Raw genomic sequence first — 57,671 nt, forward strand, 5'->3', positions numbered from 1 at the left:
TGCAGCTTCTATTGCTGCATTAAGAGCAAGTAAGTTTGTTTGATCTGCAATTTCCGCAATTAAGCCTGCACTCCCACCAATTTCCACAGATTGTTGTTGCAAACCACGAATATTATCCGCTGAAGAACTAATCATTTCTGTAATTTTGCCAATCTCTTGGGCTGTAATATTAATAATCTCCACACCCTTAGATGAAATTTCAACACTTTTGACTGAATTTTCCTCTGTTTGTTTGGCAATATCTGATACCTCTGCAACAGAATGGTTTATTTGCTCTATTTTACCAACTATGGCTGCTGAATTTTGCATTTGTGTATTAGCGTCATCTTGCGCTTTTCTCGCTACATCAGAGACTTCAAGCGCGATTTTATTCACTTGCTGCGATGAATGCGTAATAGCCTCTACAATTTCTCTTAATCCTTCCTGCATACTTGCAATGGATGAAAGTATAGAATCTTTATTTTTGTATGTTATATGTCCAGATAGGTCTCCATTAGCAATTTTAGAAACAATATATGAAGCTATATAAGGCTCTCCACCAAGCAAACGCAACAAATTACGAATAATCACAATAGCTACAATTACACCAAAAATCACGCTACAAGCCAAAAGCGCTAAAAGTAAGATTCTAAACTCACTAACATCACTTCTTAGCTGATGTGTAAGCCCTGAATTAGCATTTTCTTGATAATCAATAAATTCATTAATTTCTGCAAGCCACTGCGTAAAATAAGGAGAAAGTGTTGTAAGAATAGTGCGCGCCTTTTGAGAATCTCCTGCGAGCTTAGCCTGAATAATTTGAACAATAAGCGGAATAGCTTTAGCTTGTGTTTCCTCAATAGAGTGCAAAATGCTTAGTTCTTTTTTATTAAGCAGTTTTGCATCAATAAAATTCTGCTTCATATTATCTTCTGCTTCTTTGTAAAATTTCTCTAGTGCATTAATCTGTTCTAAAAGCTGTTGCAATCCGTTTTTATCCTCACTACTAATAAGCACTACATCACGCACAGCAATAGCTCTATCATGCACACTTCCGCGAAAGTTGATTGCATAACGTTGAGCAAGGGCATTTTTATCATTAATTTCGCTCAATGAGGCATTGATACTGCTTACGCGATTAAGACTTAAGAATACCATCACACACGAAAATACAATTAAAACCCCAAAACCAAAACCAAGTATAACACCTATGCTTGTTTTTTTCTTTGGGGGCTGAACCTCTAAAGTCTTAGACATAATTTATTATCTCCCTTAAAATATTTAAGAAATTATACTACTTAAAAGTATATTTTTATAAATATTATCCATATAAAAACATATTTTATTTGGTTTCGTAATTAAAAATATGTTAGAATCCTGTAAAAATTCATCATCAAAAAGGTTCAATACTAATGAATACCGAAATGATTGCTGTAATGCTCGGTGTTTCTCTTGTGCTAGGCTTATTTGGATTGCTTGCATTTATATGGGGCTTAAAAAATGGACAATTTGATGATGCAAACAAAATGATGCAGGGTGTGCTTTTTGATTCTGTGGAAGACTTAAACCTTGCTGCAAAAACTGATAAAAAACAAAATAAACCTGCCATACAAAATAAAGGAGGCAATGATGAATAAAGTATATGATGTAGCTGTAGTAGGCTGCGGACCTGCCGGGATTAGTGCTATCATAGAATCTCAAGCACGCAATTTAAGTGTGATAGCACTTGAAAAAGGTGATTCGCACAATATGAGTATTCGCAAGTTTTACAAAGAAGGCAAACGCGTGGATAAAGACTACAAAGGGCAAGTTGTGCAATTAGAAGGAAATATTGACTTTAAAGATGGCGATAGAGAAAGCACATTAGCACTTTTTGATGAGATTCTCTCTCCTGTTGAAGTAACTTATCAAAGCGATGTGGAATCTGTTGTGCCTTGCAAAGATAGTGAAGGCTTTGTGATTACTACAACAGATAATCGCAGCTATAAGGCGCATTTTGTCGTTATCTGTATAGGGAAAATGGGACAACCCAATAAACCAAGCTATGCTTTGCCACCGACAATTCGTAAATATATTAATTTCAATGCCAATGATGCGCAAAAAAATGAAAAGATTCTCGTTGTAGGTGGAGGAAACTCTGCTGTGGAATATGCGTATGATTTAGCCCAAAGTGCAGACAATGGTGGGAGCGTAACGCTTAATTACCGCCGAAGTGAGTTTTCACGCATTAATGATACAAATGCGGCTGCACTTAAAAATGTGATTGCAAATGGCTCGCTTCACACAAAGCTTGGCATTGATATTACAGAGCTAAGTGATGATAACGGAAAGGTAGGAGTGCATTTTAGCGATGGGAGTAAAGATGTATTTGATAGGGTGATTTATGCTATTGGTGGTGCTTCACCTATTGATTTTTTGAAAAAATGCTCTATTACCACAGATGAAAAGGGTGTGCCGCTTTGCTCTCCTTTATGGGAAAGCAGCGTGAAAAATATCTTTGTAGCGGGGGATATTGCGCTTAAAAATGGTGGCTCAATCGCTGCTGCTATCAAGTATGGATATGATATTGCCAAAGAGATTGCAAAAAGAGCAAAGAATTAAATATCATCAATTATAAATACACCCACAATTATACAGCCAATTAACCATACAAAAGGCAAAAGAAGTAAATAGAGTAAAAATAAAGCAGGGAGTTTGCTTTCAAATCGCCGCATAAAGACGCTTAAGGCTGTTAATAGTGTAAAAAGGAGTGGCGGCACAAAACTCCAAGTCATCAATAAACCTACTTGATAAGGAGAGTGTAGATCCTCATTGTTTGATGCGATAATTTCAAGTATTTCTTGTAATTTAAAATGTTCTACTCCAAAAATTCCTTGATAAAAGAGCACACCAAGAAGGCATATACCGCCAAAAGCGATATAGAGCGTAAGCAACCCAACTTTAAAATAGTCTTTTTTAAAGAGGTAAAAAGCAAAACCCGCTCCTGTAAATACATTAATAAAAGTATGTGAAAGAAAAGGTGTTTTCACCTGAACAAAAACAAGATACACAAACACAATGATAGCCGATACATATTTGCATATTTTTTGCATTGTGCTTAAGCTTACACTAGAATATAAACCAATTTTCTTTAAAAATTCAATTTCTCTCCTCTGCATATCTTTAAGATTCATAGCCACCCCCAAAGAACAAATTTCTGCATTCTAACACATTTGTTTGTAAAAATTTCGTTTTTTTTTTTTTGTTAAAAAGTAAAGCGTATGTTACAAAAATTAATCATCAACACTCCATCTTGTATCATAAGGCGGCTTACAAGGCTTAGCACTTTCATAAACCCTAAGCACATCTTGTGATAAATTTTTAGGAAAATCAGGCAATGATATGCCATTTTTCAAGCTAAAAACAAGTTTGGATTGTGATTCTTCATCCCTCAAATCAATAAAAAGGACAGCTCTTGCCTGTGATATATCTTGATTATCAAAAATCAACCGCACAATAATCCTTTCTTGTGAATTAAAAAAACCCGCAATACCATATACATCAAAAATCGCTTCATTCTTTGGAGATTTTTTTGGCACAATGCGTGTAAGATAATATGTCGCCTCTTCGGTATATAAGGCGCGCCTTAGACGCCATAGAGAGTATTCACTCTGGCTTAGGCATATTTGGGAATTATTTTCATTAGCTTCTTTGTTATCATTAGCTAGTCTAAAATCTCTATCCCAAAATGCTATATTATCAAATAGCCTCAAGCTCTTATCTTCGCTTAAATTGAAATCTTTAGGATAAACAATCTTATTGCCTTCGTAATTCACATAATCAATTTTTGCTAAATCTAGGGGCAAAGATGTGAGTTTATTATAAGAAATATCCAAAAATCGCATATTTTCAATAGAATGAGGCAAAGATTGAAGCTGATTGTGCGAAACTTCAAGCTCAATTATATCTTTAATGGTATCGGGCAAAGATGTGAGTTTATTATGATTAATTTTGAGGTAAAGAAGTCTAGGAGATGTGGGAAGTTTACCCTTTCCGGGATTAATATCCCATTCAATCATATAAAGAGGGCTTTTTCTTTGGTTAAATAAACAAGAGGGTAAAGTAGAAATTTTATTATGCGAGAGTTCTAAATCCATTAGATTCCTTGCTTCACAAATATTTTGAGGAATCTCTGTAATCTCATTATGCGCTACATTTAAATCTCGAAAATATTTTAAAGAAAAAATATGAGGATTTAAAGCTTTAAGATTGGCATTTTGTATGCGTAGTCCTTTAAGATTTTCTAAAAGCCTAATAGCATCGGGGAGACTATCTATTGGGCATTCTTCGTCAAATACCAATCTTTCTATACTTTGAAGTTTCTTTAAAATCGCCTTATCATCTAAATCACTCTCTAAAAACAATCCACAATAAGCGAGTTTACCTTCTTTCCAACTTTTGTTTTCATCGTATGCTTTATTAGAGATTGAAAAAAAATTATCTTTAGGATAGAGGGCATTTTGCTTTTGCCATTGTTTAATCTCCTGGATTTGACTTTTTATAGAAGCTCCATAACTATTTACACCTACAAACACCCAAAATATTACAAAAATTCCTAGCAATTTCATTTTCTCCCTCCTATTAAGAACACAAAATAATTTTTTTATATGCACATTTGATTTCACCGCGTTTTTCCATTTCTTTGAGGATTCGTGAGATGACTTCACGCGAACTCCCTAGATGATTAGCAATTTCTTCGTGGCTTATGAGAATCTCCCCATTATGCGCATTTTCATACAAAAACTCACGGATTCGTTCAACAAGCGGCTTAAATAATGCTTGCTCAAGTGTGGATATGGTTTGGCTTAGTCGCTTAGAAATAAGCGTGAGTGTGAAACTTGAAAGCGTAGGATAAGTATCTTTAAGCCTAGAAAATAACTGATGAGGCACAATAAGCACTTCTGTGTTTTGGCTGCTCTCAAGTAAAATATCATAATGTATAGAATGCAACGCACAATGCGAGCAAAGAAGACAATAATCATTCTCTTTAAGATTAAAAAGTGTAATTTCTTTAGCATTCTCACCCATAATATAAGCGCGTAAAGCCCCTGAAAACACATAAATAAAGCCCAAGCAATTCTCATTTTGATTAATAAGTGTATTTGGCGCAAAACTTTTAAAATATGCTTGTTGGACTATGCTTTTAATATCTTGCTGTGCTAAGCCTAGCGGGGCAAAAATAGCTTTAAGCGGCTCTTTACTCACTTACCCTCCTTGCATTAATAATCAAAATGTGATTTTATCACAGATATTCTTATTTTTGTATTCTATACTTCATCATTACTTTTCAAAAAGGAGTTTATATGAAAATGACAGAACGAATAATCCGAATCATAATTGCTTTTGCTATTTTTGGCATTGGATTTTATTTTGAATCTTTATGGGGACTTTTAGGGCTTATACCTTTGCTTACAGGTGCATTTGGTGTCTGCCCTTTGAGAGTATGGGCAAACAAACAAGCTTGTCCGCTTAAAAGTTGCTCTGTCTTTAAAAAAGAGAAAGAATAAATTTGATAAGGCTTATTTTTGATAAGCCTACTCTCTCACTTACTTTTACATTAGTGTGCTTGAACTTAGCTAAACTATCCTCTCAGCTGTTCTAGCCTATCTCGTTTTGTGCCAATATCTGTGATTTGAATCCCAAAGTTTCCATCAACGATAACGACTTCACCTTTAGCAATGACTTTATCATCTACGAGAATCTCAAGCGGGTCATTTGCCAACTGATTGAGCTCTATCACGCTCCCAATATCCATTGCAATGACATCTTTAAGAAGCATTCTTTTTTGTCCTATACGCACCTTAACATTCAAGCGCACATCTAAAATCATATTGATATTTTTGTATTCTGTCGCAGAGAGTGCCGGGTTTGTTTGAGCAGCAGATTCTGCAGGAGCCGCTTGAGCAGATGTATTACCGCCTTCAAAAAGTTCCACAAAACTTTTATTTGCCAAAATCGTAAAATTTGACTGAATAGAATCTAATGTAAAATTAAAAATATATGCCTTATCAAAGCGAGACAAATCCATATTTTCTGTAATAAATTCAATATTGCTACACGTAAAGTTGAGTTTTGGTAGCTCATTTTGAGAATTAAGCGAAGTAGAAACAGCACCAAAAATATTAGAGCTAATTTCTTTTATTGCATCTAAATCATCATCACTCATCTCACTCTTTACTTCGCCCTCGCCGCCGAGCATCATATCTGCAAGTGCTGTTCCCATTTCTACAGGAATAACCATTGCTATTTCACCATTACCATCGCCACTTGCTTGAATATAACTGATAGCATAGGGTGTGGGGAGATTTTCAAGGCTAACACTATCATCTTGCGTATGGCTTACACTTGGAGTTTTCCCCATTAAGCCTTCAATGGTCGTTGTTGTCTCTGTAACAACTAAATCAACAAATGCTTTCATTCTCCCTCCTCTGCAATATTTGCAATTCTATTTTTACGTTGCCCTTCAAGCATTTCAAGCACTTCTTTTACTTGGTCTTTTTCTGTTTTAATGACTTCTTTAATCTGCAATGTCTTTCTATAACGTTGCAATCCTATACTTGCAATATATTTTTCACGCCCATCAACAGAAACGATTATAGTATCATCAGCAATAGTATCAAGTCGCACAATATCACCTACTTGCAAATCCAAAATTTCTTTAAGCGTGAGTGTAGCATCACCAAGATAGCCCGATACTATTACATTTGCCCCTGCGATAAGGGCTTGGAGTTCCTTATTACGACTTTTCTTGGAACTTGTGTCACTTAGCATTAAATCCCGACTTGCCAAACGCGAAAGCACTGTTTCAAGCGAAATAACAGGATAACAAATACTCATCATACCGCTACTATGCCCAATAATAATCTCCATAACTACCATAATAACAATTTCATTTTGTGCCACGATTTGCACAACATTAGGAGAAGATTCCTTAGCATCAACACTTGGAAAAATCTCTGTGATAGAGCTCCACGCTTCTTTGAGATTTTGCATTACTTGACGCAAAAGTGTATCAAGGAGATTGAGTTCAATATCACTAAACTCACGTGAGCTTTCATAAGGGTCACCTTTCCCTCCCAAAAGTCTATCAATCATTGGAAAGGCAATACTTGGATTAATCTCTAAAATTGCAGCACCCTCTAGTGGCTTCATTGAAAAGATATTAAAGCTCGTAGGAGAGGGCAAGCTCATCAAAAACTCACCATAAGTCATTTGATCCACACTATGTAATTGAATCTCCACAATACTTCGCATAACCGCAGAAACTTGAGATGAAAGACTGCGCGCCATTTTATCGTGAATTGATTTAAAAGCACGTAACTGCTCTTTACTCACACGATTAGGACGTTTAAAATCATAAAGCGTAACTTGTTTTTGATGTGTTAAATCCTGTTTCTCTATATCAGCAGTATCGCCATCATCATCAACAACTTCTAAAAGGGCGTCAATTTCTTCTTGACTTAATATATCAGCCATTAATATCTCCTAATGCTTGTCTAATTTTTTTGACAATTTCCTTAGTAATCTGCGAAATACGAGATTCTGTAATATCTAAAATCTCGCTGATTTCCTTAAGACTAAGCTCCTCAAAATAATACAGCTGAATAATCATCTGCTCACGCTTACCAAGCTTTTTAAGGACATTAAAGATAATCTCCATAAGCTCATCTTTTTGCACATCTTCAAGTATATTTTCCGCATAAATAGCGTTATATTGTTCATCAATAGGCACAAGTGCGTATATATCCGAAGCCATACGCGCCTCTTTTATCTTTGCTATATCTTCTTTAAGGACTTTCGCAAGATATTCATCGCTTGGCTCTTCTTGGTGTTCATTGAAATATTTTGATACTTCATAATCAATACTCTTTACAAGCTTACGATTAGCACGAGAAAGGACATCAAGGCTTCGCAAATAATCAAGCATTGCTCCATTCACTCGCGTTTTAGCAAAGCCCCAAAAAGAATCATTAAGGCTACTATCATAACGGCGAGCAAGTTTAATAAGCTCTTCTGTGCCAATAGATACAAGATCTGCCATTTCAATAGAGCTAGGCAAACGCTCCTTAAGGCGAAATGCCATCGCCTTAACTGCCGGAAGGTATTGCAAAGCAAGCTCATCTTGTGCATACTTGAGCGTCTGATTATATCCGTTGTTATTTTTTATGCTTTTCATTAAAATACCTCTTAACCCTCTTTCTGCGTATTTTGTTGTGCTGCCTGTGCTGCCATTTCTTCATCATCAGATTCTATACTTCTAATAAAATTCCGAATCTTAGCCGATTCTTTTTCACGCTTATCAAATTCAAGGCGATAAAATTCAAGATTATTCTCAAGTTTGCTTTTTTTAAGCCGAGTTTGTTCAAAATCCAAAAACCAAAAATATAATGATACGCATACAGCCACAATCAAATATACACCCATTGTCGTAATAATTGTCCATAAAACCATAAATTCAGGCTCATCAAATTTGGTAATGGAAAATGTCAATCCAATAAAAAACCCTGCTACAATGCTAAAACTCATATAATTATCTGGTTTCATACCATCCCCTATTATAGCCTGACATCAAATATAGCCTAATATCCGTCGCAAAAAATCAGCAAAATGCTGCTTATGAGGTTTGGTAAGCATATTTTGTTCCAATTTTTCTACAAGCTCTCGTGCAATATCCTGAATCTGTCCGCTAGGCACGCTCAAAGGTTCGGCTTTGGCAAAAAGTTCCCTTGAACGCACCGCTTTTGCTACAACCTGACTTTGTTCAATAAACCCAATCAAAAAAAGATTAAGAGCAGGCATACTTTTTTGAGCCAAGCCTAAAATGCGTTCAAAAACAAGTCGTGATTCTTTAGCATTTTTTACCATATTGAGAATCATATAAATGTTATTATGTATTTTACTATTAAGCTTAATAGTAGCGTAGGCATCAGTAAGAGCCGAAGGGTCAGGCATAGTAACTACTACGAGCGCATCGCTTGCATTTAAAAAATTTTGTGTTATGCCGCCAATACCCGCGCCTGTATCAATAATCATATAATCAATACTATTTAAAATATCGCTCTCTTCAAGGAAGCGTTCTAATACGCCGCTATTAGCGTATTTAAGGATTTCCTCACCATTATCTCCGGGTATAAGGTATAAACCCTCTTCAATAGGATAAATAATCTCTTGGAAACTCGCCTCCCCACGTAAAGCGTGAAGAATATTTTTATCCGTTTTTACTCCAAAAATTAAATCAAGATTAGCCAATCCAATATCCGCATCAAAGACTGCTACACGCTTTTTAAGCTTCCATAAACAATAAGCAAGATTAGCACTAATGCTTGATTTTCCAACACCACCCTTACCTGAAGTAATAGCAATAAATTTTGTTGTGCTAAAATTGCGTTTATCCCGACTTTGAACGAGCGCTTGAAGCTCGTGGGCTTGATTTTGTATCATTTAGCACTTCCGCTATTTAGATTCTGGGCGTTTAAATCCATCAAGCAAACAATCTACCAAATAATCATTGCCTGCTAAAATCAAATCATTTGGCACACCTTGCCCGATTGAGAGATAACTAATGGGTTTTTTTGTCTCATATACAAGTGAAAACATATTACCAAAGTTGCGACTTTCATCAAGCTTGCTAAAAATTAATGTATCAATATTCATTTCACTAAAAGCATTATAAGTATCTCTTAAATCTTCATATTTTGCATTAATCGCAAGCACAAGACTCACATCAATTTTGTAATCATTATTAAGGTAAGATTTAAGCGCTTGAAGCTTACTGCGGTCGTGTTGAGAATGCCCCGCTGTATCAATGAGAATATAATCACAATGCTTAAGGGAATCTATTGCCTTGCCAAATTCCTCTGGCTCTACCACCGTGTCAATACTTAGCTTCATCATACGCGCATAAGCCATTAGCTGATCAACCGCTGCTAAGCGATAAGTATCAAGCGTAACTACACCCACACGATAACGTTGATTAAGCATTAAAGAATAACGCGCGGCAAGTTTGGCTAGAGTGGTTGTTTTTCCCACACCTGTAGGTCCTACAAGCATTATGATTTTTTTTGCATTGCTTTGGAGGTTTTCAGGACGACAATAAATCATTTTTCTCAATACTTCGCGAAAATAACGTTTAATTGTTGTGGAATTTGAGCGCATCTTAAGCGGCATAAGTTCTAATGATAATTGCATAATTGTATCCAAATGCTCCTTGTTCATACCGCTACTTTTTGCGATTCTATAAATTTCTGCAAACTCTTGAGGAATATTAATGCCTTCATTTTTGGGGCTTTTTTCCTCCCACAGCATATTTTGGATAATTTTCATCTTATCGTTAATCTCATCAAGCTCATTTTTAATATGCTTAAGTTCTATTTTTTGATTGATACTTTGCTCTAAACGAGTTTGTTGCAAATCCTCAATTTTATCTTCTATACTTGAAATATGCGTTGTGTTTGCTTTGTTAAAGGTTGCTTTAGCCGTAGGATAAGGACGCTTGGGTTGAATCTTAGGATTTACAGGCATATTGCTCGGCACATTGGCAATTTGTGATATTTGTTTTACCGCATCAGAAAGTTGAAGTGTTACTTCATCATAAACTTTAGGCTTATTTGATTCCTGACGCTTCTTTGCCATATTTTTCTCTGCAATCTCATCAAGTCTTTTTTGCACACTATTGGGTGCTAATTTCTCTTGAGTATCTTTTGTATCTGTAGATTCTGTAGGTGTTGATGGTGTGCTTTCATCATCAACTGCAATGACTATCTCATATAAACCCGATTGTGTAAGAGATTTTTTCCGAATCTCTTTATTTTCTACGAGTAAAATCTCGTTGCCAAAGGTATCTTGTGCCTTTTTAAGGGCTTGGGCTGGGGTATCTCCCATAAAGGTGTGAAGTTTTTTTGCCATCGTATCCGCCTATAAGCTCAAAATAGAAATTCTTATTGTAGCTTGTTGATGTTTTAGTAAAGTTTAACTGCTTGCACAAAGATACAAACTTTCACATATATGTTTCTATAAAGCTCAAAGGCAACATTACCGAAGCCCTAACATCGTAAAAAGAATGAGGCACTTGCAAATAAGGGCGCTTAATATGCAGCGCATTAAAAAAAATAATATCAATATCAAGTGTGCGTGGGGCATTTTTAAAAGCTCTTTTGCGTTCTCGCCCAAATCGACGTTCAATATAAAAAATAAGCCCATAAATTTCTACCAAACTTAAATTGCTCCCACACACCATAATTGCATTATAAAAATCATCTTGGGATTCAAAACCAAAGGGTGGATTGCGCCAAAGTGGTGATGTGCAGAGAATCTCTATATATGAGCAGGAATCAAACCACATAAATACAGATTCTAAAATTGCAATACTGCCTTTCTCATTGAGGAAAGTGCAAAGTCCCTGATTAGAACCAAGACCTAGCATAAAAATATTACGATACTTAGGAGAAATGGGCTTTTGAAACTTTTTGTGCAACCTATAAGGATAATGCTTGGAGCTTAGAATCTGTGCGCTTTTATATGCCATTATCTGCCTTTGGTTTTATGTTTGTGAAAACATTATAAAATCTTAGCCCAAATTTATATCATTCAAAGGACAATACAATGAAAAAAAATACCATAATATATGTTTTTTGTATGCTTTTATTGAGTATCTCAACGAGTTTTGGAGCAAGTTTTGAAGATACACTCAAAGCCACGATTAAAAGCAATACAAAACAAGATATTAAGATTCTCAAAATTCAAAACCTCCAATCAAGCCCTGATGTAAAACTTGTGCTTATTGCTGTGGGCAATATGCAAGTGCCAATTTTTGCAAGCAAAGATGGCAAACTTGTTATGGGTGTTTCAAATGTATTCTTTGCACATAAAAGCGAGGATATGGGTGCGGTAGGTAGCCTCATCAAACAAACTCAAAGCGAATCTAAACCCGATAAAGCTATCCTTGATACGTTATTTAAAAAGATTCCCCAAGATGAATATATTATCCTTCGTTCCCCTAATAAAAATGCCAAAAAAATTACCTACATTGTCTCTGACCCCAATTGTCCTAGCTGTCAAAAAGAGCTTAACAATATCCAAGAAAGGTTAAAAGATTCTGATGTGTATATGCTACTTGTGGGATTTGTAGGCGAAGATTCTCCCATTAAATCAAGTATGTTGCGCGATAGATTGCCTGATGTTAAAGATGATAAAGAAAAACTTAAGATTCTTAGAGAAGTTTATACGCCCAAATCCAAAGTGCCCACAAGTTATATTAATATTGATATAAAAGATACAATGAAGATAAATCAAAAGGTGATAGATGCAGGCATTAAAAGTGTGCCATTTGTTTATGAGCGTAATAAATAAATGACAAAAACTAAAGTGATTTAAGCAAATCTTCAAAACTTTGCTTAAATGCCACAAGCCCCTCATCTAAAAGGCGATGAGCGATAATGTCACGATGGATATTTTTCTCTTTCATATCCTCCCAAAATGCCAAGCGTGAAGATGTATTAATTAATGATTTTTGTTCTTTATCCTCACTCATCTGATAAGCTCTAATACTTTCAAGTGGGGCAGTATTGATACTATGAGGCAAAATAAGTTTGTCAATATAATAACTTTTTGGCAAATCTTCACCCTTTACACCCGTTGAGGCAAAAAGTGTGCGGATATGAGGCACATTATATTGCTCAATCACTTCATAACAATCCATTGCATTCATAATACCCACTTGTGAGCGCAAATGCGATTGCACAATATGTTCATCAACTACCCTATCAAAACGTGAAACAAATACACTTATTACGCCTTGAAGCAAGTTAGAATGCTCTAAATGAGAATCTTGCGCTTTTTTAAAACCCTCTTGTAATGCTAATGCACATTCTTTTGCTTGAGAGGGAGTAAAAACCAAAGTCGCATTTATATTTATCCCTTTTGTGGCAAGCGCATTCATTATTTCATATCCTGCAAAAGTAGCTGGCACTTTTATCATCACATTTGGCATAGCAATACTATGATACAATCTCACGCCTTCATCTACGCTTTGTGCAACATCATCACACAAAAGTGGGTCAATTTCAAGACTAATAAAACCTTGCGTCGGATTACTCTCCCACAAATATTTAAGTATCTGTGCTGCCCGGTGAATATCTTCAAGAGCAAGATGTTCATAAATTTCTTTTGGATTTTTCCCCTTTAATTTAGCAATAGCATTTTGATACACAGGACTCTTAAGAGCTTGAGCGAAAATACTTGGATTGCTTGTGGCTCCATTTATTAGCCCTGAATCTACGAGTTTGCTAAACTCATTTTCTAAGAAATCTCTTTGTATAAAATCACACCATAAACTAAAATCAATACTATGCACTCTTGCTCCTTATTTAAAATAATGGCTATTTTATAAGAATAAAATGGCAATATTACATTAAAAAAATTAGGAGAAGCTTATGCAGTATAAATTAATGATGTGCGGCTTTAGCGCTATGTGTGAAGATATGCAAGAAGTGCAAGATAGGCTTAAGGTTATTCCTGTGGAACGAGCAGAGCTTGAAAGTTCAGCGTGCTATGTATTTGATTTGTATTCAGCACAAAAATATGAAATAATCCCCACACCAAAAGGCTGGGTAATACAAGGCTATGAAGAATAATTGCATTTTTATGCAATAAATTTATTTTGACTATACAAAGTGATACATTAAGGTTCTCTTATAACCTAAAAGCTTTCGTTTTTAGAGAATTTTTATTACTTATGTAGTTTTTATTGCTACAATAAAAGGCTTTTTTAGTAGCAATTTTTTCTTAAATAGGAGTTTCTTATGAGTTATACAAAATATCAAAGAGGCTATTTTATGCCTCCTACGCCGTCTTTAGAATGGAGCAAAAAAGAATATATTGCCAAAGCACCAATTTGGTGCAGCGTGGATTTACGCGATGGGAATCAAGCCCTTATCACGCCTATGAGCCTAGAAGAAAAAATTACATTTTTTAAACTGCTACTAAAAGTTGGATTTAAAGAAATTGAGGTGGGATTTCCTGCAGCGAGTGAAACAGAATATCGCTTTTTGCGCACATTGATTGAAGAGGATCTTATTCCTGATGATGTAAGCGTGCAGGTGCTTACTCAAGCACGAGAACATATCATTAAAAAAACTTTCGAAAGTCTTGAGGGCTGCAAAAATGCTATCGTGCACGTATATAATTCCACCTCTTATGCCCAAAGAGAACAAGTCTTTAGAAAATCAAAAGATGAGATAAAACGCATTGCGTGTGAAGGAGCAATATGCCTTAAAGAAAGTGCAGCAGCCACAAAAGGTAATTTTAGGTTTGAATATTCTCCAGAGAGTTTTAGTGGCACAGAAGTAGATTATGCACTTGAAGTGTGTAATGCTGTCATTGATATTTTTGAGCCTACACCAGAAAAAAAACTTATTATTAATCTCCCTGTAACTGTGGAAATGAGCTTACCTCATATCTATGCAAGTCAAGTGGAATATATGTCAAAGCATCTCAAAAACAGAGAAAATGTGCTTATTTCTCTCCACCCGCATAATGATAGAGGCTGTGCTATAGCAGATGCAGAATTAGGCTTGCTCGCAGGTGCGGATAGAATCGAAGGCACACTTTTTGGCAATGGTGAGCGCACGGGAAATGTGGATATTATCACTCTTGCGATGAATATGCATTCACACGGCGTAGATCCTAAACTTGATTTTAGCAATATCCCCTCCATTTGCGATGTATATGAAAAAGTAACAAAAATGCAGGTGTATGAACGACAACCATATTCAGGTAAACTCGTATTTGCAGCATTTTCAGGCTCTCATCAAGATGCTATTGCCAAAGGTATGGCATATCATAAAGAACATAATTTAAGCACTTGGAGTGTGCCTTATTTGCCCATTGATCCAAAAGATGTAGGGCGTGTATATGAAAGCGATGTGATACGTATTAATTCTCAAAGTGGTAAAGGTGGGATTGCCTATATTTTGCACCATCATTATGGTGTGAATCTTCCGCCACTTTTTAGAGAGGAGTTTTCTTATTATGTGAAAAATATTTCTGACAAAGCTCACAAAGAACTAAGCCCTGATGAAATTTGTGAGATTTTTCAAAATGATTTTGTAAATCTCAACAATACGCTTTGTGTGCAAGATTTTTATTTTACACACATAGATTCTAAACCTTCGCAAGAATTTAATGTAAAATTACACATTCTTTACGCAAAAGAAAATTCTAAAACACAACAAGAAATCACGGGTAAAGGCAATGGGCGGCTTGATAGTATTGCGAATGCTTTAAGAGAGCATTTGAATTTAGACTTTGAAATCATTGATTACAGCGAACATTCGCTTAAAAAAGGTTCTACTTCACAAGCTGTCTCATATGTGCAAATAGAGAGCAAAGGAAAAAAATGCTTTGGAGTAGGTATTGATAATGATATTATTACTGCATCTATATATGGGCTTGTAAGTGCCCTTAATCGCATTATATAAAACTAAGGAGGAACTATGGGAATGACAATGTCGCAAAAAATTCTTGCTGATAGAGCAGGATTAGAATCTGTGCGCCCTAATGATTTAATTATGGCAAAACTTGATATGGTGCTAGGCAATGACATCACCACACCAGTGGCGATTAACGCTTTCAAGGAGGCAAAATTTCAAAAAGTTTTTGACAAAGATAAAATCTCACTTGTAATGGATCATTTCGCACCTAATAAAGATATCAAAGCGGCTACACAAAGTGCTCAATGCCGATGTTTTGCTAAAGATTTTGATATTTCTCATTATTATGATGTGGGCAATATGGGCGTAGAACACGCGCTCTTGCCAGAACAAGGCATTGTAACTATTGGAGACCTTATCATTGGTGCAGATTCTCATACCTGCACTTATGGAGCATTAGGTGCGTTTTCAACAGGGGTAGGCTCTACTGATATGGCTGTGGGTATGGCAACAGGACAAGCGTGGTTTAAAGTGCCTTATGCTATAAAATTTAACCTCAAAGGCAAACTGCGTCCTTATGTCAGTGGTAAAGATGTGATTTTACATATTATTGGCAAAATTGGCGTTGATGGTGCGCTGTATAAAAGTATGGAATTTGGTGGAGAGGGATTAAAAAATCTTACCATTGATGATAGGCTTTGCATTGCAAATATGGCAATAGAAGCAGGAGCAAAAAATGGTATTTTTGAGGTTGATGATATTACAATTAGTTATGCCAAAGGGCGCACAAAGAGAGATTTTAGAATCTACAAAGCAGATGTTGATGCGGAGTATGAGCAAGTTTTTGATATTGACTTAGATTCTATCAATCACACAGTGGCATTTCCACATTTGCCTGAAAACACAAAAGAAAAAGATGATTGGGGCGAAATCAAAATTGACCAAGTTGTCATTGGCTCTTGCACAAATGGGAGATTAAGCGATATGGCAGTGGCTGCAGAGATTCTAAAGGATAAAACCATTGCAAAAAATACACGCTGTATTATTATCCCTGCTACTCAAAATATTTACCTAGAGTGCATCAATCGTGGCTATTTAGAAACCTTTATCAAAGCTGGGGCTGTTGTCTCTACACCTACTTGCGGACCTTGTCTTGGCGGACATATGGGGATTTTAGCGGCAAATGAAAAATGTGTCTCTACAACTAATCGTAACTTTGTAGGCAGAATGGGACATATCACAAGTGAAGTCTATCTCTCCTCGCCTGAAGTGGCAGCAGCAAGTGCTGTAAGAGGGATTTTAAGTGCGCCACAAGATATAGCCTAGCTAATGACTTAATAGCACAAAAAAGCAAAATAGTAATCTTTAAGGAGTGTAAAATATGAAAGCACAGGGTTTTGTCCATAAATATGGCGATAATGTAGATACAGATGTCATTATACCAGCGCGGTATCTTAATACTGCTGATCATAAAGAACTCGCGAGTCATTGTATGGAGGATATTGATAAGGATTTTGTTGCCAAAGTCAAAGAGGGCGATATTATGGTGGGAGGTTGGAATTTTGGCTGTGGGAGTAGCAGAGAACACGCACCTATTGCCATTAAAGCAAGTGGGATTTCGTGTATTATCGCTAAATCTTTTGCGCGCATTTTTTATCGCAATGCCATTAACATTGGACTTGCAATTATAGAATCTGAAGAAGTAGCACAAAGCCTAGAAAATGGCGATGAGGTAGCTATTGATTTTGATAAGGGTATCATTACAAATTGCAAAAATAATCAACAATTTAGCACCACACCTTTTCCGCCTTTTATCCAAGAAATCATCAATGCAAATGGATATTTAAATTGGATTAGCAAACAAAAGGCAAATGCCTAATATATAAGGAGGAGATATGCAAAAACGCATTGCAGTAATATATGGTGATGGTATTGGCAAAGAAGTCATCACACAGGCATTAAAGATTCTAAAAGCAGTAGCAAAAAAATATGAGCATACATTCATATTTGAAGAGGTTTTGGCAGGTGGAGCTGCCATTGATGAATGCGGGGAATGTCTCCCAATGAAAAGTTTGCAAATTTGCAAACAAAGCGATAGTGTGCTTTTGGGTGCAGTAGGTGGTCCCAAATGGGATAATGAGCCTAGCCATAATCGCCCAGAAAAAGCGCTTCTTACATTGCGAAAAGAGCTAGGATTATTTGCCAATATCCGTCCAGCGACACTTTTACCCCAACTAAGCAAGGCTAGTCCATTAAAAGATGAGATTTTAAATCGTGGCATTGATTTTATCATTGTGCGCGAACTCATCGGTGGAGTATATTTTGGCGAACATAAGCTAGAAGAAATCAATGGTGAAAAAGTAGCAAGTGATGCAATGACTTATACTGCTTCACAGATAGAATCCATTGCGAAAGTTGCTTTTAATATTGCTAGAAATCGCAAAAAAGAAATTGTTTGCGTTGATAAAGCAAATGTGTTAAGTTCTTCAAGATTGTGGCGAGAAGTGGTAGATAAAGTGGCTCAAAACTACAAAGATGTGCATCTTAGCTATATGTATGTAGATAATGCAGCAATGCAAATTTGTCGCGCACCGAGCCAATTTGATGTGCTTCTTACTGAAAATATGTTTGGTGATATTCTAAGTGATGAGGCGAGTATTATTACAGGCACTATTGGCGTTATCCCCTCTGCTTCTCTCTCAAATGGCACTTTGGGTATGTATGAGCCTATACACGGCAGTGCGCCCGATATTGCAGGGCAAGATAAAGCAAATCCCATAGGAACAATTCTATCTGCAGCGATGATGTTAGAGCTTTCATTTGGATTAACAAAAGAGAGTGAGGCGATACAAAAAGCAGTCCAAAATGCACTTGATAAAGGCTACCGCACAGGAGATATGATGAGTGAGGGAATGCAACTTGTAGGCTGTGAGCAAATGGGTGATGTGATTTTAGAATCGGTTATATAATGTTGCCTAAATGGACTAAAAGAGCTTTAAAATTGATGCTAGGATTAAATATCCTCATTGCTTTGCTCGTTGGATTTTCTTATACTGAAAAATGGATAAATAATCATATTTTTTACACCACAGAAGTTTATGAGGGACTCTAGGCGACCCTAACCCTGATGAATATGTTTTAAAATAGATAATCTTATTTTGCCTCTTACAAAACAACTTGTATTTGGCTTAATGTTCAATAATGCTATTTACCTAGAGAACATTCCTGATGGCAAAGCGTATATATTTAAAAATGGTTTTTTGGAAATGTGGGGAGAAATTAAAAATAACAAAAAAATGGACTTTGGTATAATAATGTATTTATGTATATGATAAAGGCATAGTGAGGGAATCGCTTTGTATGTATAGGGATATTGCGCTTTGCATAATCTATGATGAAAATGGTAAAAAAATAACAGAAAGAGAAAGTAGAGAAAAAGAGTGTCAAAGCCTACAGCATAAATCAGTTTAAAATCTTTACTATTTTACATTTATATTTTATAATATTATCTTTATTAATTTGTAAGGTTTTTGGATTTAAATCTTAAACGTAATAATCTCACAAGGAATCCTATGCTCTTCTCCTCCTATATCTTTATCCTTGCTTTTTTACCCATAAGCTTATTAGGATTTTATACATTAAGGGCTATGAAGTGCTACTCTCTTGCTAAAGTATTTCTCATTGGTGCAAGTGTATTTTTTTATGGATATTTTAAAGTTGAATATATCTTTATCCTCATCTTTTCTATGTTGGTTAATTTCTCCTTAGCTCATTTTATCCTAAAAGCAACGGGGGGGGGGGAAGCAGTATTTAATTATAGGCATTATCTTTAATCTCTCTTTATTAGGATTTTTTAAATACACTGATTTTTTTTTAGAGAATTTCAATCTCTTTTCCAATCTTTTAGAACTTGATTTTAATATTCCCTTACCTCATATTCTTTTACCTCTTGCTCTCTCCTTTGTAACCTTTCAACAAATTGCTTTTTTAATAGATTGTTATAAAAAAGTAGATATAAGTGATATGCAAGAGGTAAAAGAACGATGCCAAAGTGAGAAATTAGATTCTCAAACCTCAATCAACTTCCTAGATTATGCTCTTTTTATCTGTTTTTTTCCTCAACTCATTGCTGGTCCTATTGTGCATCATAAAGAGATGATGCCTCAATTCCATAGCCTCTTTTTACACTCTTTAAATGCTAAAGTATGGGAGCATTGTGCAAAGGGACTTTTTATCTTCTCCATTGGATTATTTAAAAAAGTATTCATTGCAGATTCTTTTGCAAAGTGGGCAAATGCTGGATTTAATGTTGTAGAGAATGGAGGAGTATTAAATATTGCAGAATCTTGGGCTACTTCACTCTCTTATACTTTCCAACTCTACTTTGATTTTAGTGGATATGCTGATATGGCAATAGGTTTAGGATTATTCTTTGGGATAATGTTGCCTCTTAATTTTAATTCTCCTTATAAGTCTTTAAATATCAGTGAGTTTTGGCGCAGATGGCATATAACGCTCGGGAGATTTTTAAAAGAATATGTCTATATTCCTCTTGGAGGGAATAAAAATACAAAGTATCAACACAGCAGATTCTATACTACCATTAATCAACTCCTTACACTTAGAAATCTTTTTATTGTAGCCTTTCTTAGTGGCATTTGGCACGGAGCAGGCTATGGATTTATAATATGGGGGATACTACACGGAAGTGCAATGTGTATTCATAGAATCTATACTTGGAGTATAAAGAGCATAAGAGGAAAGATAGAGATTTCTTTATCAAAAGACAAAGTCAATGTTAAAGACAATAAAGCAAGTGTGAGTTTCAATGCTGCTTCTGTTATATCTAAACATATATCTCATAAATATAAACTTATCTTTTTACATTGTTTAGATACTAAAGTATATAAGTTTTTATGTTGGTTTATTACTTTTAACTTTATAAATATCACTTGGATATTTTTTAGAAGTGAGAATGTAAGTGGAGCAATCAATCTACTTAAAGGAATGTTTGGGATTACTTGGGTGGAATTGCCTCTAAAGGCACATCGTATGCCTGCACTCTTAGAACATATTGGTGGAAGGAATGATACGATTATTTATATTATCTTAGGGTTTGTAGTGTGTGTGGGAATGAGGAATGGTGTGGAGAGGTTGGAAGGATTTAGAACGAATGTTTTTAATGCCATTCTTGCAGCTGTATTCTTATGTTACTCTTTATTTGTATTGGGGAGTAACCCCTACACTGAATTTATTTATTTCAATTTTTAAAGACATAAAATGAAAAAATTAAAGAATTTTGCTCAACAAACTATGAATGAAAGAAAATGGATTGTAAGCATACTTTCTTGTGTGACGTGTTTTCTTGGCATTATAGCCTGTTTAAACCTTGCCATTGATCCTTATTTCTTATATGGAACACCCTCTCATAAATATAATTATTTTTTCAACAGCATTAATGAAAGGGTAGAAAAGGTGAATAGGATTTATTATAACAAAAGAGAATCTTATGATAGTGTTTTGCTCGGTAGCTCTAGGGCAACTTATGTTAATCAATATGATTTTGAGGGTAAAAAATGTTTTAATTTTGCTGCAGGGGGTATGGTTCCCTTTGAATATGAATACTATTTGGATTTAATGAAACAAAAAGGACATTCTTTACATACAATTTACTTACAAATAGATTTTTTTGGTTCTGATACTTTAGATAAACAAACAGCTAAAGATAGGGTTAATATAGCATTTGAGCCATTAAATAATCCTTTTAATAGAATCCAAAATATATTTACTGCAAACAAACAATTAAAGGATATTCTAGTAATTAACTTTAACCGAAAACGCAAGGGTGATACATATTATGCAAAAAACGATAAATACTATTCTAGAAATAATATAAAATATCAAGAGAGAATAGAGGAAAAACACAGAATCCCAACTTTAAAATATGGACTAAAGGCATTAAATTTAGGATTTGTTGGAGATAAATATAACTTTGATGAAGAAGTATTAAGAAATATTCTTATCAATGTAAAATCTCATAATCCAAACTCTCAATTTGTAGTTTATACTTCCCCTATACCTGTGATTTTACTCGCAGCTGAAATTAATTTTGCCAAAAGATGGGAAGAGTATAAACAATGGATAAGAATCCATATTGAAGTGTTTGGTGGGATTTATCAGTTTATGGGATTTAATGAAATCACGCAAAATTATAAACAACATCATTTTGACCATTCTCATTTTTATCCCTATGTAGGGAAAATGATTGCTAAAACATTGACTTCAAAAGATTTCACGCCTATAAAAGATTTTGGCATTTATTTGGATTCTCAAAATGTTGAAAACTACTTTACAGAGCTAGAATCAAAACTAAAAAACTACGATATGAGCGAGATTATAGAGATTATGAATGATGAGAGTATAAAAACTAATTAGATTCTATAGAATCTACACATCAAGGTGTTTTACATCTTTAGCGTGCTCTTGTATATAAGCTCTTCGTGGCTCTACCTCATCACCCATAAAAAGTGTGAAAATTTCATCAGTGTTTATATCATTATCAATTTTAACACGCAAAAGTGTGCGATTTTGTGGAATCATTGTTGTTTCCCATAATTGATCTGGATTCATCTCTCCTAAACCTTTGTATCTTTGGATATAAGCATCTTTTTTTGCACTTTCCTCAATTCTCTCTAAGAAAACAATCATATCTTCATCATTTAAAAATCCTAAATCTCTATCGGCAATTTTCTTATAAATAAATCGTGCTTCTTGGAAGAAATTATCCATAAAAAGTGTGTCATTAATGCTAAGCTCTACAAGTCCAACTTTTGTTTGCACATAAAGCGTAATTTGTTCTTGTGCAGTTGTTTTATTTAAAATATTGCATTCTTTGCTTATAAGATAAGATTCTATATTTTGACTTAATGCTTTAAGCTCTAATGTATCAAACTGCTCATTTTCAACCAAATAACGCACAACTTCAATCATCGGATAACGTTTTTCTAGCTCCTTGAGGATTGAGCGATAATGTGAAATAAATTTAAGAATCTCAAGTAATTCACGGTTACCAACACCCTCAAACTTGAAATTTTCAATGCCATTTTCAATTAAGTATTCGCTTAAAGCACGTTCATCTTTAAGATATATTTCTTTTTTACCCTTTTTATAACGATAAAGTGGCGGTTGAGCAATATAAATATGTCCATTTTCGACTAAGGGTTTTAAATAACGATAGAAAAATGTCATTAAAAGCGTTTGTATATGGCTTCCATCAACATCTGCATCTGTCATAATAATAATTTTGTGATAACGCAATTTTTCTATATTAAATTCCTCACCTATACCACAACCAAAAGCAGTAATCATATTTTTAATTTCATCAGATTTCAAAATCTTATCAAGACGAGATTTTTCAACATTAAGAATTTTTCCACGCAATGGCAAGATTGCTTGGAAAGTCCTATCACGTCCTTGTTTTGCACTTCCACCAGCACTATCACCTTCTACAAGATAAATTTCTGACACACTCGGATCTTTACTTTGGCAATCTGCAAGCTTACCGGGCAAAGTGCCAACAGAAAAACTCTCTTTCTTACGCGTTAAATCACGAGCTTTTTTAGCAGCTTCTCTCCCGCGCGCCGCCATAATAGCTTTTTGCATAATAGCCTTAGCTTCATTAGGATTTTCTTCAAAGAATTTTGAGAGTTTTTCATAAGTGAGCTTTTGCACAATAGGCTTAACAAAAGAGCTTCCAAGTTTACCTTTAGTTTGTCCTTCAAATTGAGGATCAATAATTTTAGTAGAAATAATAGCCACAAGCCCCTCACGTACATCTTCACCACTTACTTTTGCATCTTTTTCACGTGCATTTGCATTTGCTTCAATATAATTCATAATCGCACGGCTCAATCCTGCTCTAAATCCTGCCTCGTGTGTTCCTCCATCAGGTGTGCGAATATTATTTACAAAACTTAAAAGTTTTTCATCATAGCCTTCATTATAAGCAAGAGCGATTTCAATTTCACTCTCTTGCTCTGTAGCCTCAAAACTTATAATTGATGAAATAAGTGGCTTTTTATTTACATCTTGAATAAATTGTTTTAGCCCCCCTTCAAAGTGATAGATTTCTTCAAATTGTGTGCGTTCATCTTTAAATTGAATGGTAATATTATGGTTAAGATATGCCATTTCTTTAAATCTACGAACAAGAATATCTTTATCAAATTCAAGCACTTCCATTACTTCTCCATCAGGGAAAAACTCAATAGTGGTGCCGTGCTTTTTAGTATTACCGATAACTTCTAAATCGCTTTGAGGGATACCTTTAGCAAACTCTTGACGATAAATATGTCCATTTTTTTTGATAGTCATAATAAGACGTTTAGAAAGAGCATTCACTACACTTACACCTACTCCGTGTAATCCGCCAGAGACTTTGTAAGTATCCTGGTCAAACTTTCCACCTGCGTGAAGTGTTGTAAGAACGAGTGTGGCTGCAGGAAGATTTTCAGTAGGATGAATATCTACTGGGATTCCACGTCCATTATCTTCAATAATAGCACTGCCTTCCATAGTGAGAGTAATATTGATTTTATCACAATACCCTGCCATAGCCTCATCTATTGAATTGTCTACTACTTCATAAATCATATGATGCAATCCACCAGAGTTTGTATCACCAATATACATACCAGGGCGTTTTCGGACAGCTTCTAAGCCTTTTAAAACTTTAATATTACTTGCTTGATATTCTTTTTTTTCCATTGATATGAGCTCCGTTTTTTAATTTTAGAGAATCACAGGCATAATAACAGTTGAAAAATTCTCACTCATTACTACAAATGGTGTATTTGGTTCATTAATACAAAGCGTAAATTCATTTGCATCAATTTGTGAAAGAAAATCTAAGATATATTTAGAGTTAATGCCAAGCGTAAGGTTTTCAATGTTTGTTTGCACTTCAATTTGTGTAGAAGCTTCACCACTTTCTTCATTAAGAGATTCAAAAAGCACTTCATTTGGAGAAAGAGTAATTTTGATGTTATTTGCAAGTGATTTGACGAATTGTAAAGCATCAACAAATTTGTCTTTGGGAAGCACGATTTTATGTTTGAATTCTTTGGGAATGATTTTCTCATAATCAGGATATTTACCACTGATAAGTTTTGTATAAAAGGTATAATCATTGTTTTTAAGAATCAAATGTGTAGGATTGTGATAAATTTCAAGTGTATCTACAAAGAGTTTTTGTATTTCATTAATTGCTTTTTTTGGTATCACAAGTGAGAGAGCATTAATAGATGGGTTTTTATATTCAATGAGCGCAAGTCGTCTTGTATCAGTAGCTACAAAATTAAAACTATAATCTTTAATGTCAAGTAAAGAACCATTAAGCTCATATTTTGGATTATTTGTATCTACAGCAGGATTGATTTTTTTAATGGAATTGAGAAATTTATCAGATTCTATATTAATTTGTGCATTTACGTCATACTCTGGGAATTTTGGGAATTCGTCAGCATTAAACATAGGGAGTTTTGTGCGTGCTTTCCCTTGAGATATGTGAAGAGAATCTTGTTTTGTTTCGATAGTAACATTGTCGTCTTTGAGGCGTTTAATAATATCAAGAATCTGTTTTCCATTGACTGTGGCATTTCCCTGTGCTTGACAAGGAATGTTGATGTAGGATTCAAGCCAAATTTCATAATCTGTGGCTTTAAGGAGAAGTTTATCATCTTGTGCTTCAAAGTAGATATGAGAGGTAATTTGAGATCTGTCTCTTTTGTCAAGGAAATTTTGGCAGTTTGTGAGGATTGTTTCTAATGAGCTTTTTGGAAGTGAGATTTTCATCTGCAATGTCCTTTGTAATAGAATTATTTTAAAGTAGGGGTAGTAGGGAAAGTGAAAAAGTGAAAAAGTGCTACTAATCCGCCTATACTTTTATATTTAAATGTGAAAATTAAAGAGTTATTTTTCACATTATTTCACTTTATTATAACTTAAAAATTCTTAGAGTTTGGATAATTTCTATTTTAGATTACAAGCTTTTGTTATAATTTCTTTCTTTAGATTTTCTGTATATTTTATAATTACATGGTGTATGATGGATTTTAGGATTAGTTTTCAAGGAGATAGGGCACTTATAGAGCTTCAAGGTAGATGTGATTATTCATTATCTAAAAAACAACGAGAAGCTTTGAGTGAAGCTATTATTTCTCAACATAAACTCACTATTGATTTTAAGCGAGTTTCAAAAGCAGATTTTGTTTTTTGTGCATTTATTTATGGGCTTATTGTAGATAAGGACACACAAATTATAGGCACAAATACTCGAACAAATGAGATTTTTCAAACTCTTTCTTCTTCGTTACCAAAAGAGAATGAAGAAAATGCTATTAATAATGCTTTTTCGTTAAAGATTTCACATATGGTTTTAATTCCTTTAGGGAAACGCGTAGAGCAATTTTTTGAAAGCTTTTTAAATTTTTTAAATTTTTGTGGTATGTGTCTGTGGTATTTTTTTCTTTCACTTCTCTCACCACACCGTTTTAAATGCGGCTCTATATTTTATCATATGAATGAAGCAGGATTCAAAGCTTTACCAGTTGCTTTGCTTACAGCTTTTATTGTCAGTTATGCAATTGCTTTACAAGGGGTATTGCAATTAGAAAAAATGGGTGTTCCTTTAATGAGTGTAGAGATAGTAGCAAAACTATCCTTGCGTGAATTAGGACCTTTTATTTTAGCTATTGTTATTGCTGGGCGGAGTTCATCAGCCTTTAGCGCACAACTTGGTGTAATGAATCTTACAGAAGAAAATGATGCACTTAAAACGATGAATCTAAGCCTCTTTGATTACCTTATATTACCGCGAGTTTTAGCACTTATAATTGTAATGCCTTTATTAGTTTTCTTGGCTGATAGCGTGAGTTTATTTGCAGCAATGCTTGCAGTAAAAATGCAAACAGGCATAAATTTTATGCAATATTTGGAGAGATTCTATGAATATGTGGGTATTAATCACTTTTTAGTAGGAATGATAAAGGCACCTTTTTTTGGAGCGGCTATTGCTCTTGTAGGCTGTTTTCGTGGATTGTATGTCAAAGGTGATACAGAATCTATAGGGCTTGAGACAACAAAAAGTGTAGTTAATGCTCTTTTTTGGGTCATTTTAATTAATGCAATATTTTCAGTTATTACAACAAGGCTTGATATATGAGTATTATTAAAGTACGTGAGCTTTATACACAATATGGTGATGTTATTATTCACAATGGGATTAGTTTTGATGTGAAAAAAGGTGAAATTTTTGGTATCTTAGGTGGAAGTGGAAGTGGTAAAAGCACATTGCTTAAAAATATGCTTTTTTTGGAAAAACCAACTTCTGGAAAAATTGAATTTTTTGGAGAAAATATTTGGGCATTACCTGAAGATAAACGAGGGAGGATTCTTAATCGCTGTGGAGTGATGTTTCAATTTGGAGCATTGTTTTCATCAATGAATGTGCTTGATAATGTGGCTTTTTTACTTACTCAAAAAAGTCATTATGATACCCTAACTATTAATAGAATCTCAAAGATGTGGTTAGAGTTAGTAGGCTTATCTAAGGAAGTAGCTTATAAATATCCTTATGAGCTCTCTGGTGGTATGAAAAAGCGTGTAGCACTTGCACGAGCTTTAGCCCTTAGTCCTGATATTTTATTTTTAGATGAACCTACAAGCGGGCTTGATTTACAAAGTTCGGAACGATTTGACACTTTGATTATTAAGCTTAAAGAAGTATTGAAAATTACGATTGTAATGGTAACACACGATTTAGATTCTATTAAAGATAGTGTAGATAGATTGATTTTACTTGAAGATAAGCATATTGTATTTGAAGGCACATTGTCTGAACTTTATCATCAAAAACAGCAAGGAGATAATCAGGCAAAAATCTTTTCAGGACAACGAGGGATAAGATTTTGGCAAAGTTTTGAAGAAAATATATCAAAAGGAGATAATAAATGGAACGCAATGTAAAATATGTGTGGATTGCCACACTCTTTTTTATTATTTTGATATTAATGGTTGCTTTTATATTGTGGCTTAATCGTTTTGAAATAGATTCTACGCGATATACACAATATTATGCATATAGCTCTGATGAAGTAAGTGGTGTCAGCGCAAATACACCTATACGTTACAAAGGTATTAGTGTTGGAAGAGTGCAATCTGTAAGCTTTAAAGATATTAAAGAAGGCACAATACAAATTCAAATGCTTATAGATTCTCAATTATATGTGCGTGAAAATGCTAAAGTCATCATTAGCTCTCAAGGGTTGGCAGGAGCGAATTATCTTTCACTTATTCAAAGCAATGGAGGAGAATTGCTTCAAAAAAATAGCGAGGGCAAAAAGGTGCTTGAACTTGATAAGGGAAGTATTGAAAAGATTATGAGCAAAGCAAGTGAGCTAAGTGATGATATGGCATCTTTACTTAAAAGTCTTAATAATGGTTTGAATGAAGAAAATCTCCAAGAAATTAATATAATGATTAAAGAATTAAGCAACTCTGCACACAATCTCCAAAACATAAGCGCGCAAATGAATAAAAATATGCAAAGAGGTGAATATAATTTACGTGAGATTCTCACTCCTACACTCTTTCAGCTTCAAGGGAGCTTGCAAGATATGAGCAAATTTTTTAACCAAGCTTCATCATTTATAGACAAAATGGACAAAGACCCTTATAATAGTCTCTTTGGTAAGCAAAATCAATCCTCACAAAAGGATAAAAAATGAGATTGTATATTTTATGCCTATGTATATTTATGTTTGGAGGCTGTGTTGATATTAAGATTGCCTCTGAAATGCAAAAAATAGAGTATTTTACTCTGCATACACCAGATACACAAAAACAAGGAGAACAAGCGTGTAAGGTTCTTAATTCTAAAAACATCGGATTGCTTGATATATATGCCTCTACGCCTTTTGATAGTAATTCATTGATACTATTTGATAGCAAAACTTTGCAAGTGAGTGAGATTAAAGGAAAAAAGTGGATAAATTCTCCAAAAGAAATGCTTAAATTTAAACTTCTCTCAAAGCTACAAAACAAATGTTTTCAAGTATCTATCCAGCCCTTTGGCACGCAAAAATTTGATAAGATTCTTAAAATATCTCTTTTATCTTTGCAAGTGCTTAATGAAAAAGGAACTTATAGCGCACAAATAAGTGTATTTTATGAGGTTATGGATATGAAAACATATATTCATAATAAAAGTGCCACTCTTACTTCTAAAGTGCCTTTAGATTCTATTTCTGACCAAAATATCGCTCTTGGATTTGCCCGTGCAAGTGATGAGGTGCTTGATAAAGTATTAAAAGCATTATAATTTTTTCAACATTCTTGCATACAATCTTGAAAAATAAAACGATGTTCTTCTGGCAATGCGTTAAATATGCTAAAGGCTAAAGCACGAATCTCCCAAAGCGCAGATTTAGAAGTGCGTAAAGAAAGGAAATTTTGCAAACTTCGTGCATTAATACTAAAACTTAGCTCTGTGCGATAAGATTCTGGCATAGCAAATTTAGCGACGTCATTGCTCACATTATTACACAAAATCTCGCGTAAGTTTTCAAGTGCTTTAAGTGAGGCAATATCAACTTCCTTATTATTTGTAAAAACAACAAATTGCTCTGCACGAGCAAGATTCTCATCATTAACAGGGAGAAAGCTTGGAAGGTTTTTTAGTTCTTTGAGTGTATAACGCGATGATTTTACGCTATAGCTTGCGAGGCGATGACGTGCAAGTTCTTGCAAACACGCTCGTGAAATCCCTTTAATATAAAAATTATAATATAAATGTTCCAAAGTGCTTGCGTGTTTAAATTTATTGCCCACTCTATCAATGAGTTCAATGTCTTTTTCTCCACCATTATCGCCCTTATCAAAGCTCTGCCAGCAGGTGCGAATGGCATTGCTGCAAATATGCAATGGTGTGTAATGCAAAAGAGTGATAATGATATTGCAAGGTATGGTTTTTTCCATTAGGGATTCCTTTTAGGATATTGTGAGGTTTGCTTGAATACAATCTTAACGCAATTTAAAAAATTTAATATAAATGAGGTATAAATGATTTGGCTTGATATTATTGACCCAAAATATGTGTTGTTTTTTAAATCACTTATTCCACAGCTTGAGGCATTAGATTCTGTCATTGTAACCACTCGCAAAAGCAAGGATTATGATGAGTGCGCAAGGCTTTTAGAGCTTTTTAATATAGAATCTTACGCTATTGGTGGATATGGTGGAGTGAGCAAACTAGGCAAATTTGAAGCAAGGCTTAATCGTCAAAAAGGTTTTTTAAAGCTTTTTAATAAGCTTGGGGAGATACCTAGTATTTTCATTACAGGCGCAAGTGTTGATGGTGTGCAATGTGCTTTTGGTTTAGGCATACCTGTGGTGCATTTTGCTGATACTCCTGTGGCAGGAGAGCATTTCTGCCTTAAGGATTTAACAATTTTATCAAGGCTTACCTTGCCACTTTCCACACTTGTTTTTCACCCTTTTGTCGTGCCTCAAATTTGTTATACAAGTTTAGGCTTACAACCTAGTCAAGTTATTTCTTATAATTTTATTGATGTAGCAGTATGGCTACAAGATGTGCCGCTCTCATTTTCACCAAATTGCAAACAAAAAGCAGATTTTTGCTCTCATTTGGGATTATATGAGAATTTGCCCATTATTCTTGTGCGTGAAGAAGAATACAAAGCACATTATGTGAAGCAAAAGCTACCGATTATTTATCAGAGTATTGCACACTTAGCGCAAAGTGGAAAGGCGAATATACTCATAATGCCTCGCTATGGAGAGCAGGAATTAGAATCTCTTTTTGGCAAGGAAAAATATGTGAAGATTCTCACGCAAAAGTTTGAACCCAAAGCATTTTATCCTTTTATAGATGTGCTTCTTGGAGGTGGAGGGACGATGAATCTTGAAGCTTGTTATTTGGGTATACCTGTGATTTCAACGCGCTCACTTTTGCTATTTCACGATAGATTCTTGCTTGAGCACAAGCTTATGCGCCACGCTAAGAGTGTGGAGGAGGTAATGAAATTTTTAGATGAGATACTTTGTTCTTTAAGTCCTAAGTCCAAAAGAGATGATTTGTTTGCGCCAAATGGTGCAGATTTTAGCACGATTTTGCCTCACATTAAGTCCCTTATTAAGCACTCATAGCGTGCGCACTCATATCCCACATAGGCACAAATACACCCAAAGCTAGAAATAAAAGTAGCATACCCATACAAAGGCTCAAAATTGGCTCAATAAGTGAAATGAGAAAATCTATTTTTTCTTGGGCAATTTCCTCAAATCGTTTAGCGCATACTTCAAGCATTTCAGGAAGTTTGCCACTTTGTTCTCCAGCAGCAAGAAGAGCCAAAGAAATTTCATCAAGCATTTCTTCTTGTATAAGCGCTAAAGAGAGGCTTTTGCCATTTTTGACATATTCAAGCACTTTGTTAAATTGTGCTTTGAGTGCGAGATTACTTAGTGCATTATTGCTAAGGGAAAGAGCTAAGTCAAGAGGTGTGGCAGATTTGAGCTGTAAAAAGAGCGTGAAAGTGTATTGGTAGAAAAAATTAAGCTTTATAATTTCGCCTACAAAGGGTAAGTGCAAGATTAAAGTATGGATTTTATGCTTAAAGTCTAAAGAGTGTTTATATAATTTTTGCGACCCAAAAGCCATAAAGAGAAGCCCAAGAATAAAAATAAGTCCAAAATGCTCAAAAAAAGATTGCATATAAATGAGAATCCGCGTATAAATAGGTAGATTCACACTTAATTCTTCAAACATTACCAAAAATTCAGGTAGCACAAACATTACAATACCCACAAATGCACCAATAATGCTTATAAGCACAAGCAAAGGATAAAAAAGTGCGCGCTTAACTTTACTTTTGTTTTTGTGTTCCCTTGCAAGATGCGCACTTAGCATTTTAAAAATTTCACCAAGCTCCCCGCTCTTTTCTCCAAGTGCTAGCATACTCCAAGTCATATCGCCAAAAATATGTTTATGTTCTTTAAATGCGACAGAAAGCTTTTGTCCAAGATTCAAACGATAAGCAATTTCAAGTAAAATTCGTTTTAGGGCTATTTTTTTGGTATTTTTAGCACATACTTGAATGACCTCAAGGATTGGCAATGAGGCACAAAGCATAATAGAAATTTGCAAAAAAAGTGCACTTATATCCTGTTTTGTGATTTTGCTATCAAGTTGTAGCATTTGTAGGTGTAAAAATTCAAAGCCACTTAAGGCTTTAATTTCAATAGGATAAATATTATGCTTATGCAAACTTAGCTCCTTAGCATTCTCATACGAGGTTGCAAAGAGTGTTATTTGAATGTGTTGGTTATCTTTAATGCCTTTAACAAGGTATTTTTGTGGCAGTTTTTTCATATTTTGCACACCCTATATACTTCTTCAAAAGAACTTAAACCTTCGCTTGCAATCTTAAATCCATTTTCAAACATACTTTCAAACCCTTTTTCTCGGAGAGATTGTAGAATTTGGGTTTTGTTATGGGGAGATTTGATATAGGTGCGGAGTATATCAGAATTTTCAAGGCATTCTGCAATAAGCGCACGCCCACTAAATCCCTGCATATTACAATATCCACAGCCACGAGGAGCAAAAAACACACTATCTTTTATTTTATCTTCAAAATGTTGCAAGTTATATTTTATAAGCTTTTGTTTCATATCTTGTGGGGAAAGCGGAATTTTACAATATGGACATAGTTTTCTTACAAGTCTTTGAGAAATGATTAAATGAAGGCTTGAAGCAAGCAAGTAATTCTCTGTTCCCATATCAAGCAGGCGTTCTACTACACTTAAAGAATCATTAGCGTGAAGCGTTGAAAGCACTAAATGTCCAGTTAGTGAGGCTCTTAGTGCAATTTCAAGGCTTTCTTCATCACGTATTTCTCCTACCATTAATACATCAGGGTCGTGTCGCAATAATGCTCTTAGAGCTTTTGCAAAACCGAAGTTATGTTTTTCATTAACGATTACTTGGGTTACGAGTTGCATTTGATATTCAATAGGGTCTTCAAGAGTGATGATTTTTTTAGTTGGAGATTTTATAGACTCTAATATGGCATAAAGTGTAGTAGATTTACCACTTCCTGTAGGTCCTGTAAGTAAAATAATGCCATAAGGGGCGATAATATTGCGCCTAATCATATCTAAATGTGTAGAATTAAAGCCAAGTGATTGAAGAGTGATTGTTTGTGTATTTTTGTTAAGGATTCTAATAACAATAGATTCTCCACCAAAAGCAGGAAGAAAAGAGAGTCGAAAATCATAAGCTTGTGTCCCAAATTCACGGCTAAAGCGTCCATCTTGACTTCGTCGTATTTGGGTAATATCAAGCTCACATTCAAGTTTTAGTCGTGAACTAAGAGCCTCAAAAACATTTGATTCTAGGCTAAAGCGTTCTCTTAGCATACCATCTACGCGTATTCGCACTTTTGCTTTTTGTTTATCTTGTGTATGTTCATATGGCGGAGAATCTTGAATAGTGCTTTGACATTCAAAATGTATATCGCTTGCACCCTCTTCAATGCAAGTTTGTAAGATAAAATCAAGGAGCTGCACCACGATTATATCTTGATTTTCATCTGCATTTTGTGGAGTTTGGTGTTGAGCTAAGAGTGCATTTTTGAGTATGCAGAAATGTTGAAAAATACGTATATGACGTGCTTGTATATCAAAAGCTTCATTTGTGGCAGAGAAAAATTGTATATCTAATTGGGGATAAAGATGTGAAATATGAGCTCGTATAAGCTCAAGTGGTGCTTGTGTATTTTTGAGTGCAATGTGTAAATTTTGAGAATCTGCGAAGAAAATTAAACATTGGTGTTTGAGGATAAATTTATATTCAAGGGCATTTAAACACCAAGAACAAAGCGTATGTTCAAGGAGATTCACAGGCGAGAATTGAGCATATACTTTGGGCTGCATCATTGTTCCTTTGGTGCATTTTGAGAATCTTGTATGTCTTTATTATCATTATCTATAAGATTCATTTTTTGAATATGCTCTGCTTTTGGACTAGCAGCAGTTTCATTAGCATCTAATCGCACGATATGGGGTGCTATGATAATAACCATTTCTTGAGTTTCTTTGATATTTTGCTTATAGCTAAAGAAATATTTGACAAAAGGAATATCCCCAAGAATAGGAATTTTACGAGTAGTTTGTCCTTCTGTTTTATCAATTAAGCCACCAAGCACGATTTGCTCACCATCTTTAAGCTGCACAAGCGAGGAAAGTTGTTTGGTGGAAAGATTAGGTGGTGCATTTAGAGCAATTGTTTGATTCTCAATAGAAATATCTTTTGTTTTCGTAATGGAAGGGTTGATTTTAAGAATAATCTTGCCATCTTTAATGCTTGGTGTTACATCAAGGAGAATCCCAGCAAAGACAGAGGGAAAGGCTTGAGAGTTATTTTGCACCGAAGTGCCTTGTGTAGTAGTTTGATAAGTGGTGTTTTGTGAATAACGAAGCACACTTCCTACGCTAATAATGGCAGGTTGATTATTGAGGGTAAGGACTTTTGGGTTAGAGATAGATTGGACTTTGCCATAGGTTTGCAAAAACTCTACAATACGATTAATATTTACGCCTTGTGAAAATATATTAATCGCAAATCTGCCTCCATTAGAATCTATGCTTCCGCTACTTGTATTTTGATGTTCTGCAGGAAGTGTCATAATATTGCCAAGTTTGTAAAACTCATTCCAATCAATGCCATAAGTTTGGTTATCTGTGTGTTGAACATTAAGAATATGTACATCAATAAGCACTTGTTTTTGAATCTTGTCATTAAGCTGCGCTATATATCGCTCAACTCGTTTTATTTGTAATGGAGAAGCTGTAATAGTAAGCAAGCCAGCAGCTTTATTGATGATAATATCTTTGTTTTTTCCTTTTAATTCCGACATTTGTGGCTGATATATATCACCGGGAGCATAAGCTACACCTGCGATTTCATTTTGCAACTCGCCCCAAAAATCAATCTCATCAATACTATAAATTTTTGTGCCACTTTTGCCAATGTTGGGATTGCTTGAGGTGGCTTTGTCCATTGCCATTTTATGCGCTTGGGATTGCATTTCAAAATTTGAAAATGCAAGAGGCGCAGAGTTTGTAGTATTGTAAAGAGATTGAACTTGGTTATCTTGTGAGAATACAATATCGGTATTGCTTGAACCTACGCGAGTAGTAGCGATATAGCTAATTTCAAAGGTTTTAGTGAGTAAAAAACCAATTTTAAGCGTGTCTTTTTGCAGGGTGTAGTGAAAATCATTGCCTATAATAAGACTATCAAGGACATTTTTAAGAGATTTGTTTGCAATATGAATAGATGTTTTTTTGTTATCAAGCATAGTTTTGGTATTTTCTTGGAGATATATGACGTTAAGGTGGCATTGTGTAGCAATTTCTTCAATGATTTTACTTAAAGGGGCGTTACTGCCTGAACGAATATTAATGGGTATATCACACGCAAAATCAATAAGTGGGACGAGATAAACACATAAGATAAAAAGCGCATTTTGCCTTTTCATTGATTTCCTTTTGTTATTTTTTCGCCTATTGCAAGGTTAAATTGCACTTTTGCTTTTTGCAAAATGACAGATTGAGATTCTATTTTGACAATGAGATAGCCTTCAATATATTCTCCCACATTTAACCATTGTTCATTAATAAGAGCTTTGCCATTAATAATAGCATTAAGGTGTAAGGGCTGTTGAGATTGAGAATCTTCGTGCCAAAAAGGATTAATAAGAGTGTGCAAAATCTCTTGTGATGGAGATTTGGAGAAATTTTGAGAATCTTTTATAAATGATTGAATGTGTTCAGGGCTAGAATGCGCACCTTGAGCATTTAAAGAAGAGGCACTTAAAGGAGTGAGAGTAAAAAAACCGAACAAAAAAGCATATATTTTCATAATGATTCCCTATAAATAGGGTTTTTGGAACGATAGTCTATAACCATTATATTAAAGTGAATGAGCGCATCATTAAAAGGTTTGAACGAGAGTGTATCAACACTGAAAAAACGATGGGATTCTATAAAATCAATCAGTGCCACAATTTCTTCAAAGCTGCCCATTCCCTCTATGCCTAGTGCATCAAGAGTGGCGTGAGGAGAGAACGAAGAGAGCGAGAGTTGGTGTGTTTTAGCAAAATTAATGAGTTCAGACATAAGCGCAAAAGGGTTAAGGTGAGGTTCTTTTGTGTTTTCTTTAAGATAGCTTTGTATGAGGGCAATATTTTCTTGTGTAATACGGAGTTTTTCTTGTATATTTTGGCTTTGCTCTAAATGTGCAGATGTAGCATTTTGAATGGAATCTGAAGAAAGGGCAAACTCTTCAAGCGTATGTGTATGAAGGCGTGAAAGAGCACTATACTTTTCCAATAAAGGCAAATAAATAAAATCAATTACAATAAAACACACACATAAAACTATGGTGGCAGCGAGGAAATATTTTTCCCTTGTGGTTTTGGTGGCGAGGAAATGCTCAAAAGTTTTTTGTATGGCTTGATAGGAATTATAAAGAGGCAAAAATATATTAAATCGCATAATAAATTACCAAGATATGCGAATAAAAACGCGGCGATACTAATTCTTGTTCATTTTGTGCTTTTTGAGAATCTAAGATTGAGGGCGAAGAAGTATGCAAAAAAGCGCGTTGTTGAGATTTTGTATTAAGTTGGGCAAGAAGGGCAGAGAGATGAATTTGAGAAGAAGAACTTGCTGTGAGGGAGGCTATAAATACTTGTGGAGTAAAAGTAAATTCCATATTTTCAAGTTTAATATGTTCTTTATCGCATTGAGCAAAAATATCTCTAATAAAGGCATAACGTTGATTATAACTTTGTTGCCAAAGAGATAGAGTATTCATATCTGCTATAAAGTCATTTTGCTGGGCAAGGAGATGTTCTAAGGTATGTGTGGCTTGAATGTATTCTTTTGTGTTTTCTTTGGGAGCAAAAAGGGCTTCGCTTTGTGCGTTTAGTTGAGCGATGGCAGATTCTAAATGGCGATTATGCAGCATAAAAAGCAAAGGGATAAGGAGCATAAATATTCCAAGCAATATGGCTAGAGTATAATAAAGCTTTTTACGCACATTTGGCTTTAGAGCAAAATGAGGTAAAGTGTGCGACAAGCCTTGAGAAAGCAAATTATCATAAATAGCAACATATTCAAAAGCTAAAATTGCTTTCAGTGTAGCATAATCAAGCCCTTTTGTTTGTGGAGAGAGTTCGCTTAGAGGCAAGATAGAATAAGGTATATCATTATGAGGCAAATTTTCCAAAGATGTAGCGGCATAAATACATTCAAGACGTTGATTATGGGCTTCTTGCAAATAAGAGATGTGTGAGGCAATCTCAACAAAAAGCTGCGCGTTGTTGTGAGAATCTTGCGAAAGTGTGGATTGCGTGGCAGATTCTAAAGTAAGTGGCGTATATGAGGATTGGGATTTGTATTTTAAACGACAAATTTCTTTAAGTGTAGCATTTTCAAAGTAGCATAAATATGATTGTGCCCATACTACAAAGCTATGTGTGTTAGAGGCAAGAGTAGAAAAGCTAAAAGGCAAGAATATATCGCAAGTCAAAATCCGAGATGGAGGCAAGCTCTTTATGGCGTTTTTATCAAAGAAAAAGCTTTCACATACGCACTTTTGTTCATCAAAAAGATGTGCGCGAGGAATAAAATATAATTCATAAGTATGCACAGAAGTATTAAGGATAGATTTTTCATAAGCATAGCCAAAAAGGAAAGAGGAAAGTTGTGGGGATTGAAGGTCAGATTTATTTATTTCAATAGCAATATGAATAAGATGTGTGGCAGAAAATGAAAGGATATCATATTTTTTTGGAGGCTTTTTACAAGGTGTGAGAGCATTGTCTTCAAAAGCATAAGAGATATGTGTTTGAGAATCAAAAAATGTATATGTTTTTTGTTTCATATACAGCCTTTAGAAGGGTTTGTAGAAAGAGATTTTAAAGGCATTGCACGTTGAAGATTAGGCGTAGAATGAACATCGTTTGTTTTGATACGTTGAGAATGTGTAATGGCAATAGCAATAGCATCTGTAATATCAAGAGGTTTTATTTCACCCTTAAGCCCTAAAATGCGCTTTACCATAAATGCAACTTGGGTTTTGTCTGCCTTACCATTTCCTGTGATTGCTTTTTTGACCTGTAAGGGTGTGTATTCAGAAAAATTTCCAATCTCTTGGAGAATTTTTAAGCTCAATGCCCCACGAAATTGAGCAAGTTTGATGACACTTTGAGGGTTGTAAGCAAAAAATATATCTTCAATAGCCACCTCATCAATATGAATATTTTTAATTACCAAATCAATGCCTTCTACAAATTCCATAATTTGGGTTTGTAAATCACGCTCTTTGATTTTAATAATACCTGCTTCAATGAGTTTAAGTGAATTAACGTGAGGCGCATAATTGATAATTGCATAACCGCAATTTCTACTTCCGGGGTCTATACCTAAGATATGCAAATTTAATCCAAATTAAAAGTTTTTTTCATTATAATTTCACTTCCAAATTTTAATTAAAAAATCAAAAGGATTTTTGTTTTTTCACATTTTATTCACATAGTGAAATTAAAAATTCTTCATTTCACATCAGGAAATAAATTGCATATTGATAATATATTAAAGAAACTTAAAAGTAAGCTATCCGAGTTTGAATATCAATTTTATATTTCGCTTATGGAATACGATGAAAATGCCTCCAGAACAGATATGAAGGTTTTTTATGTGCCAAATATTTTTGTAGCGAATTGGATAAAAAGTAACCATCTAGAATCTATTATTGATGCATTTGAAGAGGAAAGCAATAATGGTGTGCGTCCAGAAATTCACATAAAAGTAAAAGAAAAAAAAGAGAATGTGAAAAGTTTAAAAAACAATAAAAGTATGCTTTATTTTAATACAAATGGTTTATCTCTTAATCCTTTTTACACTTTTGAAAATTTTGTTGTGGGAAAATCTAATGAATATGCCTATACGATAGCAAAACTTGTTTTGCAACAGCAAGCAAGTGCCTATAATCCTGTATTACTTTATGGTAAGTCAGGTCTTGGGAAGACACATTTGCTTAATGCCATAGGTAATGATGTCAAAGAGAAAAACAAAAATGTGCTTTATGTAACTTCAGAGGATTTTCTTAATGACTATATGGATAAAATCAAACGCAAGACAATGGATAGTTTTCGGGATAAATATCGCAAGTGTGATTATTTGCTCATTGATGATGTGCAGTTTTTTGGTGGCAAAGAAGGAATACAAGAAGAGCTTCTTCATACTTTTAATACCTTGCACAATAGTCAAAAACAAATTGTAATGACAAGTGATAAGCCGCCAAAAGAGATTAAGGGACTAGAGGAGAGATTGCGCACGCGTTTTGAGTGGGGAGCTATGGCAGAAATTACTAATCCAGAGCTTGAAACCAAAATTGCCATTATTAAATCTAAATGTGAAGTTAATCGTATTGTACTTGAAAATGAAGTCATTGACTATATTGCTTCAAATATTTATGGCAATATTCGTCAGATTGAGGGGATTCTTTCTACTATTAATGCTCATATTAATCTTTCTCCAGAGAGCAGTAGTCTAAAAATTGCCAAAAATGTGCTTAAAAACTATCAAATTGAAAAGCTTGAGGGTATTACTCTTGATAATATTATTAAAGTTGTCAGTAAAGAGCTTAATATAAAACCTAGTGAAATTGTCTCCAAAGAACGCAATAGAAAGGTTACATTCGCACGCCGTGCAGTTATTTATCTTGCACATTCTTTAATGATTAACTCTATGAACATAATTGCCAAAGAGTTGGGTATGAAAGATCACAGTTCGGTAAGCAAAGCGCTCAAAGCTATTAAAAAAGAAATCGCTGAAAATTCTACAACGCGTAATATTATTGAAGATATGAAAAGCAAAATTCAGCAAAGTTTAGATAGCGTCTAATTTTATCGTTTCGGAGATAATATGCCTAAAGATAACTTAAGTGCTCAAAAACAACCTCTTACAGATACTTTTTTGTTTCAAGTAACACTTTTTGCTACTGCTTCAATGACTGTGCTTGGAGGGACGATTATCGCACCATCACTGCCGCATTTTGAAGAACATTTTGCAGATGTGCCACATATTGATATGCTTTCGCGTTTAGTTTTAACGCTTCCTGCATTATTTATTATGATTTTTGCACCCATTAGTGGATTTTTGCTTGATAATTATGGCAGGTTACGATTTTTATATCCGAGTATTTTACTATGGAGCATAAGTGGGGCGTGTGGATTTTTCTTGGAGGCAAGTATTTATTGGATTCTCATATCAAGGGCAATTTTTGGTATTGCCACAGCGTTTGTTATGACTGCTGTAAGTGCACTTGTTGGAGATTACTATCAAGGTGCGAAGAGGGAGAGAGCCTTAGGATTGCAAGGCTTTTTTATGGCAGGTGGAGGCGCTATATTCCTTGTATTGGGTGGGGTGTTAAGCGATATAGATTGGCGTTATCCCTTTTTAGTGTATCTTTCAGGCTTTATTATCTTGATTTTAGCTCTTGTAATGCTTTTTGAACCAAAGCGTAATGTGTCCAAATCAGATGTCAAGGCAGTAAATTTTAATCTTTTCAAATTTGCACCTATCTATCTTTTTTCATTTTATGCAATGAGTATGTTTTATGTGATGCCCACACAAATTCCGCATTTTATCACGCATAATCTCAATAAAAGTGGGAATCTTATAGGTATAAGTTTAGCCGTAAGCTCTCTTTGCACAGCTATTCTTTCACTTTTTTATGCAAGGCTTCGTGCAAAATTAAGTGTTTTTCTCTTATATTTTATTTCTTTGAGTGCTATTGGAGGCGGATTTTTGCTTATTGGAATGTTTCAAAGCTATGAGATTCTTATTTTTGCTTTAGTGCTTGTAGGCTCGGGGTTAGGGATTATTCTTGTCAATAATAGTTCGTGGCTACTAAGTGTAGCAAGTGAATATGAGCGTGCAAAGGCAGCAGGATTCTTATCTGCAAGTGTTTTTATGGGGCAATTTTGCTCACCTTTTATCACACAGCCACTTGTGCGCTTGGGTGGCATACCTTTTATGCTTAATGTTAATGGCATAATTTTGCTTATAAGTGCAGTGATTTTTCTTTGGTGGCATTTTGTGAAAAAACGATAAAAAGAATCCTTGATATGAGGTTTAAATTACATTTTTAACTTTCTTTTTGTTACAAGGTGCATTCCATAACCTACAAGATATACAGGAATGCTTATAATACCAATATAGCCGATAATTCTTTGTGCTAGAAGTCCTGAATGTGTAAGCAAAATTGCTACGAGATAGAGCGCAAGCAAAGCAAATCCAAACATAAAAAACTTGAGGATATTTTTTATACTTAAAATCTTTTGAATGCCTAGATTTTCTATCTTTGGTTCATCTGCCTCTTTGTTTTTGTTTAAGGGGAGATAATCTAATATTTCCAGCACTCCTAAAACAAAAATCATAAGATACAAAAGCAGGAATGCTATTTCAGTTACCACAGGAAAATATCGTGAAACACCGGAGAGCACATTGCCCTCGTAATCACGGGTTATATCTCGCCATATACGAGCAAGGAAATGTGATGAGTATTGAGAATCTTCAACCCTTTTGGCGATTAAAGATTCTCTTATTTCGCTTTTCACAACGGCTAGGCTTTGAAATGGGCTTGTACTTTTTGTCCGATAAGCGTTTTCATTAATGGAATCTGGTGGAGGCACAATATGATTTTTTAAAAGTTATATTCCTCATCACTTAAGGATTTTTTGTGCATTTGCAGGTAAAGCGCAAAAGCATCTTTGAGATATTGTAATCTTAAAGATGAAGTTTCAGATTTTGAATAATTGAGCAAAAGCTAAAAAGCTTGTTGTGGGCTATCACAAAAGCACAATGAGAGAGTGCAGAGAAAAGTAAAAATTATCTTTTTCATTTAATCTTAAACATCTTTAAGTGTCTGAAGCAAAGATTTAAGCTGTTTAAAATGATGAGCATATTGCTCTTTATAAGTTGTAATAATTGCAGATTGCTTTTCACAAAGTGCTTTTTCCTCTCGCTCAAAATGCCACAACGCTTTTTTATGCAGTGGTTGCGTTAAAAGATTTTCTTGTAAAAGGTTGAAGTGAAAGCCAAGATTGAGCTCATCGCGGATATTTTCAAGTGTGGGATTAAAAAGTGGCAAAGTATCTGGTGTTTTGGTGTATTTTTCTAAGGCTTCTTGGATTTTTAAACTTAGTGTATTGAGGCAAAGATTTATTGCTAGTGGGTAATTGAGTGTTAAGATTTTTGCAACGAGCATTAATTGGGCGTTAAGATTCTCACAATGCTCACGCATAAGGTTATCATATGTTCCCATTATCTCATTAAGTGTTTTTTGCAAAAGTGAGTTTTGCAAAGTAGGAATAAATGTTTCATACCATTGTATGATATTGTCATTCAAATTCCCTATATGTGTGTTTAGCAGAGCATTAAATTGTTCTCCTATGGCAGTTATATCAAAACCAAGTTTAGTAAATTGCCTTGCAAATGTAGAATCTGTATTACATAAACTAAGATTTAATCGCTCTCTAGGAAGTGTTGTGATGTCTTTTATTTGTATATTTTGTGTTTTTATACCAAATTTTTTATCAGCACGCACAAACTCTTTGGGAGTTTTTTCAAGTGCGTTGTAAATGTGTTGAGTAAGTGATTCAAGTTGGGATTCTAAAGTATGAAAAAGTGTAGGGAATGATTTGTAAAATGCACTTTGAGGGTATTGCTCTGTGAAGTGCTTAGTAGAATCTGCAAGGAGCGTCTCACACTTAGCAAAGCGTAAATGCGCGTGAAAACTTAAACGAGCATATCTAAGCACGAGAGTGCGCAGTTGCGTAATAATCGTGCGTTTTTTAGATTCTTGAGCTAATGGAGCGATGTGCGTATGGAGAAAATCAAGCACAAAATCTATGTGAGAATCTGCTCTCATATGCTCACTTTGCTCTTTTGGAGCATCATAAGAAAGCAGTGCATTTTTAGCAGATATGGCAATAATTTCCTCAAAAAGTCCATTGAATGCTTTCTTGGCATATTCAAGGCTTATGTTGATTTCCTCTTGATTTTTAAGCCTATCTTTTTGATTGAGGACACAGAGGCTTTTGCTTGCGTAACGTTTAATGTGGGAGAGGATAATTTCTTTTTCGCTGTGTTTGCCAACATTATCAATGAGGGTGAGCCAAATGATGCCATCAACGCTTTCTAATATAGAATTTGTAGTATCTGTATCGCTTTGATTTTGCGAGTTAAAGCCAGGTGTATCAAGAAAACTTATTTTTTTAAGGAGTTCTAATGGCGCATAAAGCTTGTAAAAGGCGATTTTGGCATTTTGGACTTCACTTACTTCGTTGAGGTATGAGAGTGTTTTTGTGGCAGTATTGCCATTTTTGTAGTGAATCTCAAGTGCATAATCTTGTCCATAGACAATATGGCATATTTTTGCAGTTATGGGAGTGATACCACTAGGCAGGATATTTTTGCCCAAAAGTGCATTTAAAAATGTGGATTTTCCGCTACTAAATTGCCCGATAATAGCCACTTTCATTGGTTCTTGAATGCTTTGAGTGAGAGATTGTAATGTATGCGTAGCACGAGAATCTAGCGGGGCAATTTGACTGAGCGCATAATGGGTTTTATCAATGAGAGCATAGAGAGGATTCCCTCCTTGCAAAAGCTGATTTTTTGCGCTGATATATTCGTTAATAAAGTCTTCTAGCAGATTTTCACTTATTTGTTCCATTATTGTTTCTTACACCCTTTCATCTCATTATTGCAAACTATGCAAACCTTGCATAAGTTCATTTATAATGCCTGTAAGCTGTTCTCGTTTGGCGTAAAGAGCATCTTTAAGTGCTTGAGTATCTCCACTTTCTCGCTTGGCTAAAGCAGCGTTGAGACTTTCTTGTTTATAAGCGATTTGCATTTGAATATGGTTTTTAGCACATTGAGTAATCTCGTGAAAATGTGCTAAAAACAGAGCTGCAATGTCTTTGTTTTTATTTTGAATAATCTCACTAAAGGAGCTAAACATATCTGTAAAAAGTTTATCAAGTGCGTTGCTAAGTTTATTTTGACTAGATTTATTAAAAGAGCGCACAAGCGAAGGAAGTGCAGAAAGTAACTCTTGAGTAATCGCACTTATTTGTGCGTTTTTGAGTTGGAAATGAATATGTGGAGGCGGAGAATCTAGCTCCTCTGAGAGTGTTACAGCGCTTTTAAGTTGAGCAATTTTCTTGCCTAATTTATATTTATACTCTCTCCCCACATCAGCGAAACAATCTTTAAGCCCTAGCTCTATCATTTTGTGCAGTGCATTTGTATCAGGTTTTGCTCCACGTGTATAATCATAAATAATATCATTAAATACCTTATCCTTGATGAGCATAGAAGCTTTACTAAGAGTATTTGCACTAAAAAGCTCAAGAGATTTAAGAAATTCACTTAGCTCATTATGGAGGGCACTAAGATGCTCTTCAAGCTCATAGAGTTCGCGCATAAGGGCATCATTATGTGCTTTATCTTGAGCAATAAGCTCCTCTAACTCCTCGCCATTTGCATTTAACAAAGAAGATTCTAAATTGATAATCTCTTCTGTATCTTGGGCAACTTTAAGTGTGGCTTTGTAGGCGAGATAAAGCATATCTTTTGCCTTAAGGCTATCTTCACCAAGAAGCATTTTTTGTAAATAAGATTCTATCTTAAGGATACCGCATTGTTCTAAAGTGAGAGAGAGGTTGCTTGTATCTGCATTTGTGCGATAAAGCAGTGCAGCATATCCCGCAAGTGGAATAAAATCAATACGATTGATAATAGATTCAATATCGCCTTTGTAATGTGCTTTTTTGAGTTGGGCAATGAGGCTTGATTTGGTGTATTCAAGCGAAGAATCAAGCTCTTGTGGTGTAAGCAAATCTATGCGTGTAAGCACTACAAGTAGGCGCGAGATGTTTTGTTCAAGCAGGGATTCTAAAATAAAATCAATGTCTACTTGCGTTGCTGCACAGCTTGCATTCATCACGTGGATAAGCACATCACAATGTTGAATATAAGAGCGAGTGATTTCTTCACGTTTTGTGATTGGGTCATCAAGTCCGGGTGTATCAACAATCTCTACACCATTTTTTAGAAATGACAATGGTGTAAAAAGCTCTACTTCTTGGATAAGATTGCAAAATTTACTTTGATGATTTGCCGAAGTATAAATGCTTAATTCGTGTGTTTGAATGTCTTTTGTTGTATGTGGCTGGGTAATAAATGTGTCTAATTGTGTGCCAAAATGAGCCTGACTTTCTTCTATAAAGGCTTTAAGATTTGTATCATACGCGCTTTGCTCACATAAATCAGCCCATTGTTCTTTGCTCCAAAAATGCACTCTTGCTCCCGCAGATTCTCCATAGCGCAAAATGGTAAGGTTGGCAGTTTCTGGCACACTTGAGCTTCCTAAAATTTCTTGAGATAAAAGTGCATTTAAAAATGTGGATTTCCCTGCACTTAACACTCCTGTAATACCGATAGAAAAATGTTGATTCTCTAATTTTTCCATTATGTGCGTAAGTGAGTTTTTAAGAGTTTCTTGAGGAAGCAGAGGTGAAAGGTTGTTGTGAAGCAAAGCAAGGGCACTATGAAGAGATTTAAGACTTCGTATTTCTTTTGTAGCTCCTTTTTGTGATGTTTTTTGAGAATAAAAAGTATTTTTAAGCGAAGCAAACAAATCAAGTTCAAAATCATCAATGATATGTGCAAGATTAAGCTGAATAAAAAATGGCAAAAGCTCCTCAAAGAAATGTGGATTATATTCTATGATAGTTGCTTGAAGGGTAAATACATCTTTTAAAAGCGCGCTAAGAATCATAGATTTATCTTCATTTGAAGCATAAGCATCTAATTGAGAATTTATTTGTGATATGTGCAAAGATTCTAAAATTTTTATAAAACTTTGGCATTGCATAAATAACGCAATATTGCGCTCATTAGTGCAAAGTAGAATGCTCAAAGCCTGTGGAGAAAGCGTATTAAAAATAGAATCTTGTATTTTTTCCATAGGAAGCGGTGGTTGCGCACTATGGAAAGTCTCAAAAAAATGCTGCAAAATTGGCATATTAAGATGTCCCCATTTATTTATTTGTAGAGCGTAATTTTACATCAAAATACCAAAAGTAAAATAAATTAATAATTATCACTCAAAATGCCGTAAAAATTTTACAAAAAAGCACATTTTATGTAAGGAAAGATATATAAAATTTGATAAAATCCGACTTTTGTTATTTTATCGTAATTGGAGTTTATGTGGGATTTTTGAGAAAAGCATTAATGTTTTATATTGATGGTTTTAAGAATCTAAAACTTGGTAAAGTGCTTTGGAAGATTATTGTTATCAAACTTTTAGTTATTTTTGCTGTGCTTAAGGTATTTGTTTATGATAAAACTCTCTCTCATATAGGCGATGATGAACAAAAAAGTCATTTTGTATTAGAGAATCTCACTTCGTATTAAACCAATTAGATTTTAAGGAAATATTATGGATATGGTAAATGAATTATCAAGCGTGAATTGGGCAAGAGCGCAGTTTGCTCTTACAGCGTTATATCACTTTTTGTTTGTGCCTTTGACTTTGGGACTTTCTTTTATTATCGCGATTATGGAGAGCATTTATGTCAAAAGTGGCAATCCACAATGGCGCAAAATTACACGTTTTTGGCTCACACTTTTTGCGATTAATTTTGCTATTGGCGTGGCAACAGGCATTATTATGGAATTTGAGTTTGGCACAAATTGGGCAAATTATTCTTGGTTCGTAGGCGATATTTTCGGTGCTCCTTTGGCAGTTGAGGGCATTATGGCATTCTTCTTGGAAGCTACATTTTTTGCTGTAATGTTTTTTGGCTGGAATAAGGTTTCTAAGGGATTCCATTTGTTATCTACTTGGCTTGTTGCGATTGGAAGCAATTTATCGGCATTTTGGATTCTCGTAGCAAATGGTTGGATGCAATATCCCATAGGCACGATTTTTAATCCCGATACGGCGCGCAATGAGATGAGTAATTTTTGGGAGGTTGCCCTCTCACCTGTGGCAATATCAAAATTTCTCCACACAGCAGCAAGTGGGTATGTCATTTCTGCTCTTTTTGTTATGGGGATTTCTGCCTTATATCTCCTTAATGGGCGATTTCGTATTGAGGCGAAAAAAAGCTTGGTTGTGGGAGCTAGTTTTGGGCTTATAACTTCAATATTTTTGTTTTTCAGTGGTGATGAGAGTGCTTATCGTGTAACACAACATCAACCGATGAAGCTTGCCGCAATGGAGGGAATCTATGATGGCGAACATCGTGCAGGAATAACTGCATTTGGCATTCTTAATCCAAACAAAAAGCCCGGCGATGACAAAGAAGTATTTTTATTTGATATTACCATTCCCTATGCACTCTCTATTTTGGGTAATCGTAGCCCTGATAGTTTTGTTCCGGGCATTAACGATTTGCTTTATGGCAATAAAGAAAAAGACATAGTAGGTATAGATTCTAAAATCCATAGTGGCAAAATCGCCCTACAAGCACTCAAAGACTACAAAGAAGCAAAGGTGCAAAATGATAATGTGCGTATGAATCTTGCTCGCGGGATTTTAGAATCTCATATGCCAAATTTTGGCTATGGTTATTTATCACAGCCTGAAGAAGCAATACCACCTATTGCCTTGACATTTTATAGTTTTCATTTAATGGTGGCGTTGGGTAGCGTATTTTTTGTGCTTTTTATCATTGTATTGTATTTGGCAATGGCAAACAATATAGAGAGATTCCCTAAGATTCTATGGCTATGTGTGATTGCTATACCTTTTGGTTATATTGCCGCAGAGGCAGGGTGGATAGTTGCTGAAGTAGGAAGGCAGCCTTGGGCAATACAGGACTTACTTCCTGTTGGTGTTGCAGCCACTAAGCTTTCAAGTGTAAATATACAAATTTCATTTTTTCTTTTTTCTTTTCTCTTTACATTATTGCTCTGTGCCGAAATTGGCATTATGGTGAGTAGCATTAGAAAGGGTTTTGAAGAAGAACGCAAAATCGTTTTTCTAGAAAGTGTAAAAGGGGGTAAATAATGTTTTTTGGACTTGATTTGGACGAATTGCAAATATATTGGTGGGTTATTGTCAGTTTGCTTGGAGGGCTACTTGTGTTTATGTTTTTTGTGCAGGGTGGGCAAAGCCTCATTTGCGTGGTTGCCAAAGATGAGCTGGAAAAAACAATGCTTATTAACTCGCTTGGGCGCAAATGGGAATTAGGATTTACTACTTTGGTGCTTTTTGGTGGAGCTTGTTTTGCCGCATTTCCTTTATTTTATAGCACGAGTTTTGGCGGGGCATATTGGGTATGGCTCACTATTTTATTTTGTTTTATTATCCAAGCTGTGAGCTATGAATATCGCAAAAAAGAAGGGAATTTGTTAGGTTCAAAGGTGTATGAGGCGTTTTTGTGGATTAATGGCGTATTTGGTGTATTTTTGATTGGTGTGGCTATTAGCACATTTTTTAGTGGCTCTCATTTTGTGCTTGATGAACATAATTTTGTTGAATGGAGTATGGTAAGTCGGGGATTAGAGGCATTGCTTGAGCCTGCAAACTATTTGCTTGGTTTGGCATTAGTGTTTTTAAGTCAGATTCTAGGGGCGAGCTATTTTTTAAACAACATTGATGATATGCAGATAGCTAAACGCGCAAGAAAAGTCATTTTACTCTCAAGTGTGGCATTTTTGCCTTGTGTGCTTGGATTTTTAATGTGGATTTGCTCTAAAGAGGGTTTTTATGTGGATTCAAAGGGTGTAACATTGCAACCTTATGTGTATTTGCATAATTTCCTTTCTATGCCTTATTTAATTGTGGGATTATGCGTTGGTGTGGGTTTGGTGCTATGGGGAATATATCTTAATGTTTTTGCACAGAGTAAAAAGGGTATTTTCCCGCTTGGTATGGGCAGTGTAATTGTGGTAATGGCAGTATTTTTAAATGTGGGTTTGGGACAGAGTGCATTTTATCCCTCAATCGCTGATTTGCAAAGCTCTCTTCATATAAAAAATGCCTCCTCAAGCTATTATACGCTTTCTGTGATGAGTTATGTGTCTTTGCTTGTGCCTTTTGTGTTGGCATATATTGTGTATGTATGGCGTGCAATGGATAGAGTAAAGATTACTCGAGACGAGATGCAAGCAGATTCTCATACTTATTGAAAACAAAGGAGATAATATGCTTACTTCAATTTTTATGCTTATTTTGTGGATTGGCATTATATATGTGTGCTATAAATTTATTGTGTTTAATATCACACATTTAGAGAATCAAGAATCCACATAAATATCTTACAATATGAGCTTATAAGTAATAGTAAATATTGTTAAAAGCCCTGTTATAAAGACAAAAGCATCAAGAGCTGGGTTTTTGAATTGTTTCATCTTAGATACGCTATAAATAGCAATGATAGGCATAAGAAAAAGGATAGCTGCAATAATCGGACCTCCTAAATCCTCAATAAATCCTAAAACGCTTGGATTGATATAGGCAGTAATAAGCATAATAACATACATTACAAATGTGCATATTGCTGCAATAAGTTTGAGATTTGGCTCTTTGTTTCCCGCAATTTTGCAACATTTCCTTACAATGCCATATGCACCCTCACGTGCACCAAAATAATGCCCAAAAAATGAACTAGAAATTGCCAAAAATGCAATCAAAGGACCACCATAGGAAATCAATGGATTATCAAGTTTATTGGCAAAATATGAGAGCACGGGGATATTTTGTGCTCTAGCTTCTATAAGCTCTTGTGGTGTAAGAGAGAGTACACAAGAGATGACAAAAAACATTACAAAGACAAGAAGCATAATTGAAGTGCGCAAAAGTATAGAATCTGATTTTATGATAGCATCTGCTCCATATTCGCGCTTAGCACTTAGCGCAAAGGTAGAAATAGCCGGAGAGTGATTAAAAGAAAATACAAGCACGGGAAGTGTAAGCCATACAATTATCAAAAAATCTTCTATATCGGGTACAAATGTAATGCTTTCAAGATTCCATTGGGGAATAAGATAGAGTGAAAATATAAATAAAATAGCACAAAGAGGATATACAAGCCATTGGCACACTTTTATGATAAGTTTTTCACTAAAAAGCATAATAAGCATAAAAGCACTTACCAAGATAAAAACAAGCCCAGCTCGCCAAAATGGTTGCAAAGTAGCATAATTTTCAGATTTAAGTTTAAGGAGTGCTCCAGATTCGCTTTGGTGGAGAAAACTATATGGGTCGTAATAAATGTCTTGTATAAATCCAGCTAAAGTCCCAAGTGGAGCAACTGCCGGGTGATTTTCATTGACAAGTGGGAGAATCTGATGATAAATAAAACTTTCAAATGTGTTTGTAATGCCTACGCAATATGCGAGACAAATAGGAAAAATTGCAAAAAAATAGAGAATTGAGATAAATATACTTACATTGCGACCAAAATATTCTTCAGCGGCGTATGTAATATCTTTATCATTACCATTTGCTTGACATACAAAACGACTAAGTGCGCGATGGCTAAGATAAACCATAGGAAATATAATAAAACACATTGCTATTACAGGCCAGATTCCCCCTCCACCTGCTTTAATTGGCAGATATAAAATCCCAGCACCCACAGCTGTTCCAAAAAGAGAAATTATCCAGCTTGTATCAAAGTTATTCCATTTGTTCATTCGGTATCCTTTTAAGACAATGATATTTTTAGTTTCATTATAGCTTTTTAGAATCTTTTTTTATCAATCTACGCAATGAAACATAGAATTTCATCCATTCATTGAGTTCCATAAGCGGGTGTCCGCCCCATTTGGTATGTGGAGGGAGATTTTTACCTACTGCTCCGCGTCCAGCGACTTGCACAAAATCACCAATATGAATATGTCCTCCTGTGCCAGCTTGTCCGCCCATTATGACATTACGCCCGGTAGTAGTTGAGCCAGCAAGCCCTACTTGTGAGACAAGGAGAGTATGCTCTCCAACCACGCAGTTATGCCCTATTTGCACAAGATTGTCAATTTTTGCCCCTTGCTTTATAAGCGTTTGCCCAAATACAGCCCTATCAATAGTATTATTTGCACCAATTTCCACATCATCTTCTATAACAACGCGCCCATTATGTTCAATTTTAATATGTTTTCCTTCTGCTGTATGCGCATAGCCAAAGCCATCACAGCCTATTATGCTTCCTGCGTGGATATTTACACGATTACCAATAATACTATCGCGATAAATGACGACATTAGGATAAATTTTACAATGCTCCCCAATGCTGACATTATCGCCAATAACGACATTTGGCATAATTATGCTATGCTCCCCAATGCTGACATTATCGCCAATAACGACATTTGCACCTATTTGAATATTATTTGCACGGGGATTTTGAGTGGTGAGCGTGAAACAAGGCGCAGCAAAAAGCTGTGAAAGCAAGGCAAAAGCAAGATGGGGATTCTCTACTACAAGAGGCTGAATATGCGAAGGAACTTTATCAAGCAAGTGAGGGCGGATAAAAACAGCACCCGCTTGAGAATCTGTAAGATTACTCAAGTATTTATCTTGGTCTATATAGCTTATTTGTGTGGGTGTGGCAGATTCTAAAGGGGCAATGCCATTTAATTCAAAATCGTTTTCTATGGTATTTTGTAGGCTAAGATAGCCTTTAAATGCGGTATCTATGGCAAGTGAAAGAAGCATACATATCCTTTGGCTAAAGATAAAATGTAATCATAACATAAACATTACAGAATCTAGGGCTGTAGCGGTGAAATTTAGCTAGATTCAAGGATTTGGTGTATAATGATGTATAAAGTAACGATGATATCATACAAAGGAGAGATTATGGCTGTTGTTTTACAAATTGGGGCAGGCGGTGTAGGGGGTGTTGTCTCGCACAAAATGGCGCAAAATCGCGAGGTGTTTTCACGCATTATTTTAGCTTCACGCACATTGAGTAAATGCAAGGCAATCGCAGATTCTATCCGCACTAAAGGCTTGGGTGAAATTGAGATTGATGAGGTAGATGCGGATAATGTGGAATCCCTTGTGGCTTTGATTAATAAATACCGCCCAAAGCTTGTGGTAAATGTCGCGCTTCCTTATCAGGATTTGGCGATTATGGAGGCGTGTTTGCGTACAAAGACGCATTATTTGGATACTGCAAACTATGAGCACCCCGATTCTGCGCATTTTGAGTATAAGGAGCAATGGGCGTATGACACGCGTTACAAAGAGGCTGGAATCTTTGCTTTGCTTGGCAGTGGCTTTGACCCGGGCGTTACAAATGTCTTTTGTGCGTATGCGCAGAAGCATTATTTTGATGAGATTCATAGCATTGATATTTTGGATTGCAACGCAGGAGACCACGGATACGCCTTTGCAACAAATTTTAATCCCGAGATAAACTTGCGTGAGGTAAGCTCCAAGGCGCGATTTTGGGTAAAAGATTCTCAAAGTCAATATGCACAAAACTTTGACCTCTCGCGTGATAGCATTTATCGCAAATTTGAGGCTAAGGAGAAGCATTTTAAATTGGAATCTAACACGCAGGATTTGAAAAATGAGCCATATTTTAATGGTGAGTGGCGCGATATTCCACCCCTTGCGCTAATGAAAGAGTGGGATTATCCCGAAGTGGGTGTGAAAAATAGCTATTTGCTTTATCACGAGGAGCTAGAATCGCTTGTGCGTAATATTAGGGGCTTAAAAAGAATCCGCTTTTTTATGACTTTTGGCGAGAGTTACCTCACGCATATGAAGTGCTTGGAGAATGTCGGGCTTTTGCGCGTGGATAGCATAGAGCATAAGGGGCAAAAAATCGTGCCAATAGAAGTGTTAAAGACACTTTTGCCCGACCCTGCAAGTCTAGCTTCACGCACAAAGGGCAAGACAAATATCGGTTGCTACATTAAGGGCGTGAAAGAGGGTAAGGAGCGCACGATTTATATTTATAATGTGTGTGAGCACGAGAAATGCTACGCGGAAGTGAATGCACAAGGTGTGAGCTATACCACAGGTGTGCCTGCGATGATTGGGGCGAAGTTAATCTGCGAGGGTAAATGGGGCGTAGGCGCAAATTCGGTTTGTAGCGACTTTTTGAGGAGTACATCGGACACTTCATTGCGGAGTATGTCTAATACACCTCATTCGCTTACCTCGCACAACCTCAAAAATTCATCTACAACCCTAGAATTTGCGGATTTAAAGGAATCTTACAATGCCGAGCGTTTGGAGGCAAACAAGGATATGCCAAAAGGTGGCGAGGCGCAAGGTGTGGATTCTAAAAGCGGTGCGGGTGTGTGGAATATGGAACAAAACAACCCTGACTTCTTTATGAGTGAGCTAAACAAGCAAGGGCTTCCTTATGTGGTGCTAGAAATAGAATCTAATGGAGAATCTAAAGTGCTAGAGGACGGGCGAGGGAGTTTATTTGAATTTAGATGTAGATAAGCTATAATACTTAAAATATATTGAAGGAGAAATGTATGATAAAAGATTTTGAGATTGAAAATTTTCGAGGGATACAAGCATTAAAGCTCGAAGGATTTTCAAATGTGAATATTTTTGTGGGCAAACCAAATACAGGGAAAACATCGATTTTGGAGGCTTTGTATTTGTATTTGTCGAAACACCCAGATGCAATAACCAATATCTTAGAATTTAGAAAAACTGTGGTTGATAAGGATTGCTTTCAAGGTTTTTTTTATGATTATGATTTAAACAATCAGATTATATTAACAAATGACGATGAAGAGTTAAAAATACATTGTCGTAATAATCACTATACAAATATTATGATTGATGGCTCACAGCAAAAAGATAAAGGGGTTAATGAAATGAGTCTTGAATACCATAAGTCCCAAAGCAAGAGAACAATGAGAATCTCAAAGACATTTCCAAATCCATTTCAAATTCATTTTCAAGCTAATTTAACCTCTTTTGAAAACAATCAAATTAATTCAGAAAAAGCTGATTTTGTTAATGAAAGCAATTCTTATGAAAACATTCTAAAAAGGAACTTGGAGACAATTTTATCAAACAAAACAAACAAAGAAGTATTAAATAAATGCCTTAAAAATTTTTCTAGCAATATTCAAGAAATTAGTTTTTTGGATAGCAGAGTTGTGATACAAAAGGAAAATTTAAATAATGTAATTAGCCTTAAATTAATGGGAGCAGGATTTCAAAAATATGTTGCAATTATATTATCGATTTTACAAAATAAGAAATATATATTTATTGATGAAATAGAAAATGGATTACATTTTGAGAGTATTGATTTGTTATTGGAAGCTATCTTAGAAGCCTCCAATAATGTTCAGTTTTTTATTACAACACACAATGAGGAACTTTTGAAATATTTGAGTGCATTACTTGAAAATAAAGACAAAGAAAGTGTTGCTGTTTTTAATGTATTCATAGATAAAGATTCTAATATACAGGCGGGTAGATATTCGCAGGAAGATTTTATTATTAATGTTAATTGCAATAGCGAGATAAGGGATTAGTATGCTCATTTTGGTAGAAGGAATAAGTGATAAAAGTTTTATAGAGGCATATTTGGAATCTTTATATTCATGTAAAACCACTGAAAATGCAATTGAAATCATTGCTACCAATGGAAAAGATAATTTAAAAAGTTTCAAATCAAAGATTAACAAAAATAAAACAAAAATTATTTTTGATGCAGATGCTGATATTAAAGGTTCTATGAGTAATATCGTAAAACAATTAAAGGATATGGATAACAATTTTTCTTATGCCAAACAATAAGGATAGTGGCAATTTAGAAACGTTATTAGAAAATGTAGCAAGAGAAAAATGTATCTTAAAATGCTTTGATAACTACAAGGAATGTATGCAAAAATTAAAAGATAACAATCAAAATATTTGCTTACCTGCCACAAAATCTAAAACTTATGCTTATTTTCATAGTTTTGGATTTAAAAATGGAATCAAGGATTTTAAAATTAATGGCGATATGATAGATTGCGAGAGCGAATATCTACAACCACTCAAAAACTTTTTATTAGACATAAAAGATTGAGGACAAGTAGAATGATAGATTACAAAAAAGCATTTTATTCTAAGCTAGAGGATTGTTATTTGGGCGTGAAAATCAAAGACTTTCATAAAGGCAACACCGCCAAGAGCGACTTTAGCAATCTACTTATTAATTGTGGATTAAAGTGTAATTAAGGGCAAAAATTATCTTATTACTTTGTAAGGTTGGAAAATCAAGGAGGTTAAAGCATAATGCAAGAAGAATTAATTAAAGAAGGGATTAAGCAAGGCTTGATTGCTTTTGATGAAAATAAAGAATATGTTACTTATACCTATCAAAGCAAAAAACGCAAATATACCAATCCCGAAGAGCAAGTGCAAACCTTGAGTTTTCTCAAACTCATACTTCACTATAATTATCCTGTTGAGCCTGTGAAAATGGGAAGTTCCACAAAAACCCGATATAAAATAGTTCGTTTTTTTGCTTTACACCCGTGCCACGCCGCTTTTTATCGCTGCATCTGCTACGGCATTTGAGACGACATCATCAAGTCTTTCATCAAAGGCAGAGGGGATAATATATTCTTTGCCAAAACTCATTTTTTTCTTTAAAAGTTTTTCAAGTTTTTCGGTGATTGGCTCACGTGCAAGATTAGCGATTGCATAAGCTGCGGCAAATTTCATTTCTTCGTTAATTTTGCTCGCACGCACTTTAAGTGCACCTTTAAAGATGTAGGGAAATCCAAGCACATTATTAATTTGATTGGGGAAATCACTGCGTCCTGTGGCGACTATTGCATCAGGACGTGCTTTTTTCACCTCATCGGGCATAATTTCTGGCGTAGGATTACTTAGTGCGAAAATGAGGGGAGATTCATTCATTCCTTTAATATCATCTCCGCTTAATAAATTGCCCTTTGATAGCCCAAGCATTACATCTGCGCCATTAAGCGCGTCTTTATATGAGGCATAGTTCTCTTGGCAGATAAACTCTTTTTTCAAATCATTTAAATCGGTTCTATTCGCACTAATTGCGCCTTTAGAATCAAACATTACAAGATTTTTCACGCCAAATGCTTTATACATTTTTGCACACGCCACAGCTGCAGCTCCCGCACCAAATACGACAACCTTAATATCCTTTGCTTTTTTATTCACAAGGTGCAAGGCGTTGATAATTCCCGCAGTAGAAATAATTGCTGTGCCGTGTTGGTCATCGTGCATTACAGGAATATCAAGCTCTTCAATGAGTCTTCGCTCAATCTCAAAGCATTCTGGAGCTTTAATATCTTCTAGGTTAATGCCACCAAATGTGGGCGAAATCGCCTTAACTACAGCGACAAATTTATCTACATCTTTTTCGTTAATCTCAATATCAAAGGCATCAACTCCTGCGAAAGTTTTAAACAAAATGGCTTTTCCCTCCATAACGGGCTTACTTGCCATAGCTCCAATATCGCCGAGTCCAAGCACTGCTGTGCCGTTGCTAATAACCGCGACAAGATTGCTTTTTGAAGTGTAATCATATGCGCTTAAAGGATTAGCCTCAATCTGCTTACAAGGCACAGCGACGCCGGGTGTATAGGCTAATCCTAGTTCATCAATAGAGCGTAATCTTTTGCGAGGCTGAATACCAACTTTGCCGCCAATGTGGTAAGGTAGAGCTTTGGGATAGGCTTTTTTAAGAGTTTGTAAATCCATTATATATCCTTAATTTTTATAGAAGATATGGTTATATACAGCGAAGTTTTAGCACTTTTTTGCAAATAAAACATAAAGATATTATTCTATGCCCCCAAATCGTCTCTGTCGTTGCAAAAATTCTTCAAGCATAGCATTAAGTTCATTTTTACCAAAGCTAGGAAATAAAGTAGGTGTGAAAAAAAGTTCGGCATAGCTTGCCTGCCAAAGCATAAAATTTGAGATACGTTTTTCGCCACCTGTTCGTATTAGCATATCTACATCGGGCAGCGTGGCTGTATCAAGGTTGGCATTAATCATAGAAATTATATCTTGACTTGTAAGCGATGCAAGAGTGTGCGGGGTGAGCGTATGAGCAAGTTTAATAAAAGTGCGCGCAATTTCATCGCGAGAGCCATAATTAAGAGCGAGAATTTGCGTGAGTTTTGTGTGGTTTTGCGTGGCGTGTTCAAGCTCTAAAATAGCATTTTTAAGGCGTGTGTTAAAAACGCTAATATCTCCAATGACCCGGAATCGGATATGATTTTTCATATACACTGGTTTTTCATCGTGCAAATATTTTTCTAAAAGCTTCATTAAAAAATCCACTTCAATTTTGGGGCGTTTCCAATTTTCAGTAGAAAACGCATAGAGCGTGAGATATGGAATCCCTTTTTCTGCACACCATTGCGTTATATCTCGGACAATTTTTGCACCTTCTTTGTGCCCTTGTGTGCGTTTTTTACCCTGTTTTTTTGCCCAACGTCCATTGCCGTCCATAATCACTGCAATATGCTGTGGATAAGAGGGCTTCATTGATTATCTTTTGTGTTTGGATTGGGCGATTGTGTTGGCGTAAAAGTAGGATTGAGTGGGCGAATACAACGTGCAGGATTCCCTGCATAATATCCACTTTGCGTAATGGAGCGTGTAATCACTGCTCCCGCACCGATGATTACGTCATCACAAATAGATACAGGCAAAATTGTCGCATTTGAACCGATACTCACGCGGTTTCCAATCCGTGTATGCTCCCACATTGTAGCATTTGGAGCGGGAGTGCCAAGTGAGAATCTATCATTAATAAACATCACGCCGTGCCCAATAAAACAATCTTCCCCAATCTGCACGAGAGAGCAGATAAAGCTATGAGATTGCACACGCGTGCGTTTGCCGATAAATACATCGCGTTGAATTTCACAAAATGGACCCACAAACACATCATCTTCAAGTGTGCAACCATAAAGATTACTTGGCTGCACTAATGTAACATTTTTCCCATAAGTGATATTTGTAAAGCTTGATTGAAGCACTTTCAGTTCTTGCATTTAGCCCCTTAATGC

General features: G+C 35.3%; 56 protein-coding genes and 1 pseudogene (2 of these 57 only partly in view). 26 read left to right on the forward strand and 31 right to left on the reverse strand.

Translation table 11 applies throughout. From position 1 onward, the window contains the following. A protein-coding gene (locus LS66_RS00875; protein ID WP_034367433.1) for a methyl-accepting chemotaxis protein crosses the window boundary here: on the reverse strand, positions 1-1,236 show its 5' portion. It extends 435 nt beyond the left edge of the window; only the first 1,236 of its 1,671 coding nucleotides appear in the window; the start codon lies at positions 1,234-1,236; its stop codon lies off the left edge, out of view. A gap of 155 nt (positions 1,237-1,391) precedes the next feature. On the opposite strand from LS66_RS00875, the gene ccoS reads away from it, so the two are divergent. Both ccoS and LS66_RS00885 read left to right on the forward strand, forming a co-directional pair. Beyond that, positions 1,392-1,616, forward strand: coding sequence for a cbb3-type cytochrome oxidase assembly protein CcoS (ccoS, locus tag LS66_RS00880; protein WP_011115994.1), 225 nt, complete (start codon positions 1,392-1,394; stop codon positions 1,614-1,616). Further along, positions 1,609-2,580, forward strand: a complete 972-nt coding sequence (locus LS66_RS00885; protein ID WP_034367431.1) for an NAD(P)-binding domain-containing protein — start codon at positions 1,609-1,611, stop codon at positions 2,578-2,580. The genes ccoS and LS66_RS00885 overlap by 8 nt, the downstream gene beginning before the upstream one ends. On the opposite strand, the gene LS66_RS00890 is transcribed toward LS66_RS00885, so the two are convergent. The 3 genes from LS66_RS00890 to LS66_RS00900 form a co-directional block, all read right to left on the reverse strand. Next, on the reverse strand, positions 2,577-3,152 hold the full coding sequence (locus tag LS66_RS00890) for a hypothetical protein (protein ID WP_034367429.1): 576 nt from the start codon (positions 3,150-3,152) through the stop codon (positions 2,577-2,579). The genes LS66_RS00885 and LS66_RS00890 overlap by 4 nt on opposite strands. Positions 3,153-3,251: 99 nt before the next feature. Further along, positions 3,252-4,586 carry a leucine-rich repeat domain-containing protein gene (locus LS66_RS00895; RefSeq protein WP_034367427.1) on the reverse strand — a complete coding sequence of 445 codons (1,335 nt, stop codon included), beginning with the start codon at positions 4,584-4,586 and terminating at the stop codon, positions 3,252-3,254. 13 nt (positions 4,587-4,599) lie between these two features. Then, complete coding sequence (locus tag LS66_RS00900; RefSeq protein ID WP_052057457.1) at positions 4,600-5,223, reverse strand: Crp/Fnr family transcriptional regulator; 624 nt, start codon at positions 5,221-5,223, stop codon at positions 4,600-4,602. 98 nt (positions 5,224-5,321) lie between these two features. Here LS66_RS00900 and LS66_RS00905 point away from each other — a divergent pair, with 98 nt between their 5' ends. Then, entirely contained in the window at positions 5,322-5,525 is a 204-nt protein-coding gene (locus LS66_RS00905; RefSeq protein ID WP_011115989.1) for a DUF2892 domain-containing protein, read from the forward strand. Between the two features lie 74 nt (positions 5,526-5,599). Here the strand turns inward: LS66_RS00905 and fliY are convergent, their stop codons facing one another. The 7 genes from fliY to folK form a co-directional block, all read right to left on the reverse strand. Beyond that, positions 5,600-6,436, reverse strand: coding sequence for a flagellar motor switch protein FliY (fliY, locus tag LS66_RS00910; protein WP_011115988.1), 837 nt, complete (start codon positions 6,434-6,436; stop codon positions 5,600-5,602). Next, entirely contained in the window at positions 6,433-7,494 is a 1,062-nt protein-coding gene (gene fliM, locus LS66_RS00915) for a flagellar motor switch protein FliM (protein WP_011115987.1), read from the reverse strand. The genes fliY and fliM overlap by 4 nt, the downstream gene beginning before the upstream one ends. Next, complete coding sequence (locus tag LS66_RS00920; RefSeq protein ID WP_034367658.1) at positions 7,487-8,194, reverse strand: RNA polymerase sigma factor FliA; 708 nt, start codon at positions 8,192-8,194, stop codon at positions 7,487-7,489. Before LS66_RS00920 ends, fliM begins: the two co-directional genes overlap by 8 nt. An 11-nt stretch (positions 8,195-8,205) precedes the next feature. Beyond that, the gene (locus LS66_RS00925; RefSeq protein ID WP_011115985.1) at positions 8,206-8,562 is read right to left on the reverse strand and encodes a hypothetical protein; all 357 of its coding nucleotides are present in this window, start codon (positions 8,560-8,562) and stop codon (positions 8,206-8,208) included. 24 nt (positions 8,563-8,586) lie between these two features. After that, entirely contained in the window at positions 8,587-9,459 is an 873-nt protein-coding gene (locus LS66_RS00930; protein WP_034367661.1) for a MinD/ParA family protein, read from the reverse strand. Between the two features lie 12 nt (positions 9,460-9,471). Beyond that, positions 9,472-10,923, reverse strand: coding sequence for a flagellar biosynthesis protein FlhF (gene flhF / locus LS66_RS00935; RefSeq protein ID WP_034367664.1), 1,452 nt, complete (start codon positions 10,921-10,923; stop codon positions 9,472-9,474). 91 nt (positions 10,924-11,014) lie between these two features. Then, entirely contained in the window at positions 11,015-11,542 is a 528-nt protein-coding gene (gene folK, locus LS66_RS00940) for a 2-amino-4-hydroxy-6-hydroxymethyldihydropteridine diphosphokinase (protein WP_011115982.1), read from the reverse strand. 77 nt (positions 11,543-11,619) lie between these two features. On the opposite strand from folK, the gene LS66_RS00945 reads away from it, so the two are divergent. Next, on the forward strand, positions 11,620-12,366 hold the full coding sequence (locus tag LS66_RS00945; protein WP_034367667.1) for a protein disulfide-isomerase: 747 nt from the start codon (positions 11,620-11,622) through the stop codon (positions 12,364-12,366). 10 nt (positions 12,367-12,376) lie between these two features. Here the strand turns inward: LS66_RS00945 and LS66_RS00950 are convergent, their stop codons facing one another. Next, on the reverse strand, positions 12,377-13,369 hold the full coding sequence (locus tag LS66_RS00950; RefSeq protein ID WP_034367670.1) for a transaldolase: 993 nt from the start codon (positions 13,367-13,369) through the stop codon (positions 12,377-12,379). A 79-nt stretch (positions 13,370-13,448) separates the two neighbouring features. On the opposite strand from LS66_RS00950, the gene LS66_RS00955 reads away from it, so the two are divergent. From LS66_RS00955 to LS66_RS00985, 7 genes are all read left to right on the forward strand, one after another. Continuing rightward, complete coding sequence (locus tag LS66_RS00955; RefSeq protein WP_011115978.1) at positions 13,449-13,649, forward strand: hypothetical protein; 201 nt, start codon at positions 13,449-13,451, stop codon at positions 13,647-13,649. Between the two features lie 168 nt (positions 13,650-13,817). Continuing rightward, complete coding sequence (locus tag LS66_RS00960; protein ID WP_034367672.1) at positions 13,818-15,494, forward strand: 2-isopropylmalate synthase; 1,677 nt, start codon at positions 13,818-13,820, stop codon at positions 15,492-15,494. A gap of 15 nt (positions 15,495-15,509) precedes the next feature. After that, positions 15,510-16,772, forward strand: coding sequence for a 3-isopropylmalate dehydratase large subunit (gene leuC / locus LS66_RS00965; protein ID WP_011115976.1), 1,263 nt, complete (start codon positions 15,510-15,512; stop codon positions 16,770-16,772). Between the two features lie 55 nt (positions 16,773-16,827). Continuing rightward, positions 16,828-17,325: a 3-isopropylmalate dehydratase small subunit gene (leuD, locus tag LS66_RS00970; RefSeq protein WP_034367675.1), complete on the forward strand. Its 498-nt coding sequence runs from the start codon at positions 16,828-16,830 to the stop codon at positions 17,323-17,325. Positions 17,326-17,341: 16 nt separating this feature from the next. Continuing rightward, positions 17,342-18,415 carry a 3-isopropylmalate dehydrogenase gene (gene leuB, locus LS66_RS00975; protein ID WP_034367677.1) on the forward strand — a complete coding sequence of 358 codons (1,074 nt, stop codon included), beginning with the start codon at positions 17,342-17,344 and terminating at the stop codon, positions 18,413-18,415. A 1,009-nt stretch (positions 18,416-19,424) separates the two neighbouring features. Continuing rightward, positions 19,425-20,717, forward strand: a complete 1,293-nt coding sequence (locus LS66_RS00980) for an MBOAT family protein (RefSeq protein WP_371414312.1) — start codon at positions 19,425-19,427, stop codon at positions 20,715-20,717. 9 nt (positions 20,718-20,726) lie between these two features. Then, positions 20,727-21,881: a hypothetical protein gene (locus LS66_RS00985; protein WP_034365892.1), complete on the forward strand. Its 1,155-nt coding sequence runs from the start codon at positions 20,727-20,729 to the stop codon at positions 21,879-21,881. Positions 21,882-21,893: 12 nt separating this feature from the next. Here LS66_RS00985 and gyrB read toward each other — a convergent pair whose 3' ends face one another. Beyond that, positions 21,894-24,212: a DNA topoisomerase (ATP-hydrolyzing) subunit B gene (gene gyrB, locus LS66_RS00990; protein ID WP_011115967.1), complete on the reverse strand. Its 2,319-nt coding sequence runs from the start codon at positions 24,210-24,212 to the stop codon at positions 21,894-21,896. Between the two features lie 24 nt (positions 24,213-24,236). Further along, the gene (dnaN, locus tag LS66_RS00995) at positions 24,237-25,298 is read right to left on the reverse strand and encodes a DNA polymerase III subunit beta (RefSeq protein WP_034365896.1); all 1,062 of its coding nucleotides are present in this window, start codon (positions 25,296-25,298) and stop codon (positions 24,237-24,239) included. A gap of 253 nt (positions 25,299-25,551) precedes the next feature. On the opposite strand from dnaN, the gene LS66_RS01000 reads away from it, so the two are divergent. From LS66_RS01000 to LS66_RS01015, 4 genes are read left to right on the forward strand one after another with little or no spacing between them, the layout of a single operon-like run. Continuing rightward, the gene (locus LS66_RS01000; protein ID WP_034365898.1) at positions 25,552-26,667 is read left to right on the forward strand and encodes an MlaE family lipid ABC transporter permease subunit; all 1,116 of its coding nucleotides are present in this window, start codon (positions 25,552-25,554) and stop codon (positions 26,665-26,667) included. Then, positions 26,664-27,470 carry an ABC transporter ATP-binding protein gene (locus LS66_RS01005; RefSeq protein WP_011115963.1) on the forward strand — a complete coding sequence of 269 codons (807 nt, stop codon included), beginning with the start codon at positions 26,664-26,666 and terminating at the stop codon, positions 27,468-27,470. Before LS66_RS01000 ends, LS66_RS01005 begins: the two co-directional genes overlap by 4 nt. Next, the gene (locus tag LS66_RS01010; protein WP_011115962.1) at positions 27,455-28,231 is read left to right on the forward strand and encodes an MlaD family protein; all 777 of its coding nucleotides are present in this window, start codon (positions 27,455-27,457) and stop codon (positions 28,229-28,231) included. Before LS66_RS01005 ends, LS66_RS01010 begins: the two co-directional genes overlap by 16 nt. Further along, positions 28,228-28,824 carry a hypothetical protein gene (locus LS66_RS01015; protein WP_011115961.1) on the forward strand — a complete coding sequence of 199 codons (597 nt, stop codon included), beginning with the start codon at positions 28,228-28,230 and terminating at the stop codon, positions 28,822-28,824. Before LS66_RS01010 ends, LS66_RS01015 begins: the two co-directional genes overlap by 4 nt. 5 nt (positions 28,825-28,829) lie before the next feature. Here the strand turns inward: LS66_RS01015 and thyX are convergent, their stop codons facing one another. Next, a complete protein-coding gene (gene thyX, locus LS66_RS01020) occupies positions 28,830-29,480 on the reverse strand; it encodes an FAD-dependent thymidylate synthase (RefSeq protein WP_081947938.1) in 651 nt (216 codons plus the stop codon). Between the two features lie 84 nt (positions 29,481-29,564). Here thyX and LS66_RS01025 point away from each other — a divergent pair, with 84 nt between their 5' ends. Beyond that, positions 29,565-30,671, forward strand: coding sequence for a DUF354 domain-containing protein (locus LS66_RS01025; protein WP_034365902.1), 1,107 nt, complete (start codon positions 29,565-29,567; stop codon positions 30,669-30,671). On the opposite strand, the gene LS66_RS01030 is transcribed toward LS66_RS01025, so the two are convergent. From LS66_RS01030 to ruvC, 7 genes are read right to left on the reverse strand one after another with little or no spacing between them, the layout of a single operon-like run. After that, the gene (locus LS66_RS01030) at positions 30,658-31,893 is read right to left on the reverse strand and encodes a type II secretion system F family protein (protein ID WP_236096943.1); all 1,236 of its coding nucleotides are present in this window, start codon (positions 31,891-31,893) and stop codon (positions 30,658-30,660) included. The genes LS66_RS01025 and LS66_RS01030 overlap by 14 nt on opposite strands. Further along, positions 31,890-33,461, reverse strand: a complete 1,572-nt coding sequence (locus tag LS66_RS01035; protein WP_236096944.1) for a GspE/PulE family protein — start codon at positions 33,459-33,461, stop codon at positions 31,890-31,892. Before LS66_RS01035 ends, LS66_RS01030 begins: the two co-directional genes overlap by 4 nt. Then, positions 33,458-35,065, reverse strand: a complete 1,608-nt coding sequence (gene mshL / locus LS66_RS01040; protein ID WP_034365911.1) for a pilus (MSHA type) biogenesis protein MshL — start codon at positions 35,063-35,065, stop codon at positions 33,458-33,460. The genes LS66_RS01035 and mshL overlap by 4 nt, the downstream gene beginning before the upstream one ends. Then, positions 35,062-35,448 carry a hypothetical protein gene (locus LS66_RS01045; RefSeq protein ID WP_052057328.1) on the reverse strand — a complete coding sequence of 129 codons (387 nt, stop codon included), beginning with the start codon at positions 35,446-35,448 and terminating at the stop codon, positions 35,062-35,064. The genes mshL and LS66_RS01045 overlap by 4 nt, the downstream gene beginning before the upstream one ends. Continuing rightward, positions 35,445-36,083, reverse strand: a complete 639-nt coding sequence (locus tag LS66_RS01050) for a hypothetical protein (protein ID WP_052057330.1) — start codon at positions 36,081-36,083, stop codon at positions 35,445-35,447. Before LS66_RS01050 ends, LS66_RS01045 begins: the two co-directional genes overlap by 4 nt. After that, positions 36,073-37,476 carry a hypothetical protein gene (locus LS66_RS01055; RefSeq protein ID WP_034365913.1) on the reverse strand — a complete coding sequence of 468 codons (1,404 nt, stop codon included), beginning with the start codon at positions 37,474-37,476 and terminating at the stop codon, positions 36,073-36,075. Before LS66_RS01055 ends, LS66_RS01050 begins: the two co-directional genes overlap by 11 nt. Continuing rightward, the gene (gene ruvC, locus LS66_RS01060; protein ID WP_034365916.1) at positions 37,473-38,030 is read right to left on the reverse strand and encodes a crossover junction endodeoxyribonuclease RuvC; all 558 of its coding nucleotides are present in this window, start codon (positions 38,028-38,030) and stop codon (positions 37,473-37,475) included. Before ruvC ends, LS66_RS01055 begins: the two co-directional genes overlap by 4 nt. A gap of 138 nt (positions 38,031-38,168) precedes the next feature. Here ruvC and dnaA point away from each other — a divergent pair, with 138 nt between their 5' ends. Both dnaA and LS66_RS01070 read left to right on the forward strand, forming a co-directional pair. Beyond that, entirely contained in the window at positions 38,169-39,500 is a 1,332-nt protein-coding gene (gene dnaA / locus LS66_RS01065) for a chromosomal replication initiator protein DnaA (protein ID WP_034365965.1), read from the forward strand. Positions 39,501-39,521: 21 nt separating this feature from the next. Continuing rightward, positions 39,522-40,712, forward strand: a complete 1,191-nt coding sequence (locus LS66_RS01070) for an MFS transporter (protein WP_034365918.1) — start codon at positions 39,522-39,524, stop codon at positions 40,710-40,712. Between the two features lie 26 nt (positions 40,713-40,738). Here the strand turns inward: LS66_RS01070 and LS66_RS01075 are convergent, their stop codons facing one another. The 3 genes from LS66_RS01075 to LS66_RS01085 form a co-directional block, all read right to left on the reverse strand. Then, complete coding sequence (locus tag LS66_RS01075; protein WP_138091798.1) at positions 40,739-41,218, reverse strand: hypothetical protein; 480 nt, start codon at positions 41,216-41,218, stop codon at positions 40,739-40,741. A 290-nt stretch (positions 41,219-41,508) separates the two neighbouring features. Beyond that, positions 41,509-43,338 (reverse strand): dynamin family protein, encoded by a 1,830-nt coding sequence (locus tag LS66_RS01080; RefSeq protein ID WP_052057332.1) that lies wholly within the window; start codon positions 43,336-43,338, stop codon positions 41,509-41,511. Between the two features lie 27 nt (positions 43,339-43,365). Next, complete coding sequence (locus LS66_RS01085) at positions 43,366-45,696, reverse strand: dynamin family protein (RefSeq protein WP_034365924.1); 2,331 nt, start codon at positions 45,694-45,696, stop codon at positions 43,366-43,368. 188 nt (positions 45,697-45,884) lie between these two features. Between LS66_RS01085 and LS66_RS01090 the strand changes: the two genes are divergently transcribed. Genes LS66_RS01090 through cydB form a run of 3 tightly spaced genes read left to right on the forward strand, consistent with a single transcriptional unit; the run spans position 45,885 to position 48,815 of the window. After that, on the forward strand, positions 45,885-46,091 hold the full coding sequence (locus tag LS66_RS01090; RefSeq protein WP_034365927.1) for a DUF4492 domain-containing protein: 207 nt from the start codon (positions 45,885-45,887) through the stop codon (positions 46,089-46,091). 31 nt (positions 46,092-46,122) lie between these two features. Continuing rightward, positions 46,123-47,691, forward strand: a complete 1,569-nt coding sequence (locus LS66_RS01095) for a cytochrome ubiquinol oxidase subunit I (protein WP_201273636.1) — start codon at positions 46,123-46,125, stop codon at positions 47,689-47,691. Beyond that, positions 47,691-48,815, forward strand: a complete 1,125-nt coding sequence (gene cydB / locus LS66_RS01100; protein WP_034365934.1) for a cytochrome d ubiquinol oxidase subunit II — start codon at positions 47,691-47,693, stop codon at positions 48,813-48,815. The genes LS66_RS01095 and cydB overlap by 1 nt, the downstream gene beginning before the upstream one ends. 129 nt (positions 48,816-48,944) lie before the next feature. Here the strand turns inward: cydB and LS66_RS01105 are convergent, their stop codons facing one another. Both LS66_RS01105 and lpxD read right to left on the reverse strand, forming a co-directional pair. Then, positions 48,945-50,324: a serine/threonine protein kinase gene (locus LS66_RS01105; protein ID WP_034365937.1), complete on the reverse strand. Its 1,380-nt coding sequence runs from the start codon at positions 50,322-50,324 to the stop codon at positions 48,945-48,947. Between the two features lie 37 nt (positions 50,325-50,361). Next, positions 50,362-51,342 carry a UDP-3-O-(3-hydroxymyristoyl)glucosamine N-acyltransferase gene (lpxD, locus tag LS66_RS01110; RefSeq protein ID WP_034365939.1) on the reverse strand — a complete coding sequence of 327 codons (981 nt, stop codon included), beginning with the start codon at positions 51,340-51,342 and terminating at the stop codon, positions 50,362-50,364. Between the two features lie 144 nt (positions 51,343-51,486). On the opposite strand from lpxD, the gene LS66_RS01115 reads away from it, so the two are divergent. The 5 genes and pseudogenes from LS66_RS01115 to LS66_RS01130 all read left to right on the forward strand — a co-directional run bounded on the left by LS66_RS01115 (position 51,487) and on the right by LS66_RS01130 (position 55,185). After that, complete coding sequence (locus tag LS66_RS01115) at positions 51,487-53,094, forward strand: saccharopine dehydrogenase family protein (protein WP_034365941.1); 1,608 nt, start codon at positions 51,487-51,489, stop codon at positions 53,092-53,094. A 35-nt stretch (positions 53,095-53,129) separates the two neighbouring features. Then, the gene (locus LS66_RS01120; RefSeq protein ID WP_034365943.1) at positions 53,130-54,152 is read left to right on the forward strand and encodes an ATP/GTP-binding protein; all 1,023 of its coding nucleotides are present in this window, start codon (positions 53,130-53,132) and stop codon (positions 54,150-54,152) included. Position 54,153: 1 nt separating this feature from the next. Next, positions 54,154-54,691: pseudogene (locus tag LS66_RS10440) on the forward strand (DUF3226 domain-containing protein). 11 nt (positions 54,692-54,702) lie between these two features. Then, positions 54,703-54,843: a hypothetical protein gene (locus LS66_RS10040; protein ID WP_161594725.1), complete on the forward strand. Its 141-nt coding sequence runs from the start codon at positions 54,703-54,705 to the stop codon at positions 54,841-54,843. 57 nt (positions 54,844-54,900) lie between these two features. Continuing rightward, positions 54,901-55,185, forward strand: a complete 285-nt coding sequence (locus LS66_RS01130) for a hypothetical protein (RefSeq protein ID WP_034365945.1) — start codon at positions 54,901-54,903, stop codon at positions 55,183-55,185. Here the strand turns inward: LS66_RS01130 and LS66_RS01135 are convergent. The 4 genes from LS66_RS01135 to LS66_RS01150 form a co-directional block, all read right to left on the reverse strand. Beyond that, complete coding sequence (locus LS66_RS01135) at positions 55,135-56,349, reverse strand: malic enzyme-like NAD(P)-binding protein (RefSeq protein WP_011115934.1); 1,215 nt, start codon at positions 56,347-56,349, stop codon at positions 55,135-55,137. The genes LS66_RS01130 and LS66_RS01135 overlap by 51 nt on opposite strands. A gap of 81 nt (positions 56,350-56,430) precedes the next feature. Next, positions 56,431-57,144 carry a di-trans,poly-cis-decaprenylcistransferase gene (locus tag LS66_RS01140; protein ID WP_034365948.1) on the reverse strand — a complete coding sequence of 238 codons (714 nt, stop codon included), beginning with the start codon at positions 57,142-57,144 and terminating at the stop codon, positions 56,431-56,433. Beyond that, positions 57,141-57,656 carry an acyltransferase gene (locus LS66_RS01145; protein ID WP_201273634.1) on the reverse strand — a complete coding sequence of 172 codons (516 nt, stop codon included), beginning with the start codon at positions 57,654-57,656 and terminating at the stop codon, positions 57,141-57,143. Before LS66_RS01145 ends, LS66_RS01140 begins: the two co-directional genes overlap by 4 nt. Next, positions 57,657-57,671, reverse strand: partial view of an N-6 DNA methylase gene (locus tag LS66_RS01150; protein WP_034365951.1) — the 3' end only. 1,677 nt of this gene lie beyond the right edge of the window; only the last 15 of its 1,692 coding nucleotides appear in the window; its start codon lies beyond the right edge, outside the window — the gene reads right to left on this strand; it ends in the stop codon at positions 57,657-57,659.

Origin of the sequence: Helicobacter sp. MIT 03-1614 (genome assembly GCF_000762925.2) — a bacterium.
In the GTDB taxonomy this organism is placed as follows: Bacteria; Campylobacterota; Campylobacteria; order Campylobacterales; family Helicobacteraceae; genus Helicobacter_C; species Helicobacter_C hepaticus.

Bases quoted from the DNA above. Each gene is read 5' to 3' on its own strand.
- LS66_RS01000 (WP_034365898.1), top strand. From the start codon at position 25,552: ATGGATTTTAGGATTAGTTTTCAAGGAGATAGGGCACTTATAGAGCTT.
- LS66_RS01050 (WP_052057330.1), bottom strand. From the start codon at position 36,083: ATGCGATTTAATATATTTTTGCCTCTTTATAATTCCTATCAAGCCATA.
- LS66_RS01135 (WP_011115934.1), bottom strand. From the start codon at position 56,349: ATGGATTTACAAACTCTTAAAAAAGCCTATCCCAAAGCTCTACCTTAC.
- LS66_RS00930 (WP_034367661.1), bottom strand. From the start codon at position 9,459: ATGATACAAAATCAAGCCCACGAGCTTCAAGCGCTCGTTCAAAGTCGG.
- gyrB (WP_011115967.1), bottom strand. From the start codon at position 24,212: ATGGAAAAAAAAGAATATCAAGCAAGTAATATTAAAGTTTTAAAAGGC.
- LS66_RS00920 (WP_034367658.1), bottom strand. From the start codon at position 8,194: ATGAAAAGCATAAAAAATAACAACGGATATAATCAGACGCTCAAGTAT.
- thyX (WP_081947938.1), bottom strand. From the start codon at position 29,480: ATGGAAAAAACCATACCTTGCAATATCATTATCACTCTTTTGCATTAC.
- LS66_RS00945 (WP_034367667.1), top strand. From the start codon at position 11,620: ATGAAAAAAAATACCATAATATATGTTTTTTGTATGCTTTTATTGAGT.
- LS66_RS01080 (WP_052057332.1), bottom strand. From the start codon at position 43,338: ATGGAACAAATAAGTGAAAATCTGCTAGAAGACTTTATTAACGAATAT.
- LS66_RS00955 (WP_011115978.1), top strand. From the start codon at position 13,449: ATGCAGTATAAATTAATGATGTGCGGCTTTAGCGCTATGTGTGAAGAT.
- mshL (WP_034365911.1), bottom strand. From the start codon at position 35,065: ATGAAAAGGCAAAATGCGCTTTTTATCTTATGTGTTTATCTCGTCCCA.
- leuB (WP_034367677.1), top strand. From the start codon at position 17,342: ATGCAAAAACGCATTGCAGTAATATATGGTGATGGTATTGGCAAAGAA.
- dnaN (WP_034365896.1), bottom strand. From the start codon at position 25,298: ATGAAAATCTCACTTCCAAAAAGCTCATTAGAAACAATCCTCACAAAC.
- LS66_RS10040 (WP_161594725.1), top strand. From the start codon at position 54,703: ATGATAGATTACAAAAAAGCATTTTATTCTAAGCTAGAGGATTGTTAT.
- LS66_RS01005 (WP_011115963.1), top strand. From the start codon at position 26,664: ATGAGTATTATTAAAGTACGTGAGCTTTATACACAATATGGTGATGTT.
- leuD (WP_034367675.1), top strand. From the start codon at position 16,828: ATGAAAGCACAGGGTTTTGTCCATAAATATGGCGATAATGTAGATACA.
- LS66_RS01130 (WP_034365945.1), top strand. From the start codon at position 54,901: ATGCAAGAAGAATTAATTAAAGAAGGGATTAAGCAAGGCTTGATTGCT.
- folK (WP_011115982.1), bottom strand. From the start codon at position 11,542: ATGGCATATAAAAGCGCACAGATTCTAAGCTCCAAGCATTATCCTTAT.
- lpxD (WP_034365939.1), bottom strand. From the start codon at position 51,342: ATGCTTCTTTCACTTGCCATAGATACCGCATTTAAAGGCTATCTTAGC.
- fliY (WP_011115988.1), bottom strand. From the start codon at position 6,436: ATGAAAGCATTTGTTGATTTAGTTGTTACAGAGACAACAACGACCATT.
- LS66_RS00905 (WP_011115989.1), top strand. From the start codon at position 5,322: ATGAAAATGACAGAACGAATAATCCGAATCATAATTGCTTTTGCTATT.
- cydB (WP_034365934.1), top strand. From the start codon at position 47,691: ATGTTTTTTGGACTTGATTTGGACGAATTGCAAATATATTGGTGGGTT.
- LS66_RS01035 (WP_236096944.1), bottom strand. From the start codon at position 33,461: ATGATGCAGCCCAAAGTATATGCTCAATTCTCGCCTGTGAATCTCCTT.
- LS66_RS01010 (WP_011115962.1), top strand. From the start codon at position 27,455: ATGGAACGCAATGTAAAATATGTGTGGATTGCCACACTCTTTTTTATT.
- LS66_RS00895 (WP_034367427.1), bottom strand. From the start codon at position 4,586: ATGAAATTGCTAGGAATTTTTGTAATATTTTGGGTGTTTGTAGGTGTA.
- LS66_RS01145 (WP_201273634.1), bottom strand. From the start codon at position 57,656: ATGCAAGAACTGAAAGTGCTTCAATCAAGCTTTACAAATATCACTTAT.
- LS66_RS01045 (WP_052057328.1), bottom strand. From the start codon at position 35,448: ATGAAAATATATGCTTTTTTGTTCGGTTTTTTTACTCTCACTCCTTTA.
- LS66_RS00985 (WP_034365892.1), top strand. From the start codon at position 20,727: ATGAAAAAATTAAAGAATTTTGCTCAACAAACTATGAATGAAAGAAAA.
- LS66_RS01085 (WP_034365924.1), bottom strand. From the start codon at position 45,696: ATGCCAATTTTGCAGCATTTTTTTGAGACTTTCCATAGTGCGCAACCA.
- flhF (WP_034367664.1), bottom strand. From the start codon at position 10,923: ATGGCAAAAAAACTTCACACCTTTATGGGAGATACCCCAGCCCAAGCC.
- LS66_RS01115 (WP_034365941.1), top strand. From the start codon at position 51,487: ATGGCTGTTGTTTTACAAATTGGGGCAGGCGGTGTAGGGGGTGTTGTC.
- LS66_RS01070 (WP_034365918.1), top strand. From the start codon at position 39,522: ATGCCTAAAGATAACTTAAGTGCTCAAAAACAACCTCTTACAGATACT.
- LS66_RS00890 (WP_034367429.1), bottom strand. From the start codon at position 3,152: ATGAATCTTAAAGATATGCAGAGGAGAGAAATTGAATTTTTAAAGAAA.
- LS66_RS01120 (WP_034365943.1), top strand. From the start codon at position 53,130: ATGATAAAAGATTTTGAGATTGAAAATTTTCGAGGGATACAAGCATTA.
- LS66_RS01030 (WP_236096943.1), bottom strand. From the start codon at position 31,893: ATGAAAAAACTGCCACAAAAATACCTTGTTAAAGGCATTAAAGATAAC.
- LS66_RS01105 (WP_034365937.1), bottom strand. From the start codon at position 50,324: ATGAACAAATGGAATAACTTTGATACAAGCTGGATAATTTCTCTTTTT.
- ccoS (WP_011115994.1), top strand. From the start codon at position 1,392: ATGAATACCGAAATGATTGCTGTAATGCTCGGTGTTTCTCTTGTGCTA.
- LS66_RS01055 (WP_034365913.1), bottom strand. From the start codon at position 37,476: ATGAAACAAAAAACATATACATTTTTTGATTCTCAAACACATATCTCT.
- leuC (WP_011115976.1), top strand. From the start codon at position 15,510: ATGGGAATGACAATGTCGCAAAAAATTCTTGCTGATAGAGCAGGATTA.
- LS66_RS00885 (WP_034367431.1), top strand. From the start codon at position 1,609: ATGAATAAAGTATATGATGTAGCTGTAGTAGGCTGCGGACCTGCCGGG.
- LS66_RS01140 (WP_034365948.1), bottom strand. From the start codon at position 57,144: ATGAAGCCCTCTTATCCACAGCATATTGCAGTGATTATGGACGGCAAT.
- LS66_RS01025 (WP_034365902.1), top strand. From the start codon at position 29,565: ATGATTTGGCTTGATATTATTGACCCAAAATATGTGTTGTTTTTTAAA.
- LS66_RS00925 (WP_011115985.1), bottom strand. From the start codon at position 8,562: ATGAAACCAGATAATTATATGAGTTTTAGCATTGTAGCAGGGTTTTTT.
- LS66_RS00960 (WP_034367672.1), top strand. From the start codon at position 13,818: ATGAGTTATACAAAATATCAAAGAGGCTATTTTATGCCTCCTACGCCG.
- fliM (WP_011115987.1), bottom strand. From the start codon at position 7,494: ATGGCTGATATATTAAGTCAAGAAGAAATTGACGCCCTTTTAGAAGTT.
- LS66_RS01015 (WP_011115961.1), top strand. From the start codon at position 28,228: ATGAGATTGTATATTTTATGCCTATGTATATTTATGTTTGGAGGCTGT.
- LS66_RS01095 (WP_201273636.1), top strand. From the start codon at position 46,123: ATGGTAAATGAATTATCAAGCGTGAATTGGGCAAGAGCGCAGTTTGCT.